Below are 51,703 nucleotides of genomic sequence, written 5' to 3'. Positions count from 1 at the left end.
TATCCCTTCCATACAGATTTACTTGTCAATGAACAGTGCGACAAATCGCCCGAGAGCAATTGCCGCCGAGAAGAGCCTGTGTGTTCAGCTCGACCCGCCCCCCGACCGACCGTAGTCCGTCGCGGCGAGGCCGGGGTGTTAGACCCGCCCCGCCGCGGGGTCAAGCGCTTTTTATCGCGGGGCGGTGCCAGCCGCGGAACCACGCCACAAACCGCGCGATGCCGGCGGCAAGGTCTGTCCGCGGCGCATGTCCAACCAGGGCCTCGAGCGCGTCGGTCGAGGCACAGGTCACCCGTACATCCGCCGCCTCCCGGGCAGCGTGGCGAATGATCGCCTTGCGGCCGAGTTCGCGCTCGAGAAGTTCGACCAGGTACGCGACGCTTTCCGCTCGCCGGTTGCCGACGTTCAGCACGCGGGTCGGCGAGCTGGCCGCCGGCGGCCGCTGGAGAACGGCCAGGACACCCGCGACCACGTCATCGATGTAGGTAAAGTCGCGCTGCAGCCGGCCCTGGTCATAGATGGTGATGGGCGCGCCCTCGACGATCGCGCGCGCGAAGGCGAAATAAGCCATATCGGGACGACCCCATGGACCGTAAGCGGTGAAGAACCGCAACCCGGTCTGCGGAATACCGTGAAGATGACCATAAACATGGCTGATGAGTTCGTCCGCCCGCTTAGTGGCGGCATACAGCGAGACCGGCTTGTCGGCCCTGTCGGTCTCGCGGAACGGGGCATTCTCGGTATCCCCGTAGACCGAAGACGAACTCGCATAGACGAAGTGACGGAGTCCCGGCAGAGAACGCGCCACCTCGAGCAGGGTGAGATGGCCGAGGACGTTCGAATGGACGTAGGCGTACGGGTCGATCAACGAATATCGCACCCCCGCTTGCGCGGCCAGATGAACGATCTCGGTGACGTCACGCTTGCCGTCGAACACGGCAGCCATCGCCGCGCGGTCGGCGATATCGGCCCGAACGAAACGGAACGCCGCAAACGCCTGCAGCCGCTCAAGCCGCGCCTCTTTCAGGCGCGTGTCGTAATAGTCATTCACGTTGTCGATACCGACCACAGCACGGCCAGAGCGCAGCAGCGCTTCAGCCGTATGGTAGCCAATAAAGCCGGCCGCACCGGTGACAACGACGGTCATCGGCTCATGCCGCCAACGGCTTTGCCATGAGACGATCCTCGAGGAGTTCTAGGATCGCGTGACCGAGCGTGATGTGACACTCCTGGATACGTGCGGTCTCCGTATCGGGCACGATCAACGCGTGATCACACAGGAAACGCGCCGGCTCTCCCGAGCCGCCGAGCAGGCCGACCGTGACAATCCCCATCTCGCGTGCAGCCTCGAGAGCCGCCAAGACGTTCGGGGACCGGCCTGACGTCGTGAGCCCGAACAACACGTCGCCGCGCCGGCCCAGACCACGCAGCGGGCGGGCGAAAACCTGATCATACCCGTAATCATTGCCGGCGGCCGTGAGCATGGCGCCGTCGAGCGTCAAGGCGATGGCCGGCCAGGAGGGCCGCTCACAGCGACCGCGAAGACGGATCAGCAATTCGGTCGCCAAATGCTGGCTGTCTGCAGCAGACCCGCCATTCCCGCAAAACAGGAGCTTGCCGCCAGCGCGCAGAGAGTATTCGGCCGCAGCCACCACTGCGATGGCATCTGCCGCCAACTCGGTGGCAATACGCTGCTTGAGCGCGGCGCTGTGCAGCAGCATCGCAGCGAACCGTCCCGTCTCGTCCATGCTTTACCCCGACTGTCAATGCCAAGCAGCCGCCCTCTTCCGGCATCGCGGCGTCAACCCGGCTTGACCGGGCGGTTTGCACTGGCACAGGTAGCACGCTGGCCCAACACCGGGCCAAGCGCCTTGTTCGGAGCCGACAGCGCAGAGCATGAACACGGACCGCCCTCCGCCCTTAGCGGCGGACTCCCAACGCGCCGTCAGGATACCTCCCCATGTCGACCGACTCGCCCTCATCCTGCAGGGGGGAGGCGCCCTGGGCGCCTACCAGGCAGGCGTTTACGAAGGCCTGCACGCTGCCGGAATCGAGCCGGACTGGATTGCCGGCGTGTCGATCGGGGCGATCAACGGCGCAATCATTGCCGGCAATCCGCCGGCCTCCCGTCTGGAACGCCTGCAGGCATTCTGGTCGTCGGTGACCGCCCGCCCCGTCTGGCCGGTCGTCGCGCCCGACGATGGCGTAGCACGGCGGTGGCATAACGACGTGTCGTCGGCACTGACGGTCATGTTCGGGCAGCCGGGGTTCTTTACGCCCGCCCGTCCCGGTCCGCTCCTCAGCCTGCCGGGAACCGCCGCGGCAACGAGCTTTTATGACACATCTCCCCTGCGCACGACGCTGGAAGAGCTCATCGACTTCGATCGCCTGAACGACGGCGCGGCGCGCTACGCCTGCGGCGCGGTGGACGTGCAGTCGGGGAATTTCGTCTATTTCGACACAACGTCGACCCGGATCACGGTCGATCACGTGCTCGCGAGCGGTGCCCTTCCGCCGGGGCTCCCGATGGTGTCAATCGAGGGACGTGCCTTCTGGGACGGCGGCCTGGCGTCGAACACCCCGCTGCAGCATGTGCTGGACAATGCCGGCACCGCCAACACCCTGGTGTTCCAGGTGGACCTCTTCAGCGCGCCCGGTGCCGTTCCGACCGACATAGGCAGCGTTCTCAACCGAATGAAAGACATCCAGTACTCGAGTCGAACACGACTTGTTACGGACTATTATACGCAGCACTACAGGCTGACACGCATACTGAAGCGTGTGCTCGACAAACTGGATCCGTCCGAGCTTACGGAAGAGGAGGCGCTCCTAAAGACCTCGCTCTCAGATTTGCCGGCGATCACGATTATTCATTTGATTTATCGGCAGAAATTGTATGAAGGCGCAAACAAGGATTACGATTTCAGCCGCGCGTCGATGACGGAGCATTGGGCCAGCGGACTTCACGACACACGCCGCACGTTGCGCCACGGCGATTGGCTGAACGTGGCAGCGACCGAGGACGGCGTCCGCATCCACGACCTGCATGCCCCGACGAAGCGCCGTTGACCCCCGCAGCCTCCCGTCAGACCTAAGTCAGCGGTTCGCCCGACCCGCCGATCACAAAACATAGCCGGAAACCGCATGCCCGATCTCTTCCGCAAACCGTCCGACGATGCGGACCACAGCACCTACTCCGCCAAGGACATCGAGGTGCTCGAGGGCCTCGAGCCGGTGCGCCGGCGGCCAGGGATGTATATCGGGGGCACGGACGACGCCGCCCTGCATCACCTGGCTTCGGAAATCCTAGACAACTCGATCGACGAAGCGGTCGCCGGCCACGCGTCGATCATCGAGGTGACGCTGGAAGTCGGCAATGTCCTGTCGGTCCGCGACAACGGGCGGGGAATTCCGGTCGACCCGCATCCCAAGTTCAAGAACCTCAGCGCGCTGGAGGTCATCCTCACCACGCTGCATTCCGGCGGCAAGTTCGGCGGCAAGGCCTACGCCACGTCGGGCGGCCTGCACGGCGTCGGCAGTTCCGTCGTCAACGCGTTGTCCGAAAGCTTCGAGGTGGAGGTCGCCCGCGACCGCATCCTCTGGAGCCAGTCGTACGCGCAGGGACGACCGACCGGCAAGCTCCGTAATCTCGGGCCGATACAGAACCGCCGCGGCACGTTCATACGCTTCCGCCCCGACGCGGCCATATTCGGCGAGCGCCGTTTCATACCTGGCCGGCTGTATGCGCTCTGCCGCTCGAAGGCCTATCTGGTCTCCGGCATCCAGATACGCTGGCGCTGCGATCCCGCTTTGCTGAACGGCACTGACAGCGACATCCCGTCCGAGACGCTGTTGCATTTTCCCGGTGGGCTGCGCGACAGCCTGCGGGACGAACTCGGCTCCGCAACGCGCGTCCTGCCGGAGCCCTGGACCGGGCGAACCGCACTCGGCGCGGCGGCTGACGGCGAGGCGGCGGGCCATGTGGAGTGGGCGATCGCCTGGGTCGAGGACGGGGACGGGTTCCTACATACGTATTGCAACACGATCCCGACGCCTCAAGGCGGCACGCATGAGGCGGGCGTGCGGGCAGCGCTGGTCAAGGGGCTCCGGGCATGGGGCGAACAGCGCAGCAACCGCAAGGCCGCGCAGATCACCGCCGACGATCTCGTGACGCCGATGGCGGCCAAGGTCTCGCTGTTCCTCCGTGAACCTCAGTTCCAGGGGCAAACCAAGGATCGTCTGACCAATCCTGAAGCCGCCCGCCTCGTCGAGACGGCGCTGCGCGATCAGTTCGACCATTGGCTCGCCGCCGATCCGTCGGCCGCGGATGCGCTGCTCGCCTTCGCGGTCGAGCGCGCCGAGGATCGCATCCGCCGGAAGGAGCAGCGCGACACGCCGCGCAAATCAGCCACGCGAAAGCTGCGATTGCCGGGAAAGCTCACCGACTGCACGCGTGAGGATGCAAGCCAGACCGAGATTTTCCTGGTGGAAGGCGACAGCGCAGGTGGCTCCGCCAAGCAGGCGCGCGATCGGGAGACGCAGGCGGTATTGCCGCTGCGTGGCAAAATCCTCAACGTGGCCAGCGCCTCCACCGACCGGCTCCGCCAGAACCAGGAGCTTCGGGACCTGATCGAAGCGCTCGGCTGCGGGGTCGGCGACCGGTTCGATCGGGCCCGGCTCCGCTACGGCCGTGTGATCATCATGACCGACGCCGATGTGGACGGCGCCCACATCGCCTCACTCCTGATAACCTTTTTCTATCGCGAACTCCCCGACCTCATCCGCCACGGGCACGTCTACCTCGCCCAACCGCCCCTCTACCGGCTAACCCAGGGAGCCAAATCCGTCTATGCGATGGACGACGCCGATCGCGACCGACAGACCAAGGCGGCCTTCAAGCCCGGGAGCAAGGTCGAGGTCAGCCGCTTCAAAGGGTTGGGCGAGATGCCGCCGGCCATATTGCGCAACACGACCATGCATCCGGCAAAGCGGACCCTGCTGCGCGTGTTGGCGCCGGCGGACACCCGCGCGCCGACGGCGGAGTTGGTCGAGAGTCTGATGGGGCGGCGGCCAGAACTGCGTTTCCGCTTCATTCAGGAGCATGCCCGGACGGTCGATCTCGTCGATGTCTGAGGCGCTTGGGTCCGCGCGGGCCATGGTGGGCGCGAGAGGGATCGAACCTCTGACCCCCACCGTGTCAAGGTGGTGCTCTCCCGCTGAGCTACGCGCCCGTCCCCGCCGAACGGTGGTGCTCTGCTACGGCCTTGCGCGACGGAGTGCAAGTGTCCCGGGAAAGGCTGGCACGGTGCGCGCAACCTGCCTTCGATCTTGCGGATGACACAGCCGCGTCGGCGGGCTCAACTGGGCTGATGGATCACGTGATGACCGGCGGCGCGCCGTTCATGGTGTTGCGGCCGGAGCGACAGACCGTGCCGCTCGTCGTCGCCTCAGCCCACTCGGGTCGGGCCTACGACCATGCATTTCTCGCCGAATCGCGGCTGGACCCGGTGACGCTGCGGCGCAGCGAGGACAGTTTCGTCGACGAGCTGTTCGCGGCCGCACCCTCCGTGGGCGCGCCGCTGATCGCGGCCGAGTTCCCGCGCGCATATTGCGATCCAAATCGCGAGGCCTGGGAGCTCGACCCGACGATGTTCGAGGATGCGCTCCCTCCCTGGGTGAATATCCATAGCCCGAGGGTAGCGGCGGGTCTCGGCACGATCGCTCGGGTAGTCTCATCAGGAGATCAGATATATCGAAAAAAACTGCGGTTTGCCGATGCGGAGCGGCGGGTTCGCGAGTGCTGGCAGCCCTTTCACCAGGGCCTGCTCGGTCTGCTCGACGAGACGACGTGCCGGTTCGGCGCCGTCCTTCTCGTGGACTGCCATTCCATGCCGACCGGCGCCCTGAGCGGACGCGGCCCGGTCGACTTCGTGATCGGCGACGTCCACGGCACGTCCTGCTCCGAGGAGATCACCCGACTCATCGAGACCGAACTGATGCGCCTCGGCTACCGCGTGCGTCGCAACGACCCGTATGCCGGAGGCTACATCACCCGGACCTACGGACGGCCCAAAACCGGCCGGCATGCCGTGCAGATCGAGGTCGCCCGGCGGCTATATATGGATGAGGTGCGTTTCGAACGGCGGGCGGAGTTTCGGCGGGTCGCTCGGCAAATGGAGGCCGTGCTTGTGGCCCTTGCCGTCCAGGTCCCTGCCATTCTGGGCCTCTGACGCTGCGTGCGCCGAAAAAGAAAAGGCGGCGCTTGCGCGCCGCCAAGTTTAGGGAGGAAACGTCCAAGAAAGCGGCAAGACACGAATGCCTTGCTGCGATGCACAATGTAGGGTGACCATCGGGGTGAAGCAAGCGCTTTTTTGCATTGCAGCATCGCTGCGCGACGAACCCTTGGACGCCGTCCAGCCGGCCCGATCCAGTAAGAGACGCCTAAGGATTTGGCGGCTACGATAGGGTCCATGCATCGGTGGTTGCTTCTCCTGGGCGTGATGGCCCTCGCCTGCGGCGGTTGGGGCCGCCCGACAGTCGCACAAGCCCGGCACCCGACGCCGTTCGAGCAATGCCGCAGTGCCATCCAGGCCGCTGAAAGAGCTGGCGCGCTTCCCGGTCAACTTCTTGCCGCCATCGCCGATGTGGAGACGGGCCGACGCGACCCTGCGACCGGTCTGACGAGTCCGTGGCCATGGACCGTCAATGCGGATGGACAGGGCTACGTCTTTGATACCGAAGCCGAGGCGATCGCTGCTGTTAAGGCTCTCCAGGCCCAGGGGATCCGTTCCATCGACGTGGGGTGCCTGCAGGTGAATCTGCTGCACCATCCCGACGCCTTTCCGACCCTCGAGGCCGCCTTCGACCCGGCGACGAACGCGCGCTACGCGGCCCGCTTCCTCGGCCAGCTCTACAGTCAAACAGGAGATTGGGCAAAGGCCGCAGCCAATTACCACTCGGCCAATCCAGGCCTGGGCGCCGACTATCAGCGGAAAGTCCTGGCCGCATGGCCGACGGAGCAGCGGATCGCCGGGACGGCGGCATCGATGGGCGATACCGGCGGATCGCCCTTGGCGGCCGCGTGGGCGGCGACGATGCCACCGGGCACTGTCCAGCCAGGCGGGCGGGTGGTCGTCCAGTTGCCGGTTAACCGCGCGGAGCTGCCGCGCGTGATAACGCTGCCGGCACCTCCGGGAACGGCGGGACGATCACTTGCCGCCTATCGCGCGACCCCGATCGCCGTCCTCACGCGGCCGACGCGGGCGGGGGGCTGAGCCGCCATTTGGCCTCGGCGACAGGCGCGCTCCGTGGCGGAATCAGTAACTCCGCGGCATCCCCAGCACATGTTCGGCGATGTAAGACAGGATCAGATTGGTACTGATCGGCGCCACCTGATAAAGACGTGCTTCGCGATACTTCCGCTCGACGTCATATTCTTCGGCAAATCCGAACCCGCCATGCGTCTGGATGCAGGCTTCGCCCGCCGCCCAAGCCGCTTCCGCCGCCAGCATTTTGGCGGTGTTCGCCTCTTCGCCGCAGGCCTGCCCGGCCTCGTACCGGGCAAGTCCGGCGTGAAGCATGAGTTCGGCCGCGCGCATCTGCGCGTGAGCGCGGGCTATCGGGAACTGAATGCCCTGGTTCTGGCCTATGGGGCGACCGAAGACCTTCCGCTCGTTCGCATACGCAACGGCTTTAGCGATGAACCACTTTGCATCCCCGATACTCTCCGAGGCGATCAGGAGACGTTCCGCATTCATGCCGTCGAGGATGTAGCGGAAGCCCCTCCCCTCCTCCCCGACGAGGTTTGCGGCCGGCACGCGGAGATTGTCGAAAAACACCTCGCAGCTGTTGTGGTTCATCATCGTTCGGATGGGCCGGATGGTCAGGCCGCTGCCAAGCGCCGATCGCATGTCGACGAGAAAGGTCGATAGCCCATCGGTCCGGCGCGTGACTTGGTCGCGTGGCGTCGTGCGCGCCAGCAACAGCATCAAGTCCGAGTGTTCCGCCCGGCTGGTCCAGATCTTTTGCCCATTGACCACATACGAGTCGCCATCCCGGCGCGCGAAGGTACTGAGGCTGGTGGTATCGCTACCGCTGGTCGGTTCGGTGACGCCGAAGGCCTGCAAGCGCAATTCACCCTGGGCAATCGCCGGCAGGAAGGCCGCCTTCTGCGCGTCAGAGCCGTGACGCAGGACCGTACCCATCGTATACATCTGCGCGTGACAGGCGGCGCCGTTGCAGCCCTCGGCGTGGATCACTTCCAGGATCGCCGCCGCCGCCGAAAGCGGCAAGCCGGCGCCGCCATACGTTTCCGGGATCAGTACTGCCAGATAGCCGGCTTCGGTCAGGCTTTGGACGAACTCGGTCGGATAGCCGCGCACCGCATCCAGACGTCGCCAGTATTCGCCGGGAAACTGCGCACACAGCTTGCGCACTGCCTCGCGTATGTCCGGATAAGGCACATCGCTGATGCTCGTCCCGGCCGTTCCGTGGTCCATGCGCCCTCACCCGCGGCTACCTCGCCGCCATGCCAACCCGTGGCAAAACCCAACTACGAGGTCGGACGCTAGCCGATTGCGTCCCGCCGCCCAATCCCGCGTCGCAGCATTACGCCTTGCATGTGCAACCCTGCCGTGTTCGCATGTCATGGCTGAAGAAAAGGCCATCCATGAAGATCGTACCCGTTCAGAGCTTCATCTGTGTCGTCTTTGGCGCCACTGGCGACCTGACACTGCGAAAGCTTCTCCCCGCGCTGTACTACCGGTTCCGGGACGGACAGATGCCTGGGGACAGCATGATCGTCGGCGCGGCGCGGTCCGGATTGGACGACGCCGCCTATCGCGCACGGGCGCGGGACGCCTTGCACGCTCACGTCGCCTCGACAGATCTCCAGGGCGAGGTCGTGGACAGCTTCCTTGCGCAAATCTCGTATGTGCAGGTTGATGGGACCGGCGACACGGGGTGGCCGGTCCTGAAGGATGTGTTGGGAAGCGCGGGCGAGCGCGTTCCGGTTTTTTACCTCGCGACGTCGCCAGAACTCTACGGACCGATCTGCCGCAATCTGGCGCGACACGGGCTTGCGGGTCCCGACGCCCGGGTCGTGCTCGAGAAGCCGATCGGCCACGACCTCGAGAGTGCGCGGGACATCAACGACAGGGTCGGCGAGGTCTTCAGCGAGGCGCGGACCTTCCGCATCGACCATTATCTAGGCAAGGAGACCGTGCAGAATCTCCTGGCCTTACGGTTCGCCAACTCGATCTTCGAGCGCCTCTGGAACTCCGATGTCATCGACCACGTGCAGATCACGGTGGCGGAGACGGTCGGCGTGGAAGGCCGGGGCGGCTATTACGATCGCTCCGGCGCCCTGCGTGACATGGTCCAGAACCATATCCTGCAACTTCTTTGTCTGCTGGCCATGGATAGCCCGGTCGCCATGCAGGCGGATGCCGTGCGCGACGAAAAGCTCAAGGTCCTGAGAGCGCTACGCCCGATCGAACCGCACGACGTAGCCAGCGTGACTGTGCGCGGGCAATACGCGGCGGGAGCGATCGGAGGCAATCCGGTGAAAGGATATCTATCAGATTTGGGCGAGCCGGAAAGCAACACGGAAACATTCGTGGCGCTAAAGGCGCAGCTCAACTCATGGCGATGGGCAAACGTCCCGTTCTACCTGCGCACCGGCAAGCGACTGCCGCAAAAAATGTCGGAAATCGTCATTCAGTTTCGGGCGCTGCCTTTTTCGATTTTCCCGCGTGAGGCGGCCGACCTTCAGCCGAATCGACTAATCATCCGACTTCAGCCCGAAGAGGGTATGCGTCTGGAAATGATGACGAAGGACCCAGGCCCCGGCGGCCTTCGCCTCCGTCCAACTGGCCTCGACATCAGCTTCGAGAAGGCCTTCGCCACTCGATACCCGGATGCCTACGAGCGCCTGCTGATGGACACGGTCAGGGGCAACGCCACGCTGTTCATGCGCCGTGACGAAGTCGAGGCGGCATGGGGCTGGGTCGAGCCGATCATCGAGGCGTGGGAGAGCCGGCCGGAACGGCCACGCCCTTATTCCGCGGGCAGTTGGGGACCGACCGCCGCCATCGCTCTGATCGAACGTGACGGCCGCACATGGCACGAAGACGTCGGGACCTAGAAAAGCAGACCCACGATGCCGAAGCGTGCGGCCGTCGTCTGCCGAGAACCGGCCATCAGGGCGGAACCGCGCTGAAGAGATGGAGGGTCAGGAAGTGGTTGTTGGAATAATCCCGCCCTGTGACCGTTCCCCTGTCCTCCACGGCCATATGATGCGCCGCGAGCACCGCCAGAAACGGCGGTAGCCCCGCCACGTCGACCAGCGCGAGGGTGCATGCGGGGTCGCGCACGATGTGCTCCGCGGCCGTCACCGGGTCTACCAGACGCGTCTGCGTTCCCAGCAGAAACACCAGGCTTGGTTCGCTGTACGACGCCGAGGCCAGCGTCGGCCGTTGACACCGGCTGGAAGCCGCGACCAAAGCCGCGACGCGCGGGCTTATCCAGATCGGTGTCAAACCGGGGAGGACCATGCCGAATGTGGCGGCCTGGAATATCGCCGACGCCAAGAGGCCGCACGCGACCGCAAGCTGCGTGCGAGCACGGCGCGCCATCTGCGCCATGATGGCCAGAAATGCGACTTCCGCGGCTGCCGCCAGCCACACGACTGGCCGGACGCCATTCGAGTACCGCCACAAAAGCAGCGGTCCCCCCACAACGAGGACCAGACCGACCACTACCCAGATCATCCGCGCGGTCGCGAACGCCCATCGCTGCCAGCCTCCGCCCGGGCCCGCGGGCAGGACGCTCACGCATAGCAAAGCAATCCCGGGATAGGCGGGCAACACATACTGAGGCAGCTTGGTTGGGACCAATTCAAACAGCAGCCATGCGGGGATCACCCAGCACAGAAGGAATTGGACGCCGGGCATCGACCGCGCACGCCAGACCGCCGGTACCGCCCGGAAGGCCAGCAGCGAGCCGGGCCAGAACATTGCCGCGAATATGGCGAGATAATAGCCGGGTGGCGCCCAGTGGGATTCCTGGCCGTGCGACAGCTTGCCCAGCAGATTATGGCCAAGCGCCTGTGCGAAGAACGCGCCATCCGTCCGTATTGCGATCGCGATCATCCAAGGCAGCACGATTGCCGCCATGAGGGCCACGCCCGACAGCGGGTGCAGCCTCCGGAGCCATCGCCACGTGCCTCCGCTCGCCGAGAGCCCGAGGGCCGTGAGCCCGAGCCACACCAAGCCGATCGGCCCTTTGACCATGATCGAACAACCGAGCGCCGCCCAAAGCACTGCCGAATGAACGCGCGACGTATCGGGCCCTTCGCGCGCCTGCCAGATCGCCAGCAGCGCCCACTGTGCGAGAAGCACGAAAGCAAGCAGCGTCGCGTCCGTCGTCGCAATCCGTGCCTCGAAGCCGAAGAGAAGCGAGGACGCGAGAAGGGTAGCGCCGGCGAGACCGGCTGCCGGCCCCAGGAGACGGGCGCCGATCGCGCAGGTCAGTGCTGCCGATACAATGCCGGCCAACCACGAAGGAACCCGATGCGGCCAGATCACGCGGCGGGTCGCATCGCTCAGCAGGCTGACGGCGGCGGCCTGTGCCCAGTAGACGCCGGCCGGTTGGACGTAGCGCGGGTGATCCTGGAACCGCGGGTCGAGAAAGTCGCCGGTCTCCAGCATTTGCCGCGTCGCCTGCGCATAGCGGCTTTCGTCGCGATCGATTGGCGGGAGGCTGGCGCGTCCGGGCCACAGAATGAGCGCTGCCAGCAGCGATGCGCACAGGACGAAAGGCCAGGTATGCCGGCCGCCCTTCAATGGAACGCAGGCGGTTGCGTGGACGACGCCCTCGGTATGCCCCACGTTTATCGTTGCTCGAAGACCCGCTCAGGGCTTCGGCTCCGCCGTGTCAGCCACAGAACGCCCAGGAGATCGACCGCACCCAGCGCGGCACGTTCCAGGTTGCCGTATTTGGAAACGCCGCGCACCCGCGGACGATGGGAGACGGGTCGGAGTATGACCGCCGCACCCCGAGCCCTGAAGAGGGCCGGCAGATAGCGGTGCATGCCGTCAAACTGGGGCAGCCGCTCGAAGGCCCGACGAGGAAACACCTTCAGGCCGCATCCGGTATCCGGGCAACCATCGCGCAGGACGCCCGCTCGCACGGCATTCGCAAGGCGCGACGCCACTCGCTTCGACAATCGGTCGTGTCGAACTGTGCGTACGCCGGTGACGAGCGCCGCTCCTGCCTGCCTCGCACAATCGACCAAGGCCGGGATGTCGGCCGGGTCGTTCTGCCCGTCACCGTCGATGGTCGCGACGAGGCCGCCGCGCGCGAGGGCGATGCCGGTGCAAATGGCGGCGCTTTGTCCGGCTCGGTCGCTGTGTCGGACAATCCGGAGTTCCGGTACCGCCTCGCCGAGCGCCGCAGCCTCCGCCAGGGTCGCGTCCGTACTGCCGTCGTCGACGCAGATGATTTCGAAAGCAAACCTTGGGCGAAGCACACCAGCGATTTCGGCGATCAGCGGACCAATGTTGCCGGCCTCGTTGTAGGCAGCCACGACCACTGTCAAATCGACGGTGATACCCGGTGGCGACGGCAACACCACGGTCTCCGGCGAGAGCGCTTCCAGGTAATCAGGCAATGATTTCCATCATATACCGCACTGCAGCAGTAGTCCGTGCGGACGGCAGACTGTCAACCCTGACAAGGGTCGGCATCGCACAAAAAAAGGCCTGGCACGAAGGCCAGGCCGAGTGCAGGTCCGGGTGACATGGGCAATGCCCAGACGGCTAGCGGGTGTTGGGGCAACGCCAGCCGACAAAGCCACTATGGCGGAAGCTCGATTGACGCGCTGTGAAGGCCTTCACAGACCGTGGTCCGGGCGGGCGGCGGGCTGAAGCTCCGGCCGGCCAGGCGGTGAGACCGCAAGTAATTGCGAAACCTTGACTTTCGTGCCGCCAGACTTGATATCCCCATGGGGATTCCGGCGCGAGCACGGACCGCACGGATAATTGCACCGTTAAGCCGGTGCAGACTGCCGCGAACAGGCGCCCCTCACCGACTGCCAACCCTTGAGAAGACACGATTTTGGTCGATACCCTTCCGGCTGACGCTGACGCGAACGATCCCACGTGCCCGGCCCCGGAGGCCGCGGGTTCGTGCGTCCCGGACGCGACGCCCCCTGTCGACAATCAGATGACACCGACGGCCACTGCCCCGCTCTCCGTCCCAGCCACGGACGACGACGAATCGGCCCCGGAGGCCTCTGCCGAGAGCGTGGAGGCGGAAGCCGAGGATAACGGGTTTGCCAGCTTGGGCCTGTCGGAGGCGGTGCTCCGGGCGGTCGACGACATGGGATACCGCATACCCACGCCCATCCAGGCCCAGGCTATTCCGGTGGTGCTGATGGGGCGCGACGTCCTTGGCACGGCCCAGACCGGTACCGGTAAGACGGCGAGCTTCACCCTTCCGCTGCTGGATATCCTGTCCGGGTCCCGCGCCCGCGCCCGCATGCCGCGCTCGCTCATCCTGGAGCCGACCCGCGAACTTGCCCTGCAGGTGGCCGAGAACTTCCTTCTCTACGGGAAATACCTGAAGCTGACGCATGCCCTGCTGATCGGCGGTGAAAGCCTCTCTGATCAAAAAGACGTCTTGATGCGTGGCGTGGATGTGCTGATCGCCACGCCCGGCCGCCTGCTCGATCTGTTTGAACGCGGCGGAATCCTTCTGACCGATACGCGGATACTGGTCATCGACGAGGCCGACCGCATGCTCGACATGGGATTTATCCCGGATGTCGAGCGGATCGTCAGTCTGCTGCCGGCCAACCGGCAGACGCTTTTCTTCAGCGCGACCATGGCACCGGAGATCCGCAGGCTCGCCGATGCTTTCCTGCAGAACCCGCGCGAGATCGCCGTCAGCCGACCTGCCTCCGTCGCCAGCACGATCACCGAAGGGTTGGTGCTGGTTGCCGAGCATGACAAGCGTGAAGCTCTCCGGCGCCTGCTGCGGTCACAGAACGTGCAGAACGCGCTGATTTTCTGCAACCGCAAGCGTGACGTGGATATCCTCCACAAATCGCTCAGCCGGCATCAGTTCAACGTCGGTGCCCTTCACGGCGACATGGCGCAATCGGTGCGCTTTGCCACGCTTGAGCGCTTCAAGTCCAACGATCTGCAGCTTCTCGTCTGCAGTGACGTGGCCGCCCGTGGTCTCGACATCGGCGGCCTGTCACACGTCTTCAACTTCGACGTGCCGCATCACGCCGAGGACTATGTCCACAGGATCGGGCGCACTGGCCGCGCCGGCCTGGAGGGACACGCCTACACGATCGCCTCTCCGGAAGATCGGCTTGCCGTAGCCGCGATCGAGCAACTGACCACCAAAGCCATTCCGCGCGTGGTCATACCGGGTCTGGATCACGTGGAGTGGGCCGAAGACGACGGCCGCCGTCGCCGCGGAACCCGGTCGGCAAAGGGGCGAGCCACCGCGCCGCGCGCCGATACAGGCCGAGCCGCCGCAACTACGGATGCCAAGCCCGCCAAAGAACCGCGGAGCCGCCCGGCCGCGGACACGGGGCCAAAAGTGGCAGACCGCGCCGCCGCGCCGGCGCCGACACGCGCGAGCAGGCCGGCGACGGCCCGGGCTCGACCACCTGCCCCACCGCCGCGCGGTGGGCAGGGAACGGCGGCGGAGGAGTTTGCGGAGAAAGTTACACGCGGCTTCGGCAGCGATATCCCAGCCTTCATGCTGATCTCGGCGCGCCGTCCAAACCGGGGCCCCGAGACAGCTCCGGCTGCCACTGCCGCTGGAGACTCCGGGGGAGAAAGCTTGGCATGAACCAGATCGACCGTCCGGCCGCGGCTTCGCGCCTCAGCGGCTTCACCGCATTCGATTGGCGCGACCCGCTACGCCTTGAGAATGAGCTCACGGAAGACGAGCGCGCGATACGCGATGCGGCCCATGCCTACTGCCAGGAACGGTTGTTCCCCCGCATCCTCGAAGCGAACCGGCACGCGACGTTCGATCGCTCGATCATGACCGAGATGGGCGAGCTCGGCTTTCTCGGCGCGACCCTGCAAGGCTATGGCTGCGCGGGCGTCAACTACGTCAGCTACGGCCTCATCGCGCGCGAGGTCGAGCGCGTCGATAGCGGTTACCGCAGCGCCTTCTCGGTGCAGTCGAGCCTCGTGATGTATCCGATCTACGCGTTCGGATCCGAGGAGCAGAAGAGCACGTATCTGCCTCGTCTGCGCAGCGGTGAAGCCGTCGGCTGTTTCGGGCTGACTGAGCCTGATGCCGGCTCTGATCCGTCGTCGATGCGTACGCGGGCCCGCAAGGTGGACGGCGGTTATCTGCTGAACGGTTCCAAGACCTGGATAACCAATTCGCCGATCGCGGATGTCTTCGTGGTATGGGCCAAGGACGATGCCGGCGACATTCGTGGCTTCATCCTCGATCGCGGCATGAAGGGCCTGTCCTCCCCGCACATCGAGGGTAAGTTCGCGCTCCGCGCCAGTGCAACCGGCATGATCATGATGAGCGACGTATTCGTGCCGGATGCGAACATGCTGCCGCATGTCCGCGGGCTCCGCGGGCCATTCTCGTGCCTCAACAACGCCCGCTACGGGATCTCCTGGGGCGCCATCGGGGCGGCGGAGTTCTGCTGGAATGCGGCACGCGATTACACGATGCAGCGCATGATGTTCGGCCGGCCGCTGGCGGCGACCCAACTTATTCAGAAGAAGCTCGCGGACATGCAGACGGAAATCACCCTCGCGCTGCATGCCGTGCTGCGGCTCGGCCGACTGATGGACGCGCACGACGCGGCACCGGAGATGATCAGCCTTTGCAAACGCAATTCGTGTGGCAAGGCGCTGGATATCGCCCGCACCGCCCGTGACATGCACGGCGGGAACGGCATCGCGGACGAATACCACGTCATCCGGCATGTCATGAATCTGGAAGCCGTCAACACATACGAAGGCACCCACGACGTTCATGCGCTGATTCTCGGCCGTGCGCAGACCGGCCTCTCGGCTTTCGGCGGCGCCTGACGTCGCTCCGATCGCGGTCAGGATCGACCGGGTCGGACATCAGGGGGACGGACTGGGACGTCTGCCCGATGGCACACTCGTCTGCGTGCCGGGCACCCTGCCGGGTGAGTATGTTACCGCCGTCCCTATCGGCAGCGGCGGCAAACTGACACGGGCTACGCTGGTCCGGGTTGAAAGCCAGAGTCCGGATCGCGTGGACCCACCCTGCCCGCACGCGCATGCGTGCGGCGGGTGCAGGCTGCAGCATTGGGCAGAGCCGTCCTACCTGCGCTGGAAGGCTGAACGACTGCATGAGGCGTTGAGCCGGGCGGGCTATTCTGACGCTCCCATCGCGCCCGTTATCGCGACCCCCACGAATACGCGCCGGCGTGTCGACCTCGCTTATGCGCCGTCCGGCGCGGATGTGGCTCTTGGCTTCCACGTCGCCCGAGGCCGTGACGTGGTCAACATTCGCGACTGCGTGATTCTGCACGACGCTCTCCGAGCGCTGCTCGACCCGCTCCGCCGCCTGCTGCCGTCACTTTCGGGCGGCCGTTATCCCGGCTCGGTCCACATCAATTTGCTGGACAACGGACCTGATATCCTGTTCCGGCTTCAAGCCGCGTTGACCCGCAAGGATAGCGAGCGACTGCTTTCCTTCGGGACAGGCGTCGGCGCGTGCAGAATTCACTACGCTGTCGGAAACGCGGAACCGACGCTGCTCATCTCGCTCGCTGCGCCCTTTGTCCGGTTCGGCGGCGTCAAAGTTACGCCGCCGCCGGGGAGCTTCCTTCAGGCAAGCCGAGACGGGGAACGTCATCTGGTGCAGGCAGTCCTGGATGCGTTGCCGTCACCACTGCCGAAACGGGCACGCTTCCTCGATCTCTTTGCCGGATGCGGAACATTCACCTTCCCGCTCGCAGCGTATGGCATCGTCGATGCCTATGAAGGTAATGGACCGGCCATCGCCGCCTTGAGGGATGCGGCCCATCACGCCTTGCCCGGGCGCATCAAGGGACATCATCGCGATCTTTCGCGCCAGCCCGTCGCCGGACGTGAGCTGGAGGGCTATGCGGCGGCGGTCGTCGATCCTCCATGGCTCGGCGCCCCGGCACAGATCGCCGCACTCGCCGCATCATCCGTCGGGCTGATCATCTACGTGAGCTGCAATCCTGCGGCATTGGCAACCGACGCCCAGACGTTGCATGTTGCCGGCTTCACCGTGCTCCGCGCCACGCCGATCGATCAATTCGTGTGGTCGGCCGATCTGGAATCGGTGATCGTCTTCGCGAGGGGTCGATCCGCCCGTTAGACGTGAAAGCTCTCGCCGCAGCCGCAGCGGCCCTTCTCGTTCGGGTTGCTGAAAGTGAAGCCTGATTCGAGCTTGCCGTCGCGATAGTCCATCACCGTGCCGATCAGAAACAGACTGGCTTTACGATCGACCAAAAGCTTTACCCCGCGATCCTCGACGATCTCGTCGGTCGGCGCTGCCGCATCGACCCAGCTCATGTCATAAGACAAGCCGGAGCAGCCTTTCGTGGAAACGGCAATCCTCAACAGACGCCCATCCATGGCGCTGTCGTAAATCCGCCGCAGGCGCTCCGCCGCCGTGTCGCTCAACGTCATCAGCGGTGGAAGCGAGCGTGTCCGCCGGGGCTGTGTCGTCGCGCTCATTGTATGCTCTCCGTTACCGATGGTCTCTCTAGAACATGTTCAGCTGCAACCGGGCCTCATCCGTCATCCTGCTGGGATCCCACGGAGGATCCCAGACCGTTTCGACCTCGACGTCGGCCACGCCCGGCACCAACAGAACGGCATCGCGCACCTGCTCGGGCAGTTCCTGCGCACTCGGACAAGCCGGCGCAGTAAGGGTCATCTCGACCTTCACCTTCCCGTCGTCATAAATATCGATCGCGTATATGAGCCCCAGCTCATAGATGTTGACCGGGATTTCCGGGTCGTAGACGGTCGCGATCGCCGCAATGATGTCATCGTCGCTGACACGCGGCGGCTCCGATCCGTCCGGTGTCCAGGTTCCCGGCAATGCTCCTTCAGTCGCGCTCACTGCTCGCCTCCCCTGCTCCATCAAGCGCCGCGACAAGCGCATGCCATGGCAAGGTCGCGCACTTCACCCGAGACGGATATTCGTGGACGCCCGCGAGCGCCCTCAGCCCCTCAATGGCCGCCGCGAACCGGGCGGGTATATCGTCTGCGCTGCCTTTTCGGGCGAGGGTCGCAAAATATCCCGCCAAGTCCCGCACCTCGGCCGCACTCAAGCCGGCCACGCTGTCAGCCATCAGGTCCGCCGACGCAACGCTGATCGCGCAACCGCGCGCCTCAAAACCGACCTTGGCCACCTTGCCGGCATCGTCCCAGGCGACGAACACCTCGACACGATCGCCGCACATCGGGTTATCGCCCTTCGCCCGCACGTCAAAGGCGGCCAACCTGGACCCATTGCGTGGATGCCGCCCACGATCAAGAATCACTTCCTGATACAGATCACGGAGATCTTCGAACATCATTTGAAGAACTCTCGAACCCGCGCGAGCGTGTCCGCCAACACGTCGACCTCTTCGAGAGAGGTATAGACACCAAAACTTGCCCGTGCCGTGCTGTCGATCCCGAACCGCTGCATCAGCGGTTCCGCGCAATGATGACCGGCCCGCACCGCGATGCCCTGCCGATCCAACAACGTCGCGACGTCGTGCGCGTGGGCACCGTCCATGACGAACGAAATCACGCCACCGCGATCAGGTGCTGCTCCAATGATGTGTAGTCCCTCAATCTCGTCAAGGCGAGCGAGAGCGTGCTGGGTCAAGGCCTGCTCGTGACGCCCGATTGCCTCGTACCCGACGTCCTCGACAAATCCGATCGCGGCTTTAAGTCCGATCGCCTCCAGAATCGCTGGTGTTCCGGCCTCGAATTTATGCGGCACTTCCGCCCATGTGGATCGCTCCATCGTCACCGAAGAGATCATGTCGCCACCACCCAGAAACGGCGGCATGCGCTCGAGCAATCCGCGCCGCCCCCAAAGGACGCCAATCCCGGTGGGGCCGTACAGCTTATGACCGGTGAAGACATAGAAATCGCAGCCGATCGTCTGGACATCAACGCGACGGTGGACGATCGCCTGCGAACCGTCGAGAAGCACGAGCGCACCCGCCGCATGCGCCCGCGTGACGATCTCGCCCGCCGGCGTATAGGTGCCGAGGACGTTGCTCATATGGGTTACCGCCACCAGGCGGACGCGCCCATCCGCCAGGCACGCGTCGAAAGCATCAAGGTCAAGCTCGCCAACGTCGGAAACCGGGATGACCCGCAGCTCCACGCCATGATCGTCACGCAGCATCTGCCACGGGACGATGTTCGAATGATGCTCCATCTCGCTGATCACGACTGCGTCGCCGGCCTTCAGCAGGCCGCGCCCATAGCTGTGGGCAACCAGATTGATGGCTTCCGTGCTGTTGCGCGTGAAGATGATCTCATGCCGGTCGGCCGCATTCAGCAGGCCGGCAACGGCGTCGCGCGTTTCCTCGTACGCCTCGGTCGTCCGCTCGCTCATCCAGTGCAGCCCGCGATGGACGTTCGCGTACTGTGTCTCCATTGCGCGGCACAACGCGTCGATGACGACACGCGGCTTCTGCGCGGAAGCGGCGCTATCGAGAAAAACGAGCGGCTTTCCCCGCACCGATTGGGCGAGTATCGGAAACGCTGATCTTATCCCGGCCACGTCCAGCGAGTCCGGCCTGGTGATGGAATTCATCGTCCCAGCTTCTCCCAACTGCCCTCAAGGGCGTCCTCCGCCATACGCCGGGCCTCGGCGTCCTCGATATCTGCGAGCGACTCGGCAAGGAACGCACGGATCAGCAACGTTCGTGCATCCCGTTCGGGCACTCCACGGCTACGAAGATAGAAGATCTGGTCGCCGTCCAACTCCCCCACGGTGGCGCCGTGGCTGCACTTCACATCATCGGCAAAGATCTCAAGCTCGGGCTTACTGTCGATTTCCGCCTCCGGCGATAGCAGCAGCGCTTGATTCATCTGATAGCCGTCCGTTTTCTGAGCCGCGCGGGCGACCTCGATCTTGCCCTGGAAGACACCGTGAGCGCGGTCGGCAAGGATGTTCTTCACCGTCTGTCGCGACGCACAGGCCGGCGCGTCGTGCGAGACAACCGTCGTTACGTCCGCATGCTGACTACCGGCCAGCAGCTGTGCGGCATTCAAATGCACCGTCGCACCGGGGCCAGCCAGTCGGGCATGCACCTCCGCGCGCGCAAGCTTCCCGCCAAGTGCAAGCGTGAAACTGTCGTAAGTCGCCCCTGCGCTCGCATCCACGAACAACGTGCTGAGCGTAGTGGCGTCGATCGACTCCCGCTGTATGCGGACATGCGACAGCTTGGCGCCGTCCGCCACCTCCGCTTCCATCACGCAATTCGCAAAATAGCGCCCGCTTCCCGCCGCGACCTCTACAAGCGTCAGGCGCGCACCGGATCGAAGCGCGATACGATGACGCAGACACACCGCCGGCATGTCGACGTTCCCGCCGACCGTGAGAGCAAGAAGAACGACCGGCCCACACTCGATATCGGGATCGACCGTGATCACCATCCCGTCCTCGGCGAACATAGTATTCAATGCCACAAACGGCAGCGCAGCCGCCGTCGCATCCTTCGGCGCCGACACCTCGAACGATCCGAGGGAGATCGCCGCCGGAAGCGACGACAGTTCCGGACGCAGTCTTCCATTGACGAAGACGATGCGAGGCAGCCCTCGCGTCAAGCTGATCCATTCGGCAGCCGCGTCGGGCGAGACTTCCGCCTCCGGCGCGGCGAAGGACGTGGCGCCGAGGTCGCGCAACGACGTATAGCGCCATGCCTCGTCACGTCTGCTCGGCAGTCCACGGGAGCGGAATACCTCGGCGGCGGCAACACGCGCATCTGGACAGCCCGGCAAGCGGTCGCGCACGGCTTGAAAGTGCGCCAGTGCGCGCGAGCCGGCCTGTTCGAGCGTCGCGCTCACGCTGCCGCCTCGCGTATCACCGCGCCATAGCCCGACACTTCCAGTTCGCGTGCGAGATCCGGGCCGCCACTTCGGACGATCTGGCCGCGCACCAGAACATGCACCCGATCGGGAACAATAAGTTCGAGCAGACGCTGATGATGCGTGATGACCAGGGCGGAAAAGCCCGGTGCGCGAAGCCCGTTCACGCCGTCGGCGACGATCTTGAGCGCGTCGATATCCAGCCCGCTGTCAGTCTCATCGAGGATGGCGAAGCGCGGCTGCAAAAGCACCATCTGCAGCATTTCATTGCGCTTCTTCTCGCCGCCGGAGAAGCCAACGTTGACGTTGCGCTTAAGCATGTCTTCCGGCATGGCAAGGCGCCGCGCGGCCTCGCGGGCAAGCTTCAGAAACCGCACTGCGTCGATCTCGGCCTCACCGCGCGCCCGTCGCTGTGCGTTCAGCGCGGTTCGCAAGAAATTGGCATTGCCCACGCCCGGCAACTCGACCGGCGCCTGGAAGGCCAGGAAAAGCCCGGCAACCGCCCGCTCCTCCGGCTCCATCGCCAGAAGATCACGCCCGTCGAACAGTACTTCACCGCCGGTGACCGCGTAGTCGTCGCGACCGGACAGAACATAGGAAAGCGTCGACTTCCCGGAGCCGTTGGGCCCCATGATGGCATGCACCTCGCCAGCGGGGACCGTCAGACTGACGCCGCGCAGGATGGGCTTGTCCTCGATCTCCGCGTGCAGGTCACGAATGGTCAGCATGGCTGTCATCCGACCGATCCTTCGAGGCTGACGGACAGAAGCTTTTGCGCCTCCACGGCAAACTCCATCGGAAGCTCCTTCAGCACGTCCTTGCAGAAGCCGTTGACGATCAGACCGACAGCATCTTCCTCGCTCAGGCCCCGCTGGCGACAATAGAAAAGCTGGTCCTCCGCGATCTTGGAGGTCGTCGCCTCATGCTCGACCCGCCCACTCGGATTGCGACTTTCGATATAGGGGACCGTATGCGCGCCACAGCGGTCGCCGATCAGCAGACTGTCGCACTGTGTGTGGTTACGCGCGCCGTGCGCCTTCGGCATGATGCGAACCAGACCGCGATAGGTATTGTTCGACTGCCCCGCGCTGATGCCCTTCGATACGATCGTGCTGCGGGTATTGCGGCCGATATGGATCATCTTGGTGCCGGTATCCGCCTGCTGGTGGTTGTTTGTCACCGCGACGGAATAAAACTCCCCCACACTGTCGTCGCCCTGAAGGATGCAGGACGGATATTTCCACGTGATCGCCGATCCGGTCTCCACCTGCGTCCACGAGATCTTGCTGCGGGCGCCGCGACAGGCTCCCCGCTTCGTGACAAAATTATAGATCCCGCCCCGACCGTTGGCATCGCCCGGATACCAGTTCTGAACCGTGCTGTATTTGATCTGCGCGTCATCCAGGGCAACCAGTTCGACCACCGCCGCATGCAACTGGTTCTCATCGCGCATCGGCGCCGTGCAGCCCTCCAGATAGCTGACATGGCTGCCCTCGTCGGCGATGATCAGCGTACGCTCGAATTGGCCGGTGTTACGCGCATTGATCCTGAAATACGTCGACAGCTCCATCGGGCAGCGCACGCCCTTGGGTATGTAGACGAAACTACCGTCAGTGAAGACGGCGCTGTTCAGCGCAGCGAAGAAATTGTCTCCGGCGGGGACAACGCTACCGAGATAGCGCTGCACGAGTTCGGGCACTTCGTGCACCGCCTCGCTGATCGGACAAAAGACGACGCCGGCTTTTCGCAGCGTTTCACGGAACGTCGTTGCGACCGATACGCTGTCGAACACGGCATCCACCGCGACGTCGGGTCGTGTGTCGGCACCTTCGACGCCCGCAAGGATGGCACGCTCGCGCAGCGGGATCCCAAGTTTCTCGTAGGTAGCGAGCAATTCCGGATCGACTTCGTCAAGCGAACGCGGACCGGCCTTCTGCTTCGGCGCCGCGTAATAATGCAGATCCTGATAATCGATCGGCGCGTGATGCACCTTGGCCCATACCGGCTCGGTCATCGCGCACCATGCCGCATACGCCTTCAGGCGCCAGGCAAGCAGCCATTCCGGCTCCTGCTTGCGGCTGGAAATCAACCGGATGATATCCTCGTTCAGGCCTTTCGGCGCGAGGTCCATCTCGATCGCAGTCTCGAAGCCCCACTTATAGCCGGACTGCGTGACGGACTGTACAGCATCGAGTGTTTCGGCAACGACGGGCATACGCACTAACCCTATTCGGTGACAGGCAGGGAGCGGAGAGCCGCCCCACGGGACAGCGGGTGGACGTTCGGGCGGGATGGCACTCGCATGTCCGCCAGGGTGATCGCGGACAAAGCTGCCGTGATCGCCGCGTTCACGGGACCCCAACGGCCCCGCATCGGACACAGACCGCTCGAACCGCATTCCATCGTCGACCCCTCCACACACGCCGTGAGCGCGATAGGGCCGTCGATGGCGGCGATGACGTCGGCGACCGGAACGGCATCCAGCGGACGAAGAAGGCGATACCCCCCCCGCGCACCGCGGACCGATGCGACGAGGCCGTGGCCCGCGAGCGCCTTCAGGACCTTGGCGACGGTCGGCTCAGGGATGCCGGTCTCGGCGGCAATCGCCGGCGAGGTCTGCATATGGCCCTCCGCCAGCTGGACCAGCACGACGACAGCATAGTCCGTCATCTTGGAAAGGCGCAGCATGACGTCGACCAACTCCCCGACCCACAGCGGACGCCAATAAAGCGGACCGGCGTTGTCCGGTATGGCTCTGAAATGGCGGACCTGCCTCCCGGCGTCAAGGGTATGCCGCCGGCTGCAACCGCTCTAGCCTGGGGCCAGAACAGCATCAGGTCCCGACGCGCGATGTCCGAGTCTCTTCTGCACGGCAAAGTAGCAATCGTCACGGGTGCCGGCGGCGGCATCGGGCGCGAAATCGCTCTCGCGATGGCACTGGCAGGCGCGCGTGTCCTGATCAACGACATCGGCGCCTCGCTCGGCGGCGAGGGACAGTCCGGAACGCCGGCACAGCAGACGAAGCTCATCATCGAGCAGCGCGGCGGCGAGGCGGCCATCAGCACCGACAGCGTCGCCGACTGGGCCTCCGCCCGATCGATCGTGACCGCCGCGCTCGACCATTTCGGCCGGGTCGACATCGTCGTGAACAATGCCGGCATCCTGCGCGATACGATCTTCCACAAGATGACGCCCGAGGACTGGACGAGCGTCATCAACGTGCACCTGAACGGGACATTCTTCGTCAGCCGCGCCGCCGCCGACGTGTTCCGCAAGCAGGAGTCCGGCGCCTTCGTGCATATGACCAGCACGTCGGGGCTGATCGGCAACTTCGGACAGGCAAACTACGCCGCCGCCAAGCTCGGGATCACGGCACTGTCGAAGTCCATCGCCCTTGACATGACGCGTTACAACGTTCGTTCGAACTGCATCGCCCCGTTCGCCTGGAGCCGCATGACAAGCTCCATTCCCGCCGAGACGCCCGAGCAGAAGGCACGGGTCGAGCGGTTGAAGCAGATGACGCCCGACAAGAATGCGCCGCTTGCGGTGTTCCTCGCCTCCGACGCCGCGAAGGACGTCACCGGGCAGGTATTCGGGGCGCGGATGAACGAATTGTTCCTGTTCAGTTCTCCCCGGCCGATCCGCAGCGTCCATAGCGCGGAGGGCTGGACCCCGGAGACGATCGCAACCCGCGCGCTGCCGGCGCTGCAAAGTTCGTTCATGCCGCTCGACCGGTCGGGCGAGGTCTTCAGCTGGGATCCGGTCTGACCGTCCTGAGACACATCTGCCACAATCAGCAGCCCATGGATCAGCCCGATCACCCCGCTTCGCCGCCGCCCGCCGTCTCGGCGCCCGTCGCACGGGCGCGGCACGCGGCCAGCCTGATCGTCCTGCGCCGCGATGCGGCGGGTCCGTCCGTTCTGATGGGCACGCGGGGCGCCGGCCACCGCTTCATGCCGAACCGCCTGGTGTTCCCCGGCGGCCGCGTCGATCCCGCCGACCTACGCGTCCGACCGGCGCACCCTCTGCGTCCCGACACGGAAGCCGCGCTGCGACGGTCCGCCAACCCTGCCCTGGCAACAGCGCTGGCCGTCGCAGCGGCGCGCGAACTGGACGAGGAAACGGGGCTGACTCTCGGCGAGCCGTCGCGCCTCGATCAGCTCCACTATCTGTGCCGGGCCGTCACGCCGCCCGGCCAGCCGATCCGCTTCAACGCACGCTTTCTGGCCGTCGAGCATGATGTCGTCAGCGGCACGCTGGCTGGCTCGGGCGAACTCGAAAATCTCCAGTACTATCGTCTGGACGAGGCCCTCGCCTTCGATCTCGCCTGGGTCACCCGCCGTGTCCTTGAGCACCTGCAGGGATGGCTCGCGATGAACGAGGAAGAGCGGCTGGCGCGGGCGCGTTTCCCGGTCTGCCGCCGGAAGGTATGGGGCTACGAGTAAGGCGCCGGATTACGAGAGTGCGCGCCACGCCACGCCGTCCCGCTCGACGCGCCCTTCCTCCGCCAGCTTGAGCAGGTGCGCGAGCACGTTGCGCTCCGCCATCGGCATGAGATGCGCCGCGAGACCTACGTAGACGTCTGCCGTCAGCTCCGGGATCGATGCCACCGCCCGACGTCTCAGCGCCTCGGCGATGGCTGCCTCGCGCCCGAGGCGATGGGCCCGCAGTTCACGGACGAGATCGAGCGACGCCGCGAGCGGCGGACCATGACCGGGCAGGTAGAGATCGTCGGCGCGCGCCAGAAGCCGGTCGAGGCTACGGACATAGGCACCCATATGGCCGTCCGGCGGGCTCACGATGCTGGTGGACCACGACATGACGTGATCGGCGCTGAAGAGGACCGCCCTGCCATCGGCGGCGGACATCGCGAAGCAGACATGATCGGCCGCGTGGCCGGGGGTATGAAGAGCGGTGATGCCGCCGACCGCGACGCCGTCGTCCAATGCGATGTCGGGACGAAAGCCGGTCAGCGACGGCTGCCGCCATGCCGCGACCGGCGCGCGGGTCGCGGCCTGCAAGGCCGCAAGCGCGCCCACGTGATCGACATGGGTGTGCGTCAACAAGATAAGAGTGATCGGCCGCCCCGCCGCCGCGACCGTCTCGGCGACATGGACCGCGTCATCCGGACCCGGATCGACGACCGCGACGCCGTCGGGTAGATCAACCAGGTACGTATTCGTGCCGTGATACGTAAGCGCTCCGGGATTGCGGGCGACGATCCGCCGGACACCCGACACCACCTCCGTCGCGACACCGCGCCGAGGCTCCGCCTCCGTCAGGAATGGCATGCGACGATCCTCCGCGTAAGCATCAGGCCAGACGTGCCTCGGCCGACATGCAAACCATGCCGTCCTGATCCCGCGTCTCGAGCGCGTAGCCGTCCCGATCCCGCCAGCAGGCAAGCGTCAAAGGCCGGCCATGAAAAGCCGGCCGGCGACCGCGAAAGCTGAAGGAAGACAGACGTGCATCGGGCACGAAGTCCGTGAGCAAGCCAGCGAGGAGGGTCGCCTGCAGCGGTCCGTGAACGACCAGCCCCGGATAGCCCTCCACGCGCGTCACGTAGTCCAGATCGTAGTGAATACGGTGGCCGTTCCCGGTCAGGGCGGAATAGCGGAAGAGCATGACGGCATCCGGAACGATCGTCCTGCTACGCGCGCCGGCCGGCAGCGGGCTCCCGGGCGTGCCCCTCTTGACGGCTGGTCCGTCGCTGCCGCGATAGACGATGTCATGCTCTTCCTCGATGGCAACCCCGCCATCGCCGGTGATCACATGCCCGACCGTGACAAAAACCAGACGGCCTGATGCGCCAGCCTTTTCGTCGATACGCCGGATCGTGCTGACGCGCTTCACCGCCTCGCCCGCTCGCAGCGGCGCCAGGAATCGCAGGCGGCCGCCCGCCCACATTCGGCGCGGAAGATCGTGCACGGGCGGCAGAAAGCCGCCGCGCTTGAGATGACCGTCATCACCCAGGGCGCTCGCGGGCGCCCATTCTTGAAACAGCGTCCAGTGCCACAACGGCGGAAGTTCTTCCGGCTCCGGTCGGTCAATCGTCGCAGCCAATCCATGCAACAGGAGCGGCGAGACGTGATCCGCGCGCGTCTCCTGACGGCCGAGGTAGTCGGCGTAGCTCATAGCATCCACTCGATCGATGGTGTCAGCCCCGGCCAGGGCCGGACAGGACACGCTCCGCTCTACGTGAAGCGCGATGCCCCGTCCACTCCGGGCGATCAGCCGAACGCGCCGACCTCGTGGGTAATGGCGGTGGCAATTTCACGGACGAGATCGAACAGGACGCGCATCGGTTCGAAGATCTCCGCGTGCTCACGCACGTAGGCGTCCGATGCGCGCGGTCCGCGCGGCTCGCCATAATCGCGTTCCGTCGCGGGGTCCGGCGCCGCCGGGAAGATGTTGGTGAGCAGTTCGAGCACCGCGGGGATATCGAGACGGAGGATACGCGCCTCCACCGCCTGCCGGGTGATGCCATACCGCGGCGAGAACTCCGGAATGCGTGTGCCGAGCAGCCATATACGGTGAATGAGCCCAAGCCTGAGCGCATGCAGCAGCACTTCGCGGTCCGCCATGCGCGGTGCTTCCGCCCAGCCGGCGCGCATCACCAGGTGATCGACCTGGATGCGCCGGAACATCGCGAGCGCCGGTGCCCAGAGATTCGCCCGCTCGAGCGCGCGCGCCACCGCCGTCAGCGCGACCGAACGCCCCGGCAGGCGCGTATGTCCCGCGCGATCGAGCCACGAGCCGGGATCGATGGTCGCGATGACGGCACGCAGGACGTCGACGTCGGAATGCAGCAGACCATGCTCCGCCAGATCGATCGCGCGGCTGAATCGCCGGCTCTTTGCGTGCATCTCGAGGAAAGTCTCGGGATGCCGCTCGACGGCGGCGCCGAGTCCCTGCAGCGTGTTGGCGCACCAGCCCAGTTGCTGAAGGATGGCGTTGTTACGGATCGCGCGAAGTTCTCGCGGATGGCGCAGCACCGCCGGGCCGCCGACGCCGTCCTGCTGGCGGGCATCCGGGCGCGATCCGGACGGATCCAGCAGCGCCGGACCGAACGCGCCGAGGAGGGCGACATAGCCCGGGTCCTCAACCAGTTCTTCCATGTTGGCGCGGATGGTGGCGAAGAAATCAGACGCGAAATCCGGCTCGGCATAGACCGGGTCATCGATCGGGCCGGACGGCTCGGCGAAGGCATGTTCCGCGATGCGCGCGACCGTCGCGGTCGCGAGGGTCGGCGTGCCGAACAACAGGTAGCCGTCGCCGCCCTGAAACGCACTCTCCTCGCGCACGCGAAGGCCCGCCTTGTGCAGCGCCTGCCGGCTCGCCGTGGGTGACAGGTATTTCAGGCGGTCGGACAGCGAGCCCGGATGGGCACCGCGCCCGATGCTTTCGCCATGCGTGTCGAAAAGGATGATCTCGACGCCCCTGACGTCGTGCTTCGCGAGCGTCTCGGCGATCTTCATGCGCAGGCGCTCTATCAGGTAGCTGGCGGCGAGCTGACCGACGAAGCGCCCCGAATCCGAATAGCCGAACTGCAGGGAGAGTTTACCGGTCTTTTGCAGGTATGCCCGGTACTGCGGGCTGCGCAGCGCCTCGTCGAGAAGCCGCGCGCCCTGCTCCAGCGCATCCGCCGTCTCGAACAGCGGACTGATCTCGATTCTATCCGCGATCCCGAAACGGCGCGCGAGCCAGAGGGCGCTGAGCAGCGTGTATCCAGTCTCCGTCTCGGCGATCAGGAAACGGACGGGGGTCGAGGCATCGACGTGCTTGACGATCTGCGCGACCGTCATCATCAGCCTCACCGCCGACGCCTGCTCGGCGATCAGCGCGCCGAAATCCACCGGGACCGGCTGCACCTCGTCAAGCGCGGCGTTGATGGCGGCGAGCACGGTCCGGCGCCGCGCGGGGTCGCCCGGCGGCTCCTCGATGCCGAGACGTTGGCGGATCGCGTTGTGCAGCTGCGCCGAGTTCAGGCGCACATGTGTATGCGCCAGCGAAAGACCATGGCCGGCCACGCCAGCGCGTATGACAGCGAGCCGCAGCCGCGTATCGGGTGCCGCCTCGGCGATCGCCGCATCAAGCGCCTCCAGAAGCGGCGCGGTCGAGACGAGGGCCTCGTCGCGACGACCGATCAGCGCCGCGGCGAAGCGTTCCACCTCATCCGGCTCCGGCGCCGCGGGCGCCGCCTCGATCTGGGCGGCCACGGTGTCGGCAGCGCGTTGCGCCAGGGCATGCGCCGCCGCCGCCGCGTCGATCCCCGCCGTCTGGGCGACAATGCGCTGGAGCTGAAGGTGCTTCATGGCCAAGCGCAGCCGCAGCGTGTCCCACCAGCCGATATCGGAGCGTCCGTCGGTGTCGTATCCGACCCAGCTCGACAGTACCACCGCGCGGGGACACAGGCTCGCCCAGCGGTCGCGCCAGACGCCGCGCGCCGCGGTGATCAGCGCCTCGTTCAGCTGGTCGATGGCGTCGCGGCCGTTCTGCATGGCCACGACCGCCTGATCGAATTCCTCCTGCAGCGTCGGCTTTGTGGGACGGTGCGTCTCGAAGTCGGGCGCCGGCTCGCCACAGACCAGGCGGGCCAGCGCCGCGTTCACGTCGGCCGGAAGCGCGAAGGTCGGATGTGCCGTAAACACCGCCGCGAACCGGATGCGTTCGACCTCGCTCTGGAAGTGCCGCCACGGCACCGGGCTGTCGTGGGGATCGGGCTGAACCAGATGCTGCGCCAATTTTTCGAACGCGGCCGCGGGCCGGTCGAGGCCGCCGACATAGGCCGCGATCCGACCGGCGCGGTCGGCGAAGGCCTCATCGCGCAGCGCGCGCACGATTGCGCCGATGGTGGCGGTATCGAGTTGCCCCTGATCCGTCATGCGGGTGATCGCCAGCGCGACCGAAAGGACGGGATTGCCGAACGGATCCTCCGCCGCCCGCGCGCGCGCGCGGGCGGTCATGGCAAGGAGGTCTTGGACGATGTCGGTATGTGGCAAGTGACCATCTGGCATGCGACCAAATCTGCCCTCAACAGCGTCTTTGCGCAACGCACAAAGCGAGCCCGGCGCCGGCCCGCATGCTGCTGCCCCCCGGCGTGGCAGCGGCCGGCGGGGCGTGGTAGCGAAAACCGCGATGCATGCCCCAGTGACTGATCCGGATGCGCCGGCGCGCCGTGCGCTCGCCCGCCATCGCGCCATGGCGACGGGACTTTTGCTGCTGATGGGGGCGGCGATGATCCTGAGCTATGCGCTGCCGGCCGGGTGGCCCGCCGATATCCTGTTGGCGGCCTCGAAGGCGGGGGGGATCGGCGGCCTCGCCGACTGGTTCGCGGTAACCGCCCTGTTCCGCCATCCGCTCGGGCTGCCGATCCCGCACACGGCGATCCTCCCCCGCCAGAAGGAACGGCTCGGCCGCGCCCTCGGCCGCTTCGTCTCCGCCTATGTCGTGACCGAACCGGAAGTCTCGCGCACCCTGGCGCGGCTCGACGTGCCCGGGTTGGTGCGGGCGGTTCTCGCCGATCCGTCGGCGGCTCGGCCGGCCGCCGAGGCGATCGCGGGCCTCCTGCCGAGGCTGCTCACGACGATCGAGGACGGCCGCGCCCGGCGACTGGCGGCGCTGATCGTGCCGCGCCTGATCGGCACCGCCGGCGCGGGTCGGATCGTGGCGCGGGCGCTGCGCGGGCTGGTCGAAGGCGGACGGCATCAGGACGTGCTCGGCTTCGTGTTGACGGAGCTGAAGCAGGCCCTGGCTGCCCGCGAAGACGCCTTGCGGGCCGCGATCGAGGAACGGGTACGCGAGCAGGGCGGCCGGCTGGTGGGCTGGGCGCTCGGCGCCTCGATCGCCCGGCGTGTCCTCACGACGATCAACGGCGAACTCGACCGGATGGGTCCGGACAGTTCGGACCTGCGCGCCGCCTTCGACGAATGGGCGCGCCGCGAGATCGAAAAGATCGAGCAGGACCCGAAGCGCGCGGCCGAGATAGGCCGCGGCCTCCGTCGGGTGATGGCCCATCCGACGGTGCAGGCATGGGTCTGGGATGTCTGGACGCGTTTCAGGCAAGTGGTGGAGGCGGACGCCACCCGCCCAAACGGACGCACCATCCAGACAATCGAAGGCGCGCTGGCTCAACTCGGCACCATGCTCGACAGCGATCCCGCCATCCGCGCGACCGTCCAGCACGCCGCCGAACGGGTGGTCTTCCGCTTCCTCCCCGCCGCACAGGCGAACCTTGCGGACTTCATCGCGTCCGTCGTCGCCGGTTGGGACACGCGGACGATCACGGACCGGCTGGAATTAAGGGTCGGCAAGGACCTGCAGTTCGTGCGGGTCAACGGCACCCTCGTGGGCTTCCTCGTCGGCGGTCTTCTCTATGCCGTGCTGCGTCTCGCCACCGGCCACGGCGGCCCGTGACCCGTGGCACCGGCGGCGCCCGCGCCCCATGTTCCGTGCGTTGGAGGCTCAGCATGCGCTTGTCCGTCCTGGATCAATCAACCGTCGTCACCGGCCGCACCCCCGCGGAGTCGATACGGGAAAGTCTGGCCCTCGCGCGTCTGGCCGAGTCCCTCGGCTACGCGCGCTACTGGGTCGCGGAACATCACAACAGTGACAGCCAGGCCGGGACGGCACCGGAAATCCTGATCGGAGCGATTGCCGCTACGACTGCGCGCATCCGCGTGGGCTCCGCCGGCGTCATGCTGCCGCACTACGCCGCGCTCAAGGTCGCGGAACAGTTTCGCGTCCTCGAGGCCGTGGCACCCGGGCGGATCGATCTGGGCCTCGGCAGGGCGCCCGGGTCGGACGGACGGACCGCTTTTGCCCTGAATCCCCGCGCCGACACCGCCGCCGATCAGTTTCCGGCGCAGATACGCGATCTGTTGGCCTGGGTATCCGGCCAGAAGCTGGTCGACGGACACCCCTTCAGGGACGTCCGTGCCCAACCCGCGGGCCCGACCACGCCGGAGGTCTGGATCCTCGGCAGCTCCGACTACGGCGCACAGGTCGCCGCGTATTTCGGGCTGCCCTACTGCTATGCGCACTTCATTACCGAGGGGCGTGGCGCCGAACAGGCGATCGACGCCTATCGCACGCAGTTCAGGCCGAGCGCGCAGCTCGCCGCGCCGCATGTCGCGGTCTGCGTCTGGGCGCTGGCCGCCGACACACGACAGGAGGCCGAACGCCTCCTTACCTCCCGCCTCGCCTGGCGGCTTGGACGGAACCGCGGTCTGTTCGAGCCTCTGATGTCACCGGACGAGGTAGCGGCGCGCGCCTTTTCGGATGCCGAGCGCGCCCACATGGAGGCTGGCCGGTCCGTATCGATCTACGGCACCGGGGAAGAGGTTGCCCGACAGCTCGACGCGCTCGCGTCGGGTCTTGGGGCGGACGAGGTGGCGGTGCTCACGACAGTCCATGACCCACAGGCCCGGCGCCGATCCTATACGCTTCTGGCCGAAGCGTCCGGGCTGACGTCAGCCGCGCTCGTCGCGGCCTGACGCCGGCCGAATCGGCTAACTCAGCGCCAGGGATCGCGGGGCGTAGGGGCGCCGCCGGGCGGCGAGCGGGGCATGACGGCCGAAAACGCGGCCCGCCGTCGCCACATCTGGAAGCGAAACGCGCCCCATGCGACAAGCCCGGCCATGATGACAACGGGTATCAGCGCCAAAGCGAGCCCAAAGGCCAGCAATCCGGCCGCCAGCATCGCGCCGAGGACGGCGATCACGATGGCGCCCCGCAACACGCGCGCCATCAGGGGCGGCACGGACGGCGTCCGGATATGCCCCTCGAGGTCCATGTCGATCAGCCGGTCGTCGCGTTCCCAACCCATCGACAGTGCAGGTGTGACCGGCGCGCTCGGGCTTCAAGACCGGCGGCCGGCGCCTGACGGAGACGCCGCCCCGCCATGACCACCGCCGAACTGCAGCGCGAAATCCAGTCGCTCCGCTGGTTCCACCAGATCGATTTCGGCGACGGGGTGCTCAGCCCGGGCTGGATCAAGGCATCGAAGATCCGCCGGATGTCGCGCATGATCTTCGACCGACCCGTGACCGGGCGGTCGGTGCTCGATATCGGCTGCTGGGACGGCGCATACTCGATCGAGGCGGCGCGGCGCGGGGCTGCCCGGGTGCTTGCCACCGATCATTTCGCCTGGGCGCCCGGTAGCTGGGGCGACCGCCGCTGCTTCGACCTTGCCCGCGACCGGCTTGCCCCATCGATCGAGGCTCTGGACATCGACCTGCCGGACCTGACGGTCGGGCGCGTCGGCCGATTTGATATCGTTCTGTTCTGCGGTGTTTTTTACCATCTGCGGCACCCGTTTCAGGTGCTGGAGCAGGTGGCGGCGCTGGCGACCCAGACGCTGGTCGTCGAAAGCCGCCTGATCGCGCCGTTCAGCCGCCGCCCGTTCATGCGCTTCTATCCGAACGACGAACTCGACGGGGATCCCACCAACTGGTGGTCCCCCAATCGTGCCTGCATGGAGGCTATGCTGCGCTCGCTCGGCTTCCGGTCGGTTCGTTTCACGCGGCCGGATTGGCGGTTGCGCCGCGGACTTTTCCACGCGGAGCGCTGATCCAGCCCGACCGGCGGCGGGACTGTTCAACGGCGGACGAATCCGGCATTGGTCCGGACAAGCGGCACGCCGCGGCGACGTCCGGGAGCAAGAACCAAAATGTTCCAGCAACTGCTGACCCCGATCGGGGGGAGCCTGTCGGCCTCCTTTCTGGTGGCGCTGACCCCGATCCTGACCGTCCTCATTTTGCTGGGCGCCCTTCGTCGCCCGGCGTGGCAGGCCTCGCTGGCGGGCCTGATCGTGGCGCTGATCGTCGCGGTCGGTTTCTGGCAATTCCCGCCGCACCTGGCGGCCGCCGCCATCGGCAACGGCGTCCTGTTCGCGCTGCTGCCGGTGATGTGGATCGTCTTCACCGCGTTGCTTCTGTATAATGTCGCCGTAACGACCGGTCACTTCGACGCGTTTCGCGATTGGGTGATGAACCACCTGCCGAACGACCGGCGCGTCGTCCTTGTGGTCATCGGGTTCTGCTTCGGCGCGCTGCTGGAAGGCGTTGCCGGCTTCGGCACGCCGGTCGCGATCACCTCGTCGCTGCTCATCATGGTCGGCTTCCCGCCGCTGGAAGCGCTCGTGTTCACGCTGATCTTCAATACGGCGCCCGTGGCCTTCGGCGCGCTGGGCGTGCCGATCACGACGCTCGGAAAGGTCACCGGCCTGCCTGCGATGGCGCTGGGCCAGATGGTCGGCCGGCAGCTGCCGTTCCTCGCCTTCCTGCTGCCGTTCTACGTCATGACGATCTACGGCGGCTTTCGGTCGGTGCGGGCCTTGTTCCCGATGCTGCTCGTCGCGGGCGGCAGCTTCGCCCTGTCGCAGTTCGTCGCGTCGAACTACATCGACTACCAGCTCACCGACGTGCTTTCGTCGCTCGGTGCCCTGATCGTCACCATCCTGTTCCTCCAGGTCTGGCGGCCGGCACCGGACCCGCTGCACGCGATCGCGCCCCTGACCGCCCGGCCCGCGACCCGCGGCACGACCCCCGTCGCGCCCTGGCGGGGCTGGATACCCTGGGTCGTCGTTGCCGCCGTCGTGATCGTCTGGACTGACTACAAGGTCTTCGCGGTCGGGGCGCAGACATTCCCGTTCCCAGGCCTGCACAACCAGGTCGCGATCACGCTGTACGGCGGAAAGCCCTATGCGGCGTTGTATACGTTCCAGCCGCTGTCGACCGGCACGGCCATCCTGATTGCCTCGATCATCACCGCCGTTCTCTGCGCCTGCTCGCCCGCCGCGTTCCTCCGCTGCATCGGTCAGACATGGCGGCAGACGTGGCTTGCCATCGTGACGGTGGCGCTGATCATCAGCGTTGCGTTTCTGATGAACTACTCCGGGCTGTCCTACACGCTCGGTAAGGGCGTCGCCGCGGCCGGTCCGATCTTCATCCTGCTGTCGCCGTTCCTGGGCTGGATCGCCGTGTTCCTGTCGGGCAGCGACACCTCCGGCAATGCCCTGTTCGGCAACCTGCAGGTGGTCGCAGCCCACCAGCTCAATCTCAATCCGGTGTTGATTGCCGCGACCAACTCCTCCGGCGGCGTGCTAGGCAAGATGATTTCGCCGCAAAACATTGCCACCGGCGTCGCGGTCACGAACCTCAAGGGCCACGAAGGCGCCGTCTTCGCCCGCACGTTCGTGCATAGTGTGGCTCTGACGATCCTGCTCGGCCTTCTGGTGGCGCTGCAGCAATACGTCGTGCCGTGGATGATACCGCACTAGCGGACGACGGGCCCCACACGCCAAGGAGACGGGCATGATCAGCGGCGCACGAACACCCCTCACGGTTGATCTCGGCGGGCTGCGGGTGGCGATCACGGCGGGTGCCGCCGGGATCGGGCGGGTGATGGCCGACAGCTACGCCGCCTGCGGCGCGTCGGTCTTTATCTCCGACATCGATGAACAGGCACTGTCTGACAGCGCCTATCCTGGGATGCGCGCCGACGCCGGCGTCAGTTCCGACATGGAGGGCTTCATCGACGCTGCCGTCACGCATCTCGGCGGCCTTGACGTGCTGGTCAACAACGCCGGCATCGCCGGTCCGACGAAGCGGGCGGAGGACCTGACGCCGGCGGAGGTGGAGGAGACCTTGCGCGTCGACCTCGCGTCGATGTTTCACACCGCGAGGCGCGCCATTCCGGCTCTGCGGCAGGCCGGCGGCGGATCGATCATCAATCTCAGCTCCGCTGCCGGCCGTTTCGGCTTCGCTTTGCGTAGCCCCTACTCGGCGGCGAAATGGGGCGTTATCGGACTGACGAAGACGCTTGCGATCGAGCTTGGACCGAGAGGGATCAGGGTTAACGCCATCCTTCCCGGCCTGGTGGACGGCCCGCGCATCAGGCGGGTGCTCAGCGCGAAGGCGCAGGCAGCCGGTATCGGCGAGAACGAGCAGACGGAGCGATCCGTCGCGACGACATCGCTCCGCTGCTTCGTTACCCAGCACGACATCGCCAACATGGCGCTTTATCTCAGCAGCCCGTTCGGCGCGACGATCAGCGGGCAGGCCCTCGCGATCGACGGAGACATGCAGACGCTGATGTAGCGCCTGCGGCCACGCCGTCAGTGCGTCGCGGTATCGGGCGCCCCACCGGTCGCGGGCGTCCCGGCGGTCGGCGTGGCCTCACGCTGCCGCTGCTGCGCGACCTTGGCATGGTGGTGACCCACGGCGCAGCCGGCCGCAGCGCCGAGTACGCCGTGATGAACCATGTGGCCGGCCACGCCGCCGACGACGGCGCCAGTAAGACAACCGGCGCTTGCCGGCTGGGCGGTCATCGTCGCGACGCCGAACGACAGGGTCAAACCGGCAAGGGCAAGGTAGCGGGTGCGCATCATGTGCTCCTGTGATTGGCAGCAGCGATCAGACGCATCCGACGGAAAAACGTTTCATCAACCTTAAAGATTTATGAAACGGTTCAGCTTACGGGCGTCCGCGCCCGGCGAGCGCCGCCTCGGCCGTCCTGACCGCCTGCAGCGGCAGCGCGGCACGCCCCACCACCTTGCCGCCGATATAGGCAAGCCACGCGGCCCCCGCAGGCGCGGGTGGCCGCAATTCGATGATGCGGGCCTCCTCGTCGAGCGGCACCGCGGCGTGGCGGCGCCAGTCCCCGAGCGTGGGACCGCGCAAACGAACGACGCGGGCGATCGGTGCGCCCGCGTCGTCTAGTCCGATCCATTCGAGGGTGCGGCCTTCGCCGCCACCCTCGTCCGCCCGTCCCCGCGTCCAGTGCAGCCGCGGTGCGCTCACTGGTGCGTCAGGCGCTCTTTTTCACCAGCTCGTCCGCGATGTTCCGCGGCACCGGATCATAGTGGTGGAACTGCATGGTGAAGCTCGCGCGCCCCTTGGTCATGCTGCGCAGGTCGGAGATATAGCCGAACATCTCCTTCAGCGGCACGTGGCTGCGCACGATCACGGTCGAGCCCGAGCTTTCCTGGTTCTGGATCATGCCGCGGCGGCGATTGATGTCGCCCACCACGTCGCCGACATGGTCCTGCGGCGTCGTCACCTCCACGTCCATGATCGGCTCGAGGATGATCGGGCTCGCCTTCTTCATGCCCTCGCGGAAGCAGGCCTTGGCCGCGATTTCGAACGCCAGCGCCGAGCTGTCGACGTCGTGATACTTGCCGTCCACCAGCGTGTATTTGAAATCGACGGTCGGGAAGCCCGCGAGCACACCCGTCTCGGCCTGCACCTTGATGCCCTTCTCGACCGCCGGAATGTATTCCCGCGGCACCGAACCGCCGACGACGGCGTTCTCGAAGGTGATGCCGGCGTTACGTTCCTGCGGCTCGAAGACGATCTTCACCTCGGCGAACTGACCAGAGCCGCCCGTCTGCTTCTTGTGGGTGTAGACCTCGGTATGCGGCTTGCTGATCGTCTCGCGATAGGCGACCTGCGGCGCGCCGATGTTGCAGTCGACGCCGTATTCGCGACGCAGCCGGTCGATGATGATTTCGAGATGCAGCTCGCCCATGCCGGACAGGATCGTCTGGCCGCTCTCCTGATCGGTCTTGAGACGCAGCGACGGGTCCTCCGCCGCGAGCTTCTGCAGACCGAGCGACATCTTCTCGACCGCATCCTTCGTCTTCGGCTCGACAGAGATGTCGATCACCGGCACCGGGAAGGCCATGCGCTCCAGCACCACCGGATCGTCGGACGAGGCGAGGGTGTCACCCGTCTGGGTGTCCTTCAGCCCGACAAAGGCCGCGATATCTCCGGCCGAGACTTCCTTGATCTCGGCGCGCTTGTCCGCGTGCATCTGGAACATGCGGCCGATGCGCTCGCGGTGCCCCTTGGTCGTGTTCTGCACCATGTCGCCGCTTTTCAGCGTGCCGGCGTAGACGCGGACAAAGGTAAGGGTGCCGTACTTGTCGTTGATGATCTTGAACGCCAGACCGGCGAACGGCGCGCTCGGATCGGCCTTGATACGCCGACGGTCGGAGTGCTCGCCGTCCTCCTCCCCTTCCTCGGCGGCGATGCTGATGCCGGGGACGTCGACCGGGCTCGGCAGGTAGTCGAGCACCGCGTCGAGCAGCGGCTGCACGCCCTTGTTCTTGAATGCGGTGCCGCACAGCACCGGACGGAAGACGCCGCTGATGGCGCCGGCCTTGATGCAGCGCTTCAGGGTCGCGACTTCGACGTCGCCCTTCTCGAAATATTCCTCCATCGCCGCGTCGTCGACGGACAGCGCCGTGTCGAGCAGCAGCTGGCGATATTCCTTGGCCTTATCCGCCAGATCCGCCGGGATCGGCTCGTCGTGGTACTTCGCCCCCAGCTCACCGCCTTCCCAGACGATGGCCTTCATCTCCACGAGATCGACGACGCCGACGAACTGGTCCTCGATCCCGATCGGGAGCTGCAGCGGCAGCGCCACGATGTCGAGCTTCTCCTTCAGCGTATCGAACGCGCGGTAGAAGTCGGCACCGGTGCGGTCGAGCTTGTTGATGAAGATAATGCGCGGCACGTTGTAGCGGTCGGCGAGGCGCCAGTTGGTCTCGCTCTGCGGCTGCACGCCGGCCACGCCCTCGATGATGAATACCGCGCCGTCCAGAACGCGGAGGCTGCGATTCACCTCGATGTTGAAGTCGATGTGGCCGGGCGTGTCGATGATGTTGATGCGGTGGTTCTTCCACTCGCACGTCACGGCGGCGGAGGTGATGGTGATCCCCCGCTCGCGCTCCTGCTCCATGTAGTCGGTCGTGGTGTTGCCTTCGTGCACCTCGCCGATCTTATGGGATACGCCGGTGTAGTACAGGATGCGCTCGGTCGTCGTGGTCTTGCCCGCGTCGATATGCGCGGTGATGCCGATATTGCGGATCCGTTCGAGCGGGGTCGCGGCCAAGGCGGATGCCCTCCATGCATGACGGGCGCGGCAAGGCCCATGCCCCGCGCGCCCGTTCAGGTATCCGGTTCATGACATGCCCGACCCAGGCGGGCGTCTTCAGACCGGCGTCAAAACTGCACCTGACATGGCGGAGCGGGCGGATTTTTGCAAGCCATCTGTGGCGCCGCAAGCGCGGTCGCCGGCTTGCCGGGGGGGCGCCGAGCGCCTAAGAGCGCGCCGTACTAGAGAGACTGGAATGGCAGCCAACGCAGCCCGCCTGGTCCGCCGCGATGCACCCGGCACCGACGACCCGCCGCACGCAGCCTCGCCAATCGCGGCCCCCATGTCCGTCGATTCCGCATCTCGTCCAACCGGGACGGCTGCCGTGCTGCGCGCGCTCTGGGCTGGTGTTCTGAAATACGACGCCGCCGACCCTGCGTGGCCGGACCGGGACCGGCTCGTGCTTGCCGATCCAGCCGCGCCTTTCGCCTCCGCTCACATGCTGACGGGCCTCGGCCACACCGCGCCGGCCTACGATCCGCTGCTGGCCTGCGACCCCGGCGGCATGGTCACGCCCGTCGGTCCCAGCCGGCTGCCCCCCGGCCTGGGGCTCGGCACCGCCGTCGGGTTGGCGGCCGCGGAACGGCTGCTGGCCGCGCGCTTCGGACGCAGTCTCGTCGACCATCGGACATGGGTGCTGGTCGGCCCGGATGACCTCGCCAGCGGCCCGGGGCAGGAGGCGCTCGATCTTGCCGCCCGACTGCACCTCAGTCGCCTGGTTGTCGTCCTGACGGCGAATGGTCCGGCGCCCATGGAGCGGCTCGCGCGACAGGCGCAGGCGACGGGGTGGGCCGTCCGGCATGTCCGCCCTGGCGATGCGGGGGCGTTGCCGGCCGCCCTTTCGTTCGCACTGCGGGGCCGCCGCCCGACGCTCATCCTGTGCCCGGCCGACGAGGCGTCCAGTGCCGCTGGCGCTGATCCCGCCGATTACGAGTCCGATGCCGCGCACTGGCAGGCCGCCGACGCCCGATCGGCACCCGCCCGCCGTGCATGGCTGCGCCGGCTTGCCCAGCACCCCTTGCGCGACGAACATGACCGCGCCGCGGGACGGCGGCGCTCCGATGACGCGCACGAGGTGGTGGGCACCCTTCGCAAGGCCATCGCGGCGACCACGCCGGCACCCAGCCCCGCCGCCGCGGCCCGCGACGTGCTGGACGGGCTGATGACCGCCACGCCGGAGCTGGTGCTGGTCCGCGGCGGTCGCCCGGGCGATGCGGAGTGGCCGCCGCCCGAGGCGCATCGCGGCCGCGCGGTGGACTGCGGTGCCTGCACGGCCGGTCTCGGGGCGGTCCTGCTCGGGCTTGCCTTACATGGGGGGCTCGTGCCGGTCGCGCAGGTATCGGCCGAGACCTGCGACAGCCTGCGGCCGGCCCTGCGCATAGCGGCCCGCCGGCAGCTCCCGATCACATGCTTCATGACGGAGGACGCGCACGGCACCGCGTCGGATGGATTGCTGGCCTCGCTCCGCGCCGTGTCCAATCTGCTCGTGCTGCGGCCTGGCGACGCGGTCGAGGCCGCCGAGTGCTGCGACATCGCGCTGCGCCGCACCGACGGTCCCACCGCCGTCTTTCTGGGGACTGACGCCGTCGCGGCGCTCCCGCGCCCCGAGGCGGCGCAGCCGGTCGCACGCGGCGGATATCTGGTGGAAGCCGCCGACGGGGAGCCGGAGGCGACCCTGATTGCGACGGGAACCGACCTTGCCGTTGCCCGCGCGGCGCAGGCGGAGCTGGCGGCCGAAGGCATTGCGGTCGCCGTCGCCGCCCTGCCCTGCTGGGAGCTCTTTGCCGTCCAGGACGACGCCTATCGCCAGACCGTCCTCGGCACCGCGCCCCGGATCGGCATCGAACGCGGGGCACGGTTGGGATGGGAGCGCTGGATCGGCGAGGACGGCGCCTTTATTGATCCGACCGCCGGGCCCGGCACGCAACCGGGTCAGTCTTTCGGCATTTCCTGCGCTACCGTTATAGAAACGGTCAGAATGCGGGTCATGAAGGCGCGCTGCACACGGTCGTAACGGCAAACGAAAGGGTTGGAAATGCCAGTCAAGGTCGCAATCAACGGGTTCGGACGCATCGGGCGGCTCGTGCTGCGGGCAATGATCGAAAGCGGGCGCACCGATATCGAGCCGGTCGCGATCAACGATTTGGGCAGCACGGAGGCCAACGCGCACCTGTTTCGCTACGATAGCGTGCACGGGCGATTCCCCGGCGAGGTGCTGGTCGACGGCGAGACGATCCTGATCCGCCATGGCGGTCGCACCTATGGCCCGATCCGTGTCTCCGCGGAGCGTGACCCCAGCCGCGTGCCATTCGGTGGCGTGGACGTGGCCATGGAGTGCACGGGCATCTTCACCAAGCGTGAGCAGGCGGCGAAGCTGCTCGAGGCCGGCGCGCGCAAGGTGCTGATCTCCGCCCCCGCCGACGGCGTCGACGCGACCATCGTCTATGGCGTGAACCACAAATCCATCACGCCGCAGATGCAGATCATCTCCAACGCATCCTGCACGACCAACTGTCTCGCCCCGATGGCGAAGGTGCTGCACGATACGTTCGGCATCCTGCGTGGCTACATGGTGACCGTGCACGCCTATACGGGCGATCAGAACACCGTGGACACGCTGCACAAGGATCTGCATCGCGCGCGTGCCGCCGCCGTCTCGACGATCCCGACGACCACCGGCGCCGCGCGGGCGGTCGGCCTCGTGCTGCCGGAGCTGAAGGGAAAGCTCGACGGTACGGCCATCCGCGTGCCGGTGCCCAACGTATCACTCGTCTCGCTCGACGTGAACCTCGCGAAGCCCGCGACGACGGAGGCCATCAACGACGCCTTCCGGCACGCGGCCGAAGGTGAGCTGCGCGGCATCATCGATTACAACACGCACAAGCTCGTCAGCATCGACTTCAACCATTCGCCGGCCTCGTGCAGCTTCGATGCGACGCAGACCGCGGTGGTTGATGGCGCGCTCGCCCGCGTGATGGGCTGGTACGATAACGAGTGGGGCTTCTCGTCGCGCATGTCCGACACGGCAGCGCTGTTCGGCAGCCTGTGACATGGCGGGGTGGCGAACACTCGACGGCGTCGATGTCGTCGGCAAACGCGTGCTGCTGCGCGCCGATCTCAACGTGCCGATGCATGACGGGCAGATCACCGACCGGACCCGGCTCGAACGCCTGACGCCCACGATCCGCGAACTTGCCGCCGGCGGGGCGCGGGTGATCGTCACCAGCCACTTCGACCGTCCGAAGGGCAAGCGGGTGCCGGCGATGTCGCTGGCGCCCGTGGCGACGGCCCTGGCGGACATCCTGGGAAAGCCCGTCGCCTTCGCCGACGACTGCATCGGCCCGGTGGCGGAACAGGCAGTCGGGCGCCTCGGCGACGGCGACATCCTCGTCCTGGAAAATACCCGCTTCCATGCCGGCGAGGAGAACAACGATCCTGCCTTCGCGGCGGCGCTGGCCGCGCTGGCGGATCTGTACGTGAACGACGCGTTCTCGACCGCCCACCGGGCGCATGCCAGCACGGAGGGGGTGGCCCACATCCTGCCGTCCCACGCGGGTCGACTGATGCAGGCGGAGCTGGAGGCGCTGGATGCCGCCCTCGGCCATCCGCAGCGGCCCGTGGCCGCGATCGTCGCCGGGTCGAAAGTGTCGACCAAGCTCGAACTGCTCGGCAACCTGGTGTCCAAGGTCGACGTGCTGGTGATCGGCGGCGCCATGGCCAACACATTCCTCGCCGCCGAGGGCGCGGGCATGGGCAAGTCGCTGCAGGAGCCCGACATGCATGCGACCGCGCGTGACATCCGCGCGCGGGCTAAGGCTGCCGGCTGCGCGATCATGCTTCCGATCGATGTGGTGATCGCCCGCAAGCTCGAAGCAGGCGCCCCGAGCGAGACGGTCCCGGTGGGCGCCGTGCCGGCGGATGCGATGGCGCTCGATGTCGGGCCGGCCACGGTATCCGTGCTGTCGGACGGGCTCGGAGCCATGAAAACCCTCGTCTGGAACGGGCCGCTCGGCGCGTTCGAGACCCCGCCCTTCGACCGCGCGACCGTGGCGCTCGCCCATACGGTCGCGAACCTCACGCAGGCAGGACGACTCGTGTCGGTCGCGGGCGGCGGCGACACCGTCTCGGCGCTGCGTCACGCGGGTGTGCTGGACCGCCTGACTTATGTCTCCGCGGCCGGGGGCGCCTTCCTCGAATGGATGGAGGGCAAGTCGCTGCCGGGCGTCGCGGCGCTCATGGGGTGATGGGGCGCGAGCCGCAGCCCCTTGCGCCCGGGCGCGTGTTAACCCAATTTTGAGACATGTCGCTGATGCTCCTCGGCATGACCTCTTCGGGTTCACTCGCCGCCTTCACCGCGGCAGCCCCCCAGGCGCAAGGGCTCGGATCGTCCGGCCTGCGCGCGACCGGCCCGGTGCCCGGTATATCCCCGGTGGCGGCGACGGGGGGCGCGGCCGCTTCACAGGGAAGCGCCGCCCAGTCGGGGCGCGCCCAGAACCTGCCGCAACCCGGCGCGCCACCCCCGGCCACCACCTTGCCGCGCGGGTCGCTGCTCGACCTGTCGGTCTGACGTAAGAGGCGGCCGCGCGGGTGCCCTGACCACCCGCCGTGCTCAAAAGTGATGCATGGCTGACACGCGCCGTCGCCAAGATGACAGCGTGGCGAATCCGTCACTTGCGGCCTGAGCAGGGTGCGGGCTTTCTTGGCGCATGCCAGATTTCATCCGCCGCTTGCCGGCAGGTGACGAACGCGAACGACGGGTTTGTGGAACCTGCGGCTTCATAGATTACGAAAACCCGCGGGTGGTCGTGGGCACCGTCGTCGTCGATGACGGATGCGTCCTGCTGTGCCGCCGCGAGATCGAGCCGCGCCGCGGTTACTGGACCTTGCCCGCTGGCTTTCTCGAACTCGGCGAGACGATCGAGGACGGCGCCCGGCGGGAGGCGTGGGAGGAAGCGCGCGCCCGAATCTCGCTCGACGGGGTCCTCGCGCTCTACAGCATCAGCCGTATCGGACAGGTGCAGGTCATGTTCCGGGGTCGCTTCGACGGCCCCGCCGCGTTCGCCGCCGGGCCGGAGAGCCAGGATGTGGCGCTGTATCGCTGGGACGATATCCCGTGGGACAGCCTCGCTTTTCCCTCGGTGCGCTGGGCTCTGCATGCGTGGCGCGCCGTAGGCGATGGCCCGCTCGGCGCACCTGCGGGCAACCCGGTCGAAGATCCCCGCGGCGCCCACCCGCTCGCCCCCGCTGGCACGGAGACGGCGCAATGAACCGCCACCGCCACCGCCGCCATGCCGCCTCGCTTTGGACGGCGTTGCTTTGCGCCGCAACGGGGATGGTTGCCGCCGGCACGGCCATGGCCGCCGGGACCCGCTACGTGCATCGTCCCACCGACGCTGCCGCGTTCGAGGTCTCACCCGCCGATAACGGCCTGCCGATACCGCCGATACCGCCGCCGTTGCCGCAAACCTACTCCGCCGCGCCCGTTCCCGGCGAGGCGACGCCGGTGCCCGAGGCGCAGGAGACCGGCACGCACCTTTCCCCGGAAGTGTTCAATCCTCGGTTTTACGACGAGGGAAACGGATACCTCGCGCATTCGACGATGCACAGCGAACAGGATCGGCGGGTGCCACCCGCCGGCCTTCAGCTCAGCATGCCGCTGCAGTAGCTGGCGTCGCTGGCCGCCGCAGGAAGAATCGGATGAACCGCGCCAGTGCAGGCGCCGTGGTGGGCCGTCGCAGACGGGGATCATAGCCGGCCATCCGCCGGTCATTCTCGGCCAGACAGATATCGATCAGCTCGCGCAGGCTGACATCCACGTTGCTCACGGCCTTGCTGCCGGTGACCGTGAAGTTGTTGTCCTGCGCCGACGCCTCGCCACCGCCGCCCACGCCGCGCGCGATGCCGATCCGCTCGATCCCGAGAAAGACCCAGACCGCGGCCACCTTGAGCTCGAACCACGGCCTGCGCCACCACGGCATGGTGCGGCGATGCCAGGCCACCCAGTTCGCGAACAGGATGATGTGGCGCGTCTCTTCCTGGATCACCGGCTCGAACGTGTCGACCAGCGCCGGCGGAAAGAAGCCGGACCGCTTCGCCAGCTCGAACAGGCCGAACGCAAAGAAGCTGTCGACGCATTCGCTGTAGCCGGTGACCATGTATGCCCATTCGGGGTCGCGCGGCGTTTTGTACTCCGGCTCCGGGGCGAGCTTGATGCCATAGGCTTCCACGAGGTTGCCGAGCACCTCGCGATGGCGCCCCTCCTCCCATCCGTTCAGTTCGACGGCCGCCCGCAGGTCCGGATCGGTCACCGAATAGGCGTAGGCCAGCATGCGCAGCTTGGCCTTGCCCTCGGTCTGGACCGCGATGTCCCAGATCGGCAGCGACACGAGCCGGTCGCGCGCCTCCGGTTCCAGACGCGGCCAGTCGATCACGGACGGCTTGTACGGATTGAACGTCTCGTGGAACATGCGACAGAAAGCGGTCTTGTGCGCCGCACTGCCGATCGGGAGGGACGCCGCCGGGCTTCGCCAGAAGCGGGCGCCGTGGTCGGCGGCGACGACATAGTCTGTGTCCAAGCGCATCTCCCTCATGCCGCCCGAATACGGGACTCCGGCGGGCCCATCGTCTCGTCACCCGGCAGGAACCGCTCGATATAGGCCGCGAACCGTTCCCGCTCCCGATCGGCCACGAGGCCGAAGGTCGACGGATGATAGCTGTTGCGTCCATAGCCCCCGTCAGGCCGCGCCTGGATCATGGCACCAATGCGCGCGGCTGCGGGCGCGCGCATCGTCAGGCCAAGCGCCTCGTACACCCGACAGACCGTCGCCCACGGATCGGCCACCAGCGCCCCGTGCGTGACATGTACGACCGGCAGGTCGTCACGACCCGCACTCTCCGTCGCCGCCACGATGCGCTGCGCCCCCAGAACCCAGCGGTCCGCGACCTGGCGGCCGATCTCGAGCCGGTCGATGCGTCGGGTGAATGGCGCGCGCAGGATCTCGGTCAGACGCGCGACGGAGGCCAGCACATGCCACGGGTCGCGATGGACGAACACGAAACGGGCATCGGGATAGGTGCGCCGGATCGCCTCGAAGGCGAAGACGTGATCGGGGCATTTCAACACCCAGCGCGCGTCCGGCTCCGGCTCGGTCTGCCGTTGCAGGTGGCGGAGGAAGCGGGCGTGAAAGGCATAAGCCGCGTCGTGTCCCTCGGCATCGAGCCAAGCGAGGTAGGACGGCACCCGGAAGGTCGTGTCGAAACGCAGGCTGCGGAACGTGTGCGCCGTGATCTCGCTGCATTCCTGGGGCGTCTCGGCCGTGATCGGATGCACCGAGGGAAGGTCGGGAGCAATGCGGGTGAACAGGGCGATCTGCCGTCCCACCTGCGCGATGCGCCGGTCCCGCCGCCGCGCCGCCGGCTTGTAGGGATAGACCGTCTGCCAGCAGCGCGGCGCCATCGTGTCCGGGTCCTGCGCCATGAGGGCGTGCAGGAAGCTGGTCCCGCTGCGCGGCAGGCCGAGGATGAACACTGGCCGCTCCACGGCCGTCTGCCCGATCGTGGGGCAAGCGGCCTCCTCCTCGTCGAGCCGGCGGGTGTTGGCGAGGAACCGGGCAATATCCCAGCGCAGGGCCGCCCGACCGAACAGGCTGAGCGATGCCTCCGCCTCGACGGCGCCCACGAGCATGCGCAGCGCCGCGCGCTGATCCGCGTGCGGCGACCAGTCGCCATCGCCGCAGGCCCGCTCAATCAGCTGATCGGCGTCCAGCCTCGCCTCGAAAAGATGCGAGCGCGCCGCCAGCCGGTCGGCGAAACGAAGAACCTCGGGCGGTCCGGGCAGCAACACCGTCAAATGCCTCCCCTCGCGGCAAGCCTCGTGATGACGACCGCATCGGCGGGTCGGCATGATAGCGCCATGGTTGGCAGCGGGTGCAGTGCGCGCCCGCCGGTTCAGATCAGCGCCGGACGACCGGCAAGATGGTCACAGCGGGCGATTGGCCCGCGCCAGGACCGCGTCCAGCAGAACCTGGCATCCCGCCGCCGCCTGGTCCGGGAGGATGCTTTCCGCCTCGTTGTGGCTGAGCCCGTCCTTGCAGGGGACGAAAATCATCGCCGTCGGGATGTGCCGCGCCACCGACACCGCGTCATGCCCGGCACCCGACACGATGTCCCGGGCGGAATAGCCGAGCCGCGCGGCGGCGTCGCGAACCAATGCAATACAGCTTGTGTCGAAAGGCTGCGCCTTGATCCGCAGCAGGGGCGTCAGCTGGAATTCGACGCCGCAATCGCGGGCGATGAAGCCGGCCTCGCGCGGAAACTGCGCCTCCAGCCGGGCGATCTCCTCGTCCGACGGATGGCGGAACTCGACCGAGAAGCGCACCTCACCGGGGATCACGTTATGACTGTTCGGCCGGACATGAAGCCGGCCGACCGTGCCCCGCCCGTCCTCGCCCCGCGCCCGCATCATCCGGTCCACCAGATCGATGATCCGCGCCGCGCAAACCAGCGCGTCGCGCCGGGCTGACGGCGGCGTGGTACCGGCATGGCTCTCCTGCCCGCGCGTCACCGCCTCGTAGAACACCATCGCCTGCGCGCCCGTGACGATGCCGATCTCGGTCTCCGACCGCTCCAGGATCGGTCCCTGTTCGATATGCAGCTCGAAATAGGCATCCGCCGGGAACGGCCGCGCCGGCTCCGGGCCGCGATAGCCGATCGCGTCCAGGCTCTGGCCGACGGTCTGCCCGTCCGCGTCGGCATAGGCCTCGACCTCCGCCTGTTCCAGCAGCCCGGCCCAGACGGCGGACCCCATCAGGCTGCGCCCGAAGCGGCTCCCCTCCTCGTCCGTCCAGTTCACCAGTTCAAGCGGCGCCTCGGTGGTCAGGCCGAGATCGGCGATGGTGCGCATCACCTCGAGCCCCGCCAGCACGCCGAGCGCGCCGTCGAACTTCCCGCCGGTCGGCTGGCTGTCGAGATGGCTGCCGAACAGCACGGGCGGCCGGGAGGGATCACGCCCCTCGCGCCGCGCGAACATGTTGCCCATGCCGTCCACGCGCACCGTCAGACCGGTCGCCGCGCACAGGGCGCGGAAGCGGTCGCGGCCCTGGCGGTCGAGATCACTCAAAGCGAGGCGACGCACCCCGCCCGCCGGCGTCGCGCCGATCTCGGCCATCTGCATCAGGCTGTCCCACAGCCGCCGGGCGTCGATGCGCTGATTGGTGCCGCGTGCGTCGGGCCCGCCTTTGGCCGTCCCGGTCTCCATGCCCGTGCTCATCCCGTCGGCCACTCCTGTCCCGATGCCGCCCGCCGCTTCTTGCCGCTTGCGACGCTTCCTGCAAGGTATTGGCCCCGCGCGCGGCACGCCGTCCATGATCCGCCAGCGCGCAATCCCATATCAACACGGCCGACGCAGACCTCATGCCCCGACGCACCGCCACGCGGATTTGCCCGCCTCTACTCCTGCTCGTGCCGCTCCTGATGGTGTTTGGCGGCTGCACCCTGATCGATCAGCGCACCTTTGCCCCCGAACCCGACATGCCGGCACCGACCCTGATCGCCGGAGCGGCCCTGCCGGAGAACCGGGTCCCGCTCGTCACGATCCGCTATGAAACGGCGAGCCCGGCCTACCAAGGTCCGCTGAACGCGGCGGTCAAGGCCGCCGAGTCGCAGCGACCGAACCTCGAATATGACGTAGTGGCCATCATTCCCCGCGTTCGCACCCCGGACGCACAGGCAGCCCAGATCAACGCCGGTCAGACGGACGCCGCCGAAATCATGCGCGCCATCGTCATGACCGGCATACAGGACAATCGTGTCCGTCTCTTCGCCCGTATCGACCCGAAGGCGGAGACGCGCGAGGTACGCGTCTACGTCCGATGAGCACCGGTCCGGTTGCCCGCGCCGCGGTACCTGCCGTGCCGGCCGCGGCAGTGGTCGAGCGGCGCGCCATCGGTCTTGGATTTTTGCTCGTCACCGCCTTCGGCTGGGGCATCAACTGGCCGATGATGCGGCTCGTTCTCGGCGAACTGCCGCCGCTGACGGCGCGCGCGCTCTCGGGGGCGGTTGGAACCGTGGTGGCGTTTGCCGCCGCCGCCCTGCTGCGCGAGCGGCTGCGGCCGCCCGCCGGACAATGGGGCGCGCTGCTGATCTCGACGATCCTGAACTTCAGCGCTTTCTCCGCCCTGTCGATCATGTGCGTGAAGCTGCTCGACGCGAGCGAGGCGGTGATCGTCGTCTATACGCTGCCGCTCTGGGCCGTATTGCTGGCCTGGCCGCTGCTGGGCGAGCGTCCGACGCCGGCCCGCATCGCTGCCCTCGTGATCGGCCTGTCCGGCGTGGTCGTGCTGATGAGCGGCCAGCTGCATTTCGATCAGGGCTGGACGACGCTCGCCGGGGTGCTGTGCGGCCTGGGCGCCTCGATCCTGTTCGCACTCGGCACCGTGCTGACGAAGCGCCGGCCGCTGGCGATGCCGCAACTCGCCGCCGTAGCGTGGCAGATCGGCCTCGGCACCATTCCGATCGCCGCTCTGGCACTGACCGAGACGCCGCACTGGGCCGGACTGACGCCGGGGATCTGGGCCGGCCTGGCCTATCTCGCCACCATCCCGCTAAGCCTCTGCTATTACACGTGGTTCCGCGCGCTGCACCTGCTTCCGGCATCGACCGCCACGATCGGTTCGCTGCTGGTCCCGATCATCGGGGTCTGCGTCGCGGCCCTCGCGTTGGGCGAGCCGCTCGGGGTGCGCCAGATCACGGCGCTTGTCCTGACGGTGGGCGGGGTGGCACTCGCCGCCAGGACGTGAGGGCTGCCGCGGTCAGTCTGCCTTCCGCGCGGTGGCGACCGCGCTTTCAAGCTCGGCGAGGCTCACCGCGCCCGGGATAAGCGTGCCGCCGACCACCAGCGCGGGCGTACCGGTGATGCCAAGCTCGTGGGCGAGGCGGAGATTCGTGTCGATGCGGGCCTGGATCGCGGGATCGTTCATGTCGCGCTCAAGCCGGTCGATATCGATACCGACCGCCGCGGCCGCCGCCCGGATACTGGCATCGCTCGGCGGCGCGCCGTCGCGCATCAGCACGGCGCGGAGGGCGTCGTACTTGTCCTGCCGCTGGGCCGCGAGCAGCGCCTTCGAGCCCAGCACGCTCGGCGCCCCCAGGATGGGCATGTCCTTATAGACAAGCCGCACGCCGCGGTCCGCCTGCATCAGCCGCGACAGATCGGGCTCCAGCCGCTTGCAGTAGGGGCAGCGCACGTCGAAAAACTCGACCACCGTCACGTCGCCCTTGGGGTTGCCGGCGGAGGGGTCCGACGCGGTGACAAGCTCGCTCCGCCGGGCGGCGATGGCCGCCTTGGCGGCGGCCTGCTGCCGCGCGTCATTGTCGGCCTGCAGTGCCTCCACCGCGTCACGCAGGATGGACGGGTCACGCTTCAGCGCGTCCCGGACGATGCGGACGATCTCGTCACGCTGCGCCGGGGTGAAGGCGGAGGTCGGCGGTGCGTCGCCGGCCCGGGCCGGCAGCGAGGCCGCCAGAAGCAGGCCGGCACACACCGCCAGCCGCCACACTTTATATATCATGCACCGCTCTCCCGCGCCGGACCGCCGCCGGCCCGGTGCCTTCGTGGCGCAGCCCGGGCCGCGGAGCAAGGGGCGGCCCAACGGGCGATAGCGACGTCACCGGACTCTCCGACGGTTGAAGCCGAGGGCGAAGGGCTATATGGCACCGCCGTCGTAACGCTCGACTCGCGTGCTCCCGCCCTGACGACGAAGGAAACCAGACACGGTGCCTTTCAGGTACACGGAGCCGTCCAGAACCGGCCCGTCCCGCAGCACACGCGCTGCCCGCACGCCCCGCCCTCGTGGCCTGCTCCGCTCCGCCGCCGTCTCGGCGCTGATGCTTCTGAACGGCTGCGGGCTGTTCGGCGGCGATGCGCCGCCTCCCGGGCAGCCGGGACAGGTCACGGGCTTTCTCGGCGGCGTCGTCGCCGACGAGCCGCGCGCGGCGCTGATCGGGCGGGAAATCCTGTCCGGCGGCGGCACCGCGGCGGATGCTGCCGTCGCCACAGGCTTCGCGCTCGCGGTCACGATGCCGTCGCGCGCCGGGCTCGGCGCCGGCGGGGCCTGCGTGGCCTATGATCCGTCGAGCGACGGGCCGAATGGCGGCGCGCCGGAAGCCGTGCTCTTCACGCCCGTCGACGGCGGCGGCGGCGGTGACCGGCCGGCTTCGGTCCCAATGCTGGCAAGGGGACTGTTCGCCCTCCATGCCCGCTACGGCCACCTGCCGTTCGAACTGCTGGTCAAGCAGGCCGCGGACCTGGCCGGCGCGGGTTTTCGCGTCTCCCGCGCCCTGTCGCGCGATCTGCAGGTGGTGGCCGGCCCGCTGATGGGCGATCCGAACGCGGCCGCCATCTTCGCGCCCGGCGGAAAGATCGCGACCGAAGGACAGTTGATCACCGAGGCCGATCTCGGCACGACACTCAACAGGCTGCGCACGTCCGGCGTGGGCGACTTTTATACCGGCGGTCTCGCGCAGCAGATCCAGCAACTCACCGCGCAGGCCGGCGGCGGCGTGACGCTGCCGGCGATGCGCGACGCGGTGCCGCGCCTGACGCCGCCGGTCACGATCCCGTTCGGCGCCGACCGCGCCTCGTTCGTCCCGCCACCCGC

At 67.0% G+C, this 51,703-nt stretch carries 48 protein-coding genes and 1 tRNA gene; 24 read left to right on the top strand and 25 right to left on the bottom strand.

All coding sequences use genetic code 11. The features are described 5' to 3' along the window. Nucleotides 1-160: 160 nt before the first annotated feature. Nucleotides 161-1,147 (bottom strand): SDR family NAD(P)-dependent oxidoreductase, encoded by a 987-nt coding sequence (locus tag B8460_RS01650; protein WP_048859822.1) that lies wholly within the window; start codon nucleotides 1,145-1,147, stop codon nucleotides 161-163. A 4-nt stretch (nucleotides 1,148-1,151) separates the two neighbouring features. Further along, nucleotides 1,152-1,748 (bottom strand): D-sedoheptulose-7-phosphate isomerase, encoded by a 597-nt coding sequence (locus B8460_RS01645; protein ID WP_048859821.1) that lies wholly within the window; start codon nucleotides 1,746-1,748, stop codon nucleotides 1,152-1,154. A gap of 148 nt (nucleotides 1,749-1,896) precedes the next feature. On the opposite strand from B8460_RS01645, the gene B8460_RS01640 reads away from it, so the two are divergent. Next, a complete protein-coding gene (locus B8460_RS01640; RefSeq protein WP_084623112.1) occupies nucleotides 1,897-3,069 on the top strand; it encodes a patatin-like phospholipase family protein in 1,173 nt (390 codons plus the stop codon). A gap of 75 nt (nucleotides 3,070-3,144) precedes the next feature. After that, nucleotides 3,145-5,133 (top strand): DNA topoisomerase IV subunit B, encoded by a 1,989-nt coding sequence (gene parE / locus B8460_RS01635; protein ID WP_048859820.1) that lies wholly within the window; start codon nucleotides 3,145-3,147, stop codon nucleotides 5,131-5,133. Nucleotides 5,134-5,156: 23 nt separating this feature from the next. Here the strand turns inward: parE and B8460_RS01630 are convergent. Next, nucleotides 5,157-5,231 (bottom strand) — tRNA-Val (locus B8460_RS01630). Between the two features lie 138 nt (nucleotides 5,232-5,369). Here B8460_RS01630 and B8460_RS01625 point away from each other — a divergent pair. Further along, nucleotides 5,370-6,230, top strand: coding sequence for an N-formylglutamate amidohydrolase (locus B8460_RS01625; protein ID WP_048859819.1), 861 nt, complete (start codon nucleotides 5,370-5,372; stop codon nucleotides 6,228-6,230). Between the two features lie 240 nt (nucleotides 6,231-6,470). Then, on the top strand, nucleotides 6,471-7,274 hold the full coding sequence (locus tag B8460_RS01620) for a transglycosylase SLT domain-containing protein (protein ID WP_084623110.1): 804 nt from the start codon (nucleotides 6,471-6,473) through the stop codon (nucleotides 7,272-7,274). Between the two features lie 42 nt (nucleotides 7,275-7,316). On the opposite strand, the gene B8460_RS01615 is transcribed toward B8460_RS01620, so the two are convergent. Continuing rightward, complete coding sequence (locus B8460_RS01615) at nucleotides 7,317-8,498, bottom strand: acyl-CoA dehydrogenase family protein (RefSeq protein ID WP_048859818.1); 1,182 nt, start codon at nucleotides 8,496-8,498, stop codon at nucleotides 7,317-7,319. Between the two features lie 170 nt (nucleotides 8,499-8,668). On the opposite strand from B8460_RS01615, the gene zwf reads away from it, so the two are divergent. After that, nucleotides 8,669-10,144, top strand: a complete 1,476-nt coding sequence (zwf, locus tag B8460_RS01610) for a glucose-6-phosphate dehydrogenase (RefSeq protein WP_048859817.1) — start codon at nucleotides 8,669-8,671, stop codon at nucleotides 10,142-10,144. Nucleotides 10,145-10,199: 55 nt separating this feature from the next. On the opposite strand, the gene B8460_RS01605 is transcribed toward zwf, so the two are convergent. Next, complete coding sequence (locus B8460_RS01605) at nucleotides 10,200-11,888, bottom strand: ArnT family glycosyltransferase (protein WP_148360229.1); 1,689 nt, start codon at nucleotides 11,886-11,888, stop codon at nucleotides 10,200-10,202. A 2-nt stretch (nucleotides 11,889-11,890) separates the two neighbouring features. Then, nucleotides 11,891-12,670, bottom strand: a complete 780-nt coding sequence (locus B8460_RS01600; protein WP_241771065.1) for a glycosyltransferase family 2 protein — start codon at nucleotides 12,668-12,670, stop codon at nucleotides 11,891-11,893. A 554-nt stretch (nucleotides 12,671-13,224) separates the two neighbouring features. Here B8460_RS01600 and B8460_RS01595 point away from each other — a divergent pair. From B8460_RS01595 to B8460_RS01585, 3 genes are read left to right on the top strand one after another with little or no spacing between them, the layout of a single operon-like run. Further along, nucleotides 13,225-14,868, top strand: coding sequence for a DEAD/DEAH box helicase (locus B8460_RS01595; RefSeq protein WP_048859815.1), 1,644 nt, complete (start codon nucleotides 13,225-13,227; stop codon nucleotides 14,866-14,868). Further along, the gene (locus B8460_RS01590) at nucleotides 14,865-16,085 is read left to right on the top strand and encodes an acyl-CoA dehydrogenase (protein ID WP_048859814.1); all 1,221 of its coding nucleotides are present in this window, start codon (nucleotides 14,865-14,867) and stop codon (nucleotides 16,083-16,085) included. Before B8460_RS01595 ends, B8460_RS01590 begins: the two co-directional genes overlap by 4 nt. After that, nucleotides 16,048-17,376 carry a class I SAM-dependent RNA methyltransferase gene (locus tag B8460_RS01585; RefSeq protein ID WP_241771064.1) on the top strand — a complete coding sequence of 443 codons (1,329 nt, stop codon included), beginning with the start codon at nucleotides 16,048-16,050 and terminating at the stop codon, nucleotides 17,374-17,376. Before B8460_RS01590 ends, B8460_RS01585 begins: the two co-directional genes overlap by 38 nt. Here B8460_RS01585 and B8460_RS01580 read toward each other — a convergent pair. Genes B8460_RS01580 through B8460_RS01545 form a run of 8 tightly spaced genes read right to left on the bottom strand, consistent with a single transcriptional unit; the run spans nucleotide 17,373 to nucleotide 23,795 of the window. After that, the gene (locus tag B8460_RS01580; protein ID WP_048859813.1) at nucleotides 17,373-17,738 is read right to left on the bottom strand and encodes a HesB/IscA family protein; all 366 of its coding nucleotides are present in this window, start codon (nucleotides 17,736-17,738) and stop codon (nucleotides 17,373-17,375) included. The genes B8460_RS01585 and B8460_RS01580 overlap by 4 nt on opposite strands. A gap of 28 nt (nucleotides 17,739-17,766) precedes the next feature. Next, nucleotides 17,767-18,150, bottom strand: a complete 384-nt coding sequence (locus tag B8460_RS01575; RefSeq protein ID WP_048859812.1) for an SUF system Fe-S cluster assembly protein — start codon at nucleotides 18,148-18,150, stop codon at nucleotides 17,767-17,769. After that, complete coding sequence (gene sufU / locus B8460_RS01570; protein ID WP_048859827.1) at nucleotides 18,116-18,586, bottom strand: Fe-S cluster assembly sulfur transfer protein SufU; 471 nt, start codon at nucleotides 18,584-18,586, stop codon at nucleotides 18,116-18,118. Before sufU ends, B8460_RS01575 begins: the two co-directional genes overlap by 35 nt. After that, nucleotides 18,586-19,830 (bottom strand): aminotransferase class V-fold PLP-dependent enzyme, encoded by a 1,245-nt coding sequence (locus B8460_RS01565; RefSeq protein WP_048859811.1) that lies wholly within the window; start codon nucleotides 19,828-19,830, stop codon nucleotides 18,586-18,588. Before B8460_RS01565 ends, sufU begins: the two co-directional genes overlap by 1 nt. After that, nucleotides 19,827-21,086 carry a Fe-S cluster assembly protein SufD gene (gene sufD, locus B8460_RS01560; RefSeq protein WP_084623106.1) on the bottom strand — a complete coding sequence of 420 codons (1,260 nt, stop codon included), beginning with the start codon at nucleotides 21,084-21,086 and terminating at the stop codon, nucleotides 19,827-19,829. The genes B8460_RS01565 and sufD overlap by 4 nt, the downstream gene beginning before the upstream one ends. Next, on the bottom strand, nucleotides 21,083-21,844 hold the full coding sequence (sufC, locus tag B8460_RS01555; RefSeq protein ID WP_373855601.1) for a Fe-S cluster assembly ATPase SufC: 762 nt from the start codon (nucleotides 21,842-21,844) through the stop codon (nucleotides 21,083-21,085). Before sufC ends, sufD begins: the two co-directional genes overlap by 4 nt. Beyond that, a complete protein-coding gene (sufB, locus tag B8460_RS01550) occupies nucleotides 21,841-23,322 on the bottom strand; it encodes a Fe-S cluster assembly protein SufB (protein WP_048859809.1) in 1,482 nt (493 codons plus the stop codon). The genes sufC and sufB overlap by 4 nt, the downstream gene beginning before the upstream one ends. An 11-nt stretch (nucleotides 23,323-23,333) precedes the next feature. Beyond that, nucleotides 23,334-23,795, bottom strand: a complete 462-nt coding sequence (locus tag B8460_RS01545) for an SUF system Fe-S cluster assembly regulator (RefSeq protein WP_048859808.1) — start codon at nucleotides 23,793-23,795, stop codon at nucleotides 23,334-23,336. Here B8460_RS01545 and B8460_RS01540 point away from each other — a divergent pair. Next, nucleotides 23,730-24,875, top strand: a complete 1,146-nt coding sequence (locus B8460_RS01540; protein ID WP_307188608.1) for an SDR family NAD(P)-dependent oxidoreductase — start codon at nucleotides 23,730-23,732, stop codon at nucleotides 24,873-24,875. The genes B8460_RS01545 and B8460_RS01540 overlap by 66 nt on opposite strands. 35 nt (nucleotides 24,876-24,910) lie before the next feature. Beyond that, nucleotides 24,911-25,552, top strand: coding sequence for an NUDIX hydrolase (locus tag B8460_RS01535; protein WP_052945103.1), 642 nt, complete (start codon nucleotides 24,911-24,913; stop codon nucleotides 25,550-25,552). A gap of 9 nt (nucleotides 25,553-25,561) precedes the next feature. Here B8460_RS01535 and B8460_RS01530 read toward each other — a convergent pair whose 3' ends face one another. The 3 genes from B8460_RS01530 to B8460_RS01520 form a co-directional block, all read right to left on the bottom strand. Next, complete coding sequence (locus B8460_RS01530) at nucleotides 25,562-26,398, bottom strand: MBL fold metallo-hydrolase (RefSeq protein WP_048859806.1); 837 nt, start codon at nucleotides 26,396-26,398, stop codon at nucleotides 25,562-25,564. 22 nt (nucleotides 26,399-26,420) lie between these two features. Then, the gene (locus B8460_RS01525) at nucleotides 26,421-27,242 is read right to left on the bottom strand and encodes an FAS1-like dehydratase domain-containing protein (RefSeq protein WP_048859805.1); all 822 of its coding nucleotides are present in this window, start codon (nucleotides 27,240-27,242) and stop codon (nucleotides 26,421-26,423) included. Between the two features lie 95 nt (nucleotides 27,243-27,337). Continuing rightward, entirely contained in the window at nucleotides 27,338-30,073 is a 2,736-nt protein-coding gene (locus tag B8460_RS01520) for a phosphoenolpyruvate carboxylase (protein WP_048859804.1), read from the bottom strand. A gap of 184 nt (nucleotides 30,074-30,257) precedes the next feature. On the opposite strand from B8460_RS01520, the gene B8460_RS01515 reads away from it, so the two are divergent. Both B8460_RS01515 and B8460_RS01510 read left to right on the top strand, forming a co-directional pair. Then, entirely contained in the window at nucleotides 30,258-31,523 is a 1,266-nt protein-coding gene (locus B8460_RS01515; protein ID WP_241771062.1) for a DUF445 domain-containing protein, read from the top strand. 53 nt (nucleotides 31,524-31,576) lie between these two features. After that, complete coding sequence (locus B8460_RS01510) at nucleotides 31,577-32,602, top strand: LLM class flavin-dependent oxidoreductase (protein ID WP_048859802.1); 1,026 nt, start codon at nucleotides 31,577-31,579, stop codon at nucleotides 32,600-32,602. 20 nt (nucleotides 32,603-32,622) lie between these two features. Here B8460_RS01510 and B8460_RS01505 read toward each other — a convergent pair whose 3' ends face one another. After that, nucleotides 32,623-32,901 (bottom strand): hypothetical protein, encoded by a 279-nt coding sequence (locus tag B8460_RS01505; RefSeq protein WP_148360227.1) that lies wholly within the window; start codon nucleotides 32,899-32,901, stop codon nucleotides 32,623-32,625. A 108-nt stretch (nucleotides 32,902-33,009) separates the two neighbouring features. Here B8460_RS01505 and B8460_RS01500 point away from each other — a divergent pair, with 108 nt between their 5' ends. From B8460_RS01500 to B8460_RS01490, 3 genes are all read left to right on the top strand, one after another. Next, a complete protein-coding gene (locus tag B8460_RS01500; protein ID WP_048859800.1) occupies nucleotides 33,010-33,678 on the top strand; it encodes a DUF1698 domain-containing protein in 669 nt (222 codons plus the stop codon). Nucleotides 33,679-33,777: 99 nt separating this feature from the next. After that, nucleotides 33,778-35,388, top strand: a complete 1,611-nt coding sequence (locus B8460_RS01495; protein WP_048859799.1) for an L-lactate permease — start codon at nucleotides 33,778-33,780, stop codon at nucleotides 35,386-35,388. Nucleotides 35,389-35,422: 34 nt separating this feature from the next. Next, nucleotides 35,423-36,208 carry an SDR family oxidoreductase gene (locus tag B8460_RS01490; RefSeq protein ID WP_048859798.1) on the top strand — a complete coding sequence of 262 codons (786 nt, stop codon included), beginning with the start codon at nucleotides 35,423-35,425 and terminating at the stop codon, nucleotides 36,206-36,208. A 17-nt stretch (nucleotides 36,209-36,225) separates the two neighbouring features. On the opposite strand, the gene B8460_RS01485 is transcribed toward B8460_RS01490, so the two are convergent. The 3 genes from B8460_RS01485 to fusA form a co-directional block, all read right to left on the bottom strand. Continuing rightward, a complete protein-coding gene (locus B8460_RS01485) occupies nucleotides 36,226-36,498 on the bottom strand; it encodes a hypothetical protein (RefSeq protein WP_048859797.1) in 273 nt (90 codons plus the stop codon). Nucleotides 36,499-36,583: 85 nt separating this feature from the next. Then, on the bottom strand, nucleotides 36,584-36,910 hold the full coding sequence (locus tag B8460_RS01480) for a hypothetical protein (RefSeq protein ID WP_048859796.1): 327 nt from the start codon (nucleotides 36,908-36,910) through the stop codon (nucleotides 36,584-36,586). Between the two features lie 7 nt (nucleotides 36,911-36,917). Beyond that, nucleotides 36,918-39,005, bottom strand: a complete 2,088-nt coding sequence (gene fusA / locus B8460_RS01475) for an elongation factor G (RefSeq protein ID WP_048859795.1) — start codon at nucleotides 39,003-39,005, stop codon at nucleotides 36,918-36,920. Between the two features lie 76 nt (nucleotides 39,006-39,081). Here fusA and B8460_RS01470 point away from each other — a divergent pair, with 76 nt between their 5' ends. The 6 genes from B8460_RS01470 (at nucleotide 39,082) to B8460_RS01445 (ending at nucleotide 44,712) form a co-directional block, all read left to right on the top strand. Then, nucleotides 39,082-41,061, top strand: a complete 1,980-nt coding sequence (locus tag B8460_RS01470) for a transketolase-like TK C-terminal-containing protein (protein WP_084623104.1) — start codon at nucleotides 39,082-39,084, stop codon at nucleotides 41,059-41,061. Between the two features lie 21 nt (nucleotides 41,062-41,082). Beyond that, the gene (gene gap / locus B8460_RS01465) at nucleotides 41,083-42,096 is read left to right on the top strand and encodes a type I glyceraldehyde-3-phosphate dehydrogenase (protein ID WP_048859793.1); all 1,014 of its coding nucleotides are present in this window, start codon (nucleotides 41,083-41,085) and stop codon (nucleotides 42,094-42,096) included. 1 nt (nucleotide 42,097) lies between these two features. Further along, entirely contained in the window at nucleotides 42,098-43,291 is a 1,194-nt protein-coding gene (locus tag B8460_RS01460) for a phosphoglycerate kinase (protein ID WP_048859792.1), read from the top strand. A gap of 56 nt (nucleotides 43,292-43,347) precedes the next feature. Further along, nucleotides 43,348-43,614: a hypothetical protein gene (locus tag B8460_RS01455; protein WP_048859791.1), complete on the top strand. Its 267-nt coding sequence runs from the start codon at nucleotides 43,348-43,350 to the stop codon at nucleotides 43,612-43,614. Nucleotides 43,615-43,753: 139 nt separating this feature from the next. Next, nucleotides 43,754-44,314, top strand: coding sequence for an NUDIX domain-containing protein (locus tag B8460_RS01450; protein WP_048859790.1), 561 nt, complete (start codon nucleotides 43,754-43,756; stop codon nucleotides 44,312-44,314). Then, entirely contained in the window at nucleotides 44,311-44,712 is a 402-nt protein-coding gene (locus B8460_RS01445; protein ID WP_148360225.1) for a hypothetical protein, read from the top strand. The genes B8460_RS01450 and B8460_RS01445 overlap by 4 nt, the downstream gene beginning before the upstream one ends. Here the strand turns inward: B8460_RS01445 and B8460_RS01440 are convergent. The 3 genes from B8460_RS01440 to B8460_RS01430 all read right to left on the bottom strand — a co-directional run bounded on the left by B8460_RS01440 (nucleotide 44,693) and on the right by B8460_RS01430 (nucleotide 48,315). Next, nucleotides 44,693-45,628, bottom strand: a complete 936-nt coding sequence (locus B8460_RS01440) for a ferritin-like domain-containing protein (protein ID WP_373855598.1) — start codon at nucleotides 45,626-45,628, stop codon at nucleotides 44,693-44,695. The two genes, B8460_RS01445 and B8460_RS01440, sit on opposite strands and share 20 nt — an antisense overlap. A gap of 5 nt (nucleotides 45,629-45,633) precedes the next feature. Then, nucleotides 45,634-46,890 (bottom strand): sulfotransferase family protein, encoded by a 1,257-nt coding sequence (locus B8460_RS01435; RefSeq protein ID WP_148360223.1) that lies wholly within the window; start codon nucleotides 46,888-46,890, stop codon nucleotides 45,634-45,636. A gap of 135 nt (nucleotides 46,891-47,025) precedes the next feature. Further along, nucleotides 47,026-48,315 carry a Zn-dependent hydrolase gene (locus tag B8460_RS01430; RefSeq protein ID WP_048859787.1) on the bottom strand — a complete coding sequence of 430 codons (1,290 nt, stop codon included), beginning with the start codon at nucleotides 48,313-48,315 and terminating at the stop codon, nucleotides 47,026-47,028. A 143-nt stretch (nucleotides 48,316-48,458) separates the two neighbouring features. Here B8460_RS01430 and B8460_RS01425 point away from each other — a divergent pair, with 143 nt between their 5' ends. Together B8460_RS01425 and B8460_RS01420 are read left to right on the top strand one after the other, a co-directional pair. Next, a complete protein-coding gene (locus B8460_RS01425) occupies nucleotides 48,459-48,920 on the top strand; it encodes a hypothetical protein (protein WP_158322656.1) in 462 nt (153 codons plus the stop codon). Nucleotides 48,921-48,955: 35 nt separating this feature from the next. Next, complete coding sequence (locus tag B8460_RS01420; protein WP_241771059.1) at nucleotides 48,956-49,843, top strand: DMT family transporter; 888 nt, start codon at nucleotides 48,956-48,958, stop codon at nucleotides 49,841-49,843. Between the two features lie 12 nt (nucleotides 49,844-49,855). On the opposite strand, the gene B8460_RS01415 is transcribed toward B8460_RS01420, so the two are convergent. Next, entirely contained in the window at nucleotides 49,856-50,614 is a 759-nt protein-coding gene (locus B8460_RS01415) for a DsbA family protein (protein ID WP_048859785.1), read from the bottom strand. A 316-nt stretch (nucleotides 50,615-50,930) separates the two neighbouring features. Between B8460_RS01415 and B8460_RS01410 the strand changes: the two genes are divergently transcribed. Further along, on the top strand, nucleotides 50,931-51,703 hold a 773-nt coding region (locus B8460_RS01410; RefSeq protein ID WP_048859784.1), incomplete at its 3' end, for a gamma-glutamyltransferase.

This window comes from Acidisphaera rubrifaciens HS-AP3, assembly GCF_000964365.1.
Taxonomy (GTDB): Bacteria; Pseudomonadota; Alphaproteobacteria; order Acetobacterales; family Acetobacteraceae; genus Acidisphaera; species Acidisphaera rubrifaciens.
The sequence above is the reverse complement of the archived record's forward strand: the minus strand, read 5'-3'. Positions and strand labels throughout refer to the sequence as shown.

Excerpts from the sequence above, each read along its gene's own strand:
- B8460_RS01650 (WP_048859822.1), bottom strand. The coding sequence starts at position 1,147 with ATGACCGTCGTTGTCACCGGTGCGGCCGGCTTTATTGGCTACCATACG.
- B8460_RS01645 (WP_048859821.1), bottom strand. The coding sequence starts at position 1,748 with ATGGACGAGACGGGACGGTTCGCTGCGATGCTGCTGCACAGCGCCGCG.
- B8460_RS01640 (WP_084623112.1), top strand. The coding sequence starts at position 1,897 with ATGAACACGGACCGCCCTCCGCCCTTAGCGGCGGACTCCCAACGCGCC.
- parE (WP_048859820.1), top strand. The coding sequence starts at position 3,145 with ATGCCCGATCTCTTCCGCAAACCGTCCGACGATGCGGACCACAGCACC.
- B8460_RS01625 (WP_048859819.1), top strand. The coding sequence starts at position 5,370 with ATGGATCACGTGATGACCGGCGGCGCGCCGTTCATGGTGTTGCGGCCG.
- B8460_RS01620 (WP_084623110.1), top strand. The coding sequence starts at position 6,471 with ATGCATCGGTGGTTGCTTCTCCTGGGCGTGATGGCCCTCGCCTGCGGC.
- B8460_RS01615 (WP_048859818.1), bottom strand. The coding sequence starts at position 8,498 with ATGGACCACGGAACGGCCGGGACGAGCATCAGCGATGTGCCTTATCCG.
- zwf (WP_048859817.1), top strand. The coding sequence starts at position 8,669 with ATGAAGATCGTACCCGTTCAGAGCTTCATCTGTGTCGTCTTTGGCGCC.
- B8460_RS01595 (WP_048859815.1), top strand. The coding sequence starts at position 13,225 with ATGACACCGACGGCCACTGCCCCGCTCTCCGTCCCAGCCACGGACGAC.
- B8460_RS01590 (WP_048859814.1), top strand. The coding sequence starts at position 14,865 with ATGAACCAGATCGACCGTCCGGCCGCGGCTTCGCGCCTCAGCGGCTTC.
- B8460_RS01580 (WP_048859813.1), bottom strand. The coding sequence starts at position 17,738 with ATGAGCGCGACGACACAGCCCCGGCGGACACGCTCGCTTCCACCGCTG.
- B8460_RS01575 (WP_048859812.1), bottom strand. The coding sequence starts at position 18,150 with ATGGAGCAGGGGAGGCGAGCAGTGAGCGCGACTGAAGGAGCATTGCCG.
- sufU (WP_048859827.1), bottom strand. The coding sequence starts at position 18,586 with ATGTTCGAAGATCTCCGTGATCTGTATCAGGAAGTGATTCTTGATCGT.
- B8460_RS01565 (WP_048859811.1), bottom strand. The coding sequence starts at position 19,830 with ATGAATTCCATCACCAGGCCGGACTCGCTGGACGTGGCCGGGATAAGA.
- sufC (WP_373855601.1), bottom strand. The coding sequence starts at position 21,844 with ATGACAGCCATGCTGACCATTCGTGACCTGCACGCGGAGATCGAGGAC.
- sufB (WP_048859809.1), bottom strand. The coding sequence starts at position 23,322 with ATGCCCGTCGTTGCCGAAACACTCGATGCTGTACAGTCCGTCACGCAG.
- B8460_RS01540 (WP_307188608.1), top strand. The coding sequence starts at position 23,730 with ATGGCCCTCCGCCAGCTGGACCAGCACGACGACAGCATAGTCCGTCAT.
- B8460_RS01545 (WP_048859808.1), bottom strand. The coding sequence starts at position 23,795 with ATGCTGCGCCTTTCCAAGATGACGGACTATGCTGTCGTCGTGCTGGTC.
- B8460_RS01535 (WP_052945103.1), top strand. The coding sequence starts at position 24,911 with ATGGATCAGCCCGATCACCCCGCTTCGCCGCCGCCCGCCGTCTCGGCG.
- B8460_RS01530 (WP_048859806.1), bottom strand. The coding sequence starts at position 26,398 with ATGCCATTCCTGACGGAGGCGGAGCCTCGGCGCGGTGTCGCGACGGAG.
- B8460_RS01525 (WP_048859805.1), bottom strand. The coding sequence starts at position 27,242 with ATGAGCTACGCCGACTACCTCGGCCGTCAGGAGACGCGCGCGGATCAC.
- B8460_RS01520 (WP_048859804.1), bottom strand. The coding sequence starts at position 30,073 with ATGACCGCCCGCGCGCGCGCGCGGGCGGCGGAGGATCCGTTCGGCAAT.
- B8460_RS01510 (WP_048859802.1), top strand. The coding sequence starts at position 31,577 with ATGCGCTTGTCCGTCCTGGATCAATCAACCGTCGTCACCGGCCGCACC.
- B8460_RS01505 (WP_148360227.1), bottom strand. The coding sequence starts at position 32,901 with ATGGACCTCGAGGGGCATATCCGGACGCCGTCCGTGCCGCCCCTGATG.
- B8460_RS01500 (WP_048859800.1), top strand. The coding sequence starts at position 33,010 with ATGACCACCGCCGAACTGCAGCGCGAAATCCAGTCGCTCCGCTGGTTC.
- B8460_RS01495 (WP_048859799.1), top strand. The coding sequence starts at position 33,778 with ATGTTCCAGCAACTGCTGACCCCGATCGGGGGGAGCCTGTCGGCCTCC.
- B8460_RS01490 (WP_048859798.1), top strand. The coding sequence starts at position 35,423 with ATGATCAGCGGCGCACGAACACCCCTCACGGTTGATCTCGGCGGGCTG.
- B8460_RS01485 (WP_048859797.1), bottom strand. The coding sequence starts at position 36,498 with ATGATGCGCACCCGCTACCTTGCCCTTGCCGGTTTGACCCTGTCGTTC.
- B8460_RS01470 (WP_084623104.1), top strand. The coding sequence starts at position 39,082 with ATGCCCGACCCAGGCGGGCGTCTTCAGACCGGCGTCAAAACTGCACCT.
- gap (WP_048859793.1), top strand. The coding sequence starts at position 41,083 with ATGCCAGTCAAGGTCGCAATCAACGGGTTCGGACGCATCGGGCGGCTC.
- B8460_RS01460 (WP_048859792.1), top strand. The coding sequence starts at position 42,098 with ATGGCGGGGTGGCGAACACTCGACGGCGTCGATGTCGTCGGCAAACGC.
- B8460_RS01455 (WP_048859791.1), top strand. The coding sequence starts at position 43,348 with ATGTCGCTGATGCTCCTCGGCATGACCTCTTCGGGTTCACTCGCCGCC.
- B8460_RS01450 (WP_048859790.1), top strand. The coding sequence starts at position 43,754 with ATGCCAGATTTCATCCGCCGCTTGCCGGCAGGTGACGAACGCGAACGA.
- B8460_RS01445 (WP_148360225.1), top strand. The coding sequence starts at position 44,311 with ATGAACCGCCACCGCCACCGCCGCCATGCCGCCTCGCTTTGGACGGCG.
- B8460_RS01440 (WP_373855598.1), bottom strand. The coding sequence starts at position 45,628 with ATGCGCTTGGACACAGACTATGTCGTCGCCGCCGACCACGGCGCCCGC.
- B8460_RS01430 (WP_048859787.1), bottom strand. The coding sequence starts at position 48,315 with ATGAGCACGGGCATGGAGACCGGGACGGCCAAAGGCGGGCCCGACGCA.
- B8460_RS01425 (WP_158322656.1), top strand. The coding sequence starts at position 48,459 with ATGCCCCGACGCACCGCCACGCGGATTTGCCCGCCTCTACTCCTGCTC.
- B8460_RS01415 (WP_048859785.1), bottom strand. The coding sequence starts at position 50,614 with ATGATATATAAAGTGTGGCGGCTGGCGGTGTGTGCCGGCCTGCTTCTG.